The following is a 55,418-nucleotide window of genomic DNA, read 5'->3' on the forward strand; positions in this document are numbered from 1 at the left end:
CGGTGAGGGCACGATCTGACCCTAGGACTCCAAGGTCCAGGGGGCGGGAGTGCTCACTCACCAGCGGCTACCAGGCACCGAGTCTGCCCGATCAGCAACCCCGGCAGCTCCCATTAGGGGGCGGGGGACGCCAGGGAGACGAGGAGGGTGTTGAGGCGGGTGACGAAGGCGCCGGGGTCCTCGACGCGGGCGCCGCTGGTGAGGACGGCCTGGTCGAACAGGACGTGGGCCCAGTCGGCCAGGCGCGGGTCGTCGCGTTCGCCGTTGAGGCGCTCGACCAGCGGGTGGCGCGGGTTGATCTCCAGGACGGGCTGGTTCGGGAGGCCGGTGCCCCGCAGCCGCTGCGCGAGGGCGAACTCGGTCTCCGCCTCGTTCGCGACGATGCAGGCGGGGGACGAGGTGAGGCGGCTCGTCACGCGCACGTCGAAGGCCCGTCCGTCCAGGTGCTCCTTGAGTTTGCCGACGAGGCCGGCGTAGTCGGCGCCGGCCTGCTCGGCGGCCTCCTTGTCCGCCGCGTCCTCCAGGTCGCCGAAGTCCGGCGGGCCCTGCGCGACCGACTGGAGCCGCTTGTCCTCGAAGTGCGGCAGGGCGGTGACGACGAAGTTGTCGACGGCGTCGTCCAGCAGGAGGACCTCGATGTCCTTCTCGCGGAACGCCTCCAGGTGCGGGCTGGAGGCGGCGTCGGACAGGCCGGGGGCGAGCAGGTAGTAGATCTTGTCCTGCCCCTCCTTCATCCGGGACACGTAGTCGGCGAGCGAGACGTCGGCGTGCTTGGTGGAGGTGAAGCGGAGGAGTCGCGCGATGTCGTCCCGGTGGGCGGGGTCGTCCGGGACGCCCTCCTTCAAGGTGGCGCCGAACTCCTTCCAGAACGTCGCGTACTTCTCCGGCTCGCCGTCGGCCATATCCTTGAGGAGCTTCAGCACCCGCTTGACCGCGCTTGACCGGATGTGGTCCATGGCCTGGCCGCCCTGGAGGATCTCCCGGGAGACGTTCAGCGGCAGGTCGGCGGAGTCGATGACGCCGCGGACGAACCGCAGGTACCGCGGCATCAGCCGGTCGGTGTCCTCCAGGACGAAGACGCGCTGCACGTGGAGCCGCACCCCCTGGAGCGACTGCGGCAGCCACAGGTCGTAGGGCGCCTGCGACGGGACGAACAGCAGCAGCGTGTACTCGTACCGCCCCTCCACCTTGACGTGCACGTGGGCGAGCGGGTCGGCGAAGTCGTTGGTGAGCTGCCGGTAGAAGTCGTTGTAGTCCTGCTCCTTCAGCTCGCTCTTCGGTCGTGCCCACAGCGCGGTGGCCTGGTTGACCGGGGTGTCGTCGCCGCACAGCAGGATCGGACGGCCGATGTGGTCGGAGTACCGCTTGATGACCGACCGCAGCCGGTGCTCGTTCAGCAGCTCGTCCTCGCCCTCGCGCAGATGGAGGACGATCGTCGTGCCGCGTTCGGCGCGCTCGACGGTCTCGACCGTGTACTCGCCCTTGCCCTCGGACGTCCAGCGCACCCCTTCGTCCGCCGGCAGCCCGGCGCGCCGGGTGGTGAGCGTCACCCGGTCGGCGACGATGAACGCGGAGTAGAAGCCGACGCCGAACTGGCCGATCAGCGCCGTGTCGCCGCGCCGCTCGCCGCTCATCGCGCGGAGGAACTCGGCGGTGCCCGACTTCGCGATGGTGCCGATGTTGCCGATCACCTCGTCGCGGCTCATCCCGATGCCGTTGTCGGCGATGGTGATCGTGCCGGCCTCCTTGTCGAAGTCGACGCGGATCCGCGGCTCGTCCTCCGGCTCTTTCCCGGCCGTCTCCGGCGCGGCGAAGCGCTCGATCCGGAACCTGTCGATCGCATCGGACGAGTTGGAGATCAGCTCGCGCAGGAATATCTCCTTGTTGCTGTACAGCGAGTTGGCCATCAGATCGAGGATCTGGGCCGCCTCGGCCTGGAAGCCGAATGTCTCCTTCGCCGGCAGAGTCACCGTTTCCCTCCTGGTCGACGCCCTTCGGACGACCCATCAGAATAGAAATGGCGCATGACCCGGTCAACCGAGGACGGGCCGGGGCAGGTTAGGGTCGTCGCGGAGTGCGGGCGGCCTTGGGCGGGAGGCGGGGGAGCGGGATGAGAATCGTCGTCGACGACCTGACCGGATCGGAGATCGCGGAGTTCCTGGCGGAGCACGTCCGCGAGATGCGGTCCGTCACGCCGCTGGAGAGCAAGCACGCCCTCGACCTCGACGGGCTCCGCAGGCCCGACGTCACGTTCTGGACGGTGCTGGACGGCGACGCGGTCGTGGGCTGCGGGGCGCTCAAGAGGCTGGACGCCTCCCACGGCGAACTGAAGTCGATGCGCACGTCCACGGCGCGCAAGCGGAGCGGGATCGCGTCCATGCTGCTCGGGCACATCATCGCCGAGGCCGAGCGCATGGCGTTGACCCGGCTGAGCCTGGAGACCGGCTCGGACGACTTCTTCCTCCCGGCCCGGACCCTTTACGAGAAGTTCGGATTCGGTTACTGCGCCCCCTTCGCCGACTACCGCCCCGACCCGAACAGCGTCTTCATGACCAGGCCGCTCGGCGGCGCCGCCACTCCTGGCACCGCGCCGTCCGCGCCGTCCGCGGAGCGGCGCGTGAGCCGGGAGACGATCACGTAAGGGCGGCGACGCCCTCGTATTCGGCCTGGAGGGCCTCGCCCGCCGTCTCGTATTCGAGCAGCAGCAGGCCGTTCGGCGTCGCCTCGTGGTGGACGAGGCGCAGACCGGACGGGGCGCCGGAACCGGTGAGGAGGCGCCGCCCGGTCCGGAGCACGGCCGGCGCGACCACGAGGCGGAGCGTGTCGACCAGGCCCGCCCCCAGGAGCGCGTCGCCGAGGCGGGCGCTGCCGTGGCTTCATCGCGCGCCCTCCGCGAGGGCGGCCAGCTGGGCGGCGGCCGTCCCCCAGCCGTCGGCGAAGCCGAGCTTCTCGTGCCGGGCCCGGGCGTCCGGGTCGCCGTGCCGGACGAGCATCCGGTAGTCCGTGCCGTCCGGATGGTCGTCCAGCGTGATCGTCGCGGTCATCGGTACCGGGGCGGGGCTCGCGGGACGCCACGTGCTGTCGATCGCGTTGGTGAACACGATCCGGCGCTGGTCGTCGATGGCGAGGAAGCACGCGTCCAGGTGCGGGGCGAACGCGGCCCCGTCGTCGCTGAGCCGGGTGACGAACGCCCCGCCGGGCCGCAGCTCCAGGCGGTCGACGCGGCAGCGGGACGGGGCCGGGATCCACCACCGCTCCAGCCGCGACGGGTCGCTCCAGGCGCGCCACACGGTCGCGCGCGGGGCGCGGATGATCCGCTCAAGGGCGAGGTCGAGATCGGGGTTCACTGCCCGTCCTCCTCAGGGTCGGTGACGAATCGTTCGAGGCGGTCGGTGCGCTCTTCCCAGATCCGGCGCTGCTCGGCGAGCCAGCCGTCCACGAGGGCGAGCCGCTCGCGGTTGAGCGCGCAGGTGCGCACCCTGCCGGACTTGACCGTGCGGATCAGCCCGTTCGATTCGAGCGTCCGCACGTGCTTCATGAACGAGGGAAGCGTCATCGGGAACTCGCGGGCGAGGTCGCCCACACTCGCGGGCCCGCGCCCGAGGCGCCGGACGACGGCGCGCCGCGTCGGGTCGGCGAGCGCGACGAACACGCCGTCCAGCTCCGCCGCATACTGTTCCATACGGCTAAGTATTGCGGGTGCACGACACTTAGCGCAAGGGCTAAGTATGGGGCTGGGCAGTCCTCCGTCCGCGTGGGTACGGAGACCGGTACCGGCGACACCCCTGGGAGGGGAAATGGACTTCAAGCTGGAACTGGTGCAGGTGCCCGTCTCGGACGTGGACCGCGCGAAGGCCTTCTACACCGAGAAGGTCGGATTCAACGCCGACCACGACCACCAGGTGAACGAGAACGTCCGGTTCGTGCAGCTGACCCCGCCCGGGTCGGCCTGCTCGATCTCCATCGGCAACGGCCTGGGCGGCGACATGACGCCCGGCTCCATCAAGGGCCTCCAGGTGGTCGTCGAGGACGCCGACGCCGCCCGCGCCGAACTGGCCTCCCGGGGGGTCGAGGTCAGCGAGGTCCACGACTTCCCCTGGGGGCGCTTCGTCTTCTTCCAAGACCCGGACGGCAACGGCTGGAGCGTCCAGCAGATCACCCGCCCCGCTTGACCCCAGGAGTCTGGTTTGCAGGGGACTGGGGTTCATTGGCGGGACGTGTGGGTATCCGGCGAAAAGGCACGATTCATCGGGGGAGGACTCATGCCTCAGGAGACCGGTCACATCACCGGGACCAAGGACAAGGACTACGACATCACCTGGTTCGTCGAGCAGTGCCTGAGCAACGCCCTCAGGCTGGACACCTTCATCGAGGACGCCGAACGTGACGGCGACGTCCAGCTCGCCGACTTCTTCCGCCGCGCGCAGGGGGAGAGCCGCAAGGGCGCCGAGCAGGGCAAGGAGATGCTGAAGCAGCGCCTCTGACCCTTTCCCGTCTCCCGCCCTGGCGGTCACCGTCATGGCGGGAGACGCGCTGCGCCGCCGGGCCCGCCGCCGCTCAGGCGTAGCGGGGGTTGGTGGCGTGCCATTCGAAGCCGCCGCCCATCCAGGCGCGCAGCCCCCGCAGGAACCGCTGGAGCTCCGGCGAGGGGACGGACGCGAGGTCGCGATGACCGGCCTCGAAGTCGCGGACGAGGTCGTTGTGCAGGGTCACGGTGATCTCGGTCGCCTCCTCGACCGGGCAGTCCCGGTCGGCGGCGATCAGCAGGACGATGTTGCAAACGGGGTTCTCGTCCGCGGCGTCCTTGGCCACCGAATGCAGGTCGTTGACGAGGACGCTCGCGGTGCCCGCCTGGAACGCGGCGCGGCGGACGCGCGGCTCGTAGTACAGGTGCGCCGGAACCTCGTAGCCTCCGACGACGTCGATGAGCGTCATGGAGGTGTAGAAGCTGTCGTGCTGGCGGGCCGCCAGATACTCCCACGCCGGGGGGTGCTCCCCGGTCTCCCGCCAGGCCGCGTAGGCCGTCCAGCTCACGAACATGGCGAACGTCGAGTAGCAGATTCGCTGGACCTGCGCCGGTGTGGCGTGCCGGTTGAGGTGGCTGACGGCCGAGCCGAGCATCCGGCGTATCAGGTCGTTCTGGAGCGCGTCGTCCAGCGGAGCGGTGAAGTCCCCCAGGGGCGGGACCGGGTCCATGGCGGCCATCACCAGCGCGAGGCGCGGCGGAAGCAGCTTCGGCACGGCGCCGAGCGCGGTGTCGTCGGCGTAGTAGTCGTCCGCCGCCCACCACCCGGCGTTGAGCTGCGCGGCGACGAGCAGGGCGTCGGGGTCGTCGGTGTCGGGATGCGCGAGGGTGACCAGGCGCCCGAACGCCGCCTTGCCGAGGGCGTCGATCTCGCCGTCCTCGAATCCGCAGTCGCGCGCCCAGGAGGCCAGCCGGGCGTCCACCTCGGCGGCCAGGGCGTCGTCGGCGCGTTCGGGGACGGGGCAGTAGAGCGGCGAGTGCGACCCGTCCCCCCACGTCCTCTCGACGTAGCCGGGACCGCAGGGCGCGGGGCCCGGCCCCGCCCCCGCGAGGAGGTCGCCGTACGGGGCCTGGCGGCTGGGGCGCGCGGCGGCGAGCAGTGCGGGCAGGGACGCCGCCGCGGTTCCCAGACCGGTCGGCTTCGCCGGCCACCCGCCGGCGGACGGCGGGGACCCAGTGCCGCCGCATGTCCGCGCGCGCGGCTCACCCGCCTCTGCCGTGGACGATCGATCCGTCATCGGCTGCCTCAGATCCGGTCGGCGGCGATGAGCAGGTACTGGAAGCCGCCGTCGCGGTACGCCTCCAGGAAGGTGTCCTCGATGCCGGTGGCGACCTGCGACTTCCGGCGCAGCTCCCAGTACGGGATCGTCTCGGCGGTCAGATCGATGACGCCGACGGGCACGAGCCGGTTCGCCGCCATCGCGCGGAAATAGCCGCTGCGCGGATGGATGTCGCACACGTAGTGCGCGTTGATCGCGGACACCGCCTTGGACGGAAGCCCGTACACGTCGTTGTAGCAGCCGGTGATGGTGACGTACCTGCCGCCGCGTGCCAGGAGCCGGGAGTGCGCCGCGAACAGGTCGTCCAGGACGACGTACATCGTCGACTCGTTGTTCCAGATCGCCTGGAAGGCGCCCGCCTCGAAGCCGGTGTCGAGCATGTTCTTGAAATGGAACCGGACCCTGTCGGCCACGCCGCGCCGCAGGGCCTGCGCGTTGGCGAAGTCGACCTGGGCCTGCGAGATGGAGACGCCGTCGACCCGGCAGCCGAACGCGGCGTTGGCCATGAGGCTGGACCCGCCCCGGCCGGAGCCGGCGTCCAGCAGCCGGTGCTCGGGCCGGATGTCGCCGAGATGGCCGAGCAGGAACTCGGCCTGCGCGTTCTCCAGCCGGTGCAGCTCGGCGATGATCGCCTCCTCCCGGACGTCCTCGTCGACGTCCAGCACGGACCAGTCGACCTCGCCGATGCCGTAGTGGTGGTGGTAGGTGCCCGACACGTCGCCCAGCCGCAGGTTGACCGGGTTGCGTTCGGCGTTCCAGTAGTTGGCGACGTCGTTCTGGTAGATGCTGGCGATGGCCGTCATGGGCCGTCCTTTCTTTGGCGAAGGGTGCTTCAGCGAAGGGGAGCGGCGATCTCGACGTCCTCCAGGACGCCGAGGGCATCGGGGACGAGCACCGCGACGGAGGCGTAGGCGGACACCAGGTACTTGGTCAGGGCGCGCTCGTCGATGCCCATGAACCGGACGTTCAGGCCGGGTGCGTACTCGTGCGGAAGGCCGGTCTTGCGGAGGCCGACGACGCCTTCCGCGTCCTCGCCCAGGCGCATCGCGAGGATCGAGGTCGTGAACTCCTCACTGATGGGGAGCTTCGGGCACGGGAAGAGGGGGACGCCCCGCCAGGCCGCGACCCGCTTCCCGTCCACTTCGACGGGGCTCGGGTAGACGCCGCGCAGGCTGCATTCGCGCAGGAACGCCGCGATGGCCTTCGGGTGCGCCAGGAACAGCCGGGTGCCACGTCGGCGGGTGAGCAGCTCGTCCATGTCGTCGGGGGTGGGACGGCCCCTTCGGGTGCTGACGCGCTGGTCGTATTCGGCGTTGTGCAGCAGGCCGAACTCCCGGTTGTTCAGCAGCTCCCACTCCTGCGCCTCGCGGACCTCCTCGACGACCAGCCGCAACTGCTGCTCGAACTGGTCCATCGGATTGCTGTACAGGTCGTGCACCCGTGTGTGGACGCGCAGCACGGTCTGCACGACCGAGAGCCCGTACTCGCGGGGCGCCGGATCGTAGTCGACGAACGTGCCCGGCAGCGTGGGCTCACCCTCATGCCCGGCCGCGACCGCCACCTCGGCCTCGCCCTTCCGGTTCACGGCCCGGCCCGCGGTGGCGACGTTGGCGGCGATGTGCTCCCGCAGTTCCGGCGACGCGTCCACGACCTGCTGGAAGTCCTCGCGTGGTAGCACCAGGAGCGTCCCCGCCGTGACGGCCTTGTAGGTGTGCGGCCACACCGGTTCCGACTCGTGCAAGGCCCAGTCGCCCAGATGCGCGCCGCCGGTGTGCACGCCGAGGCTCTGGACGCCGCCGTACTCACCCGTTCCGAGCTGCTCGACCTTGCCATGGGCCAGAAGGAGCGCCTCGTCCACCGGCGCTCCGGCCTCGGCGACGACGTCCCCGGGCCGAAGCTCCCGCAGGACGAACCTGCGCGCCAGCTCGTCGAGCGGCCCGTCGAACCCCCGCAGCAACGGCAGCTCCGTCAACGTCTCCGGGATGACCCGCACGTCGTCCGCTCCGGCCTGGACGAAACTCACCCGTCCGCTGCCCACGGCCAGCTTCAGCCGCCGGTTCACCCGGTACGTCCCGCCGGACACCTCGACCCAGGGCAGGCTGTGCAGCAGCCACCTGGGAGTGATGCCCTGCATCTGCGGCACGGACTTGGTGGTGGTCGCCAGCTTCCGGGCGGCGTGCGTCCCAAGGCTCAACCTGCCGTCGGCGGGTTCACCGGACATGGCCCACCCCCGCCCGCCGCCCACCTCGCGACGCCGCCGGCTGATCGCTACTTTCAGTCATGCGAAGGAAGCTAATCGTGATCGGCGGGCTTCTAAAGAGAGTGCCCCCGCACAGAAGTCGACACCTTCAGTGACAGCACTGTCACACTCCGGCAAGACGGCGAGCGTGGCCGCCTTCCCTCGGCCGACGGCCTGGTCAGATCCAGCCCATCTCGGACGGCTGGGGGAAGCCTCGGTACCAGGCGCCGTAGGCCGTCAGCACGACGAGGGCGGGGGCGAAGGCGGGAAGCAGGACACGGCCGAGGTGGTGCCGGGTCCGCCAGCCCCAGACGGTGAACGCGGCGGCGATCGCGATGCCCATGAGCCCGGTGGTGCCCTCGATGGAGTTGGTCGTCCAGGTGATCGCGACGGCGAGGCTGAGCGGGAGGTGAAGCGGGGTGCGCGGCGGCGGCGTGCGGGCGAACGCGGTGGCGAGGGCGGCGAAGACGAGGGCGGTTCCGGCGTACCAGATGTAGTGGCCGACGGTCTCGTCCCAGAGGTGCGCGGTGGGGTTCGGGTAGACGTTGTACACGGAGTTGGCCGCGAGATGGATGCCGTGGCCCTCGGTATAGGTGATGGCGCCGACGAGATAGAGCGTCCAGGCCCGCCGGTCTGCCCCGGCCGCGCGGAGGGCGGCCGCGGCGGTGAGCAGGACGGCGTACGGGGTGAGGACGTCGATCCAGTCGGCCCACCGGGTGTGTCCGACGGCCCCGAGCGGGGCGAGCGCGAAGCCGAGGTGGTGAGTGACGCTGTAAAGCACGACGGCGGCGACGAGCCATCGCCGTGCGCGGGCGAGATCGGGCGCGGCGAGAGTCGTCGTCATGTCCGCCAACGTAGGGCCTGAACCGGCTCGGACGGGCGGAATGATCGAACTGACGCGCAGGCCAGCGGTCTGCCTCGCGCTATCGCGTGGTCAGGTGCTGGCGCAGGTGATGCAGGTCCGGGTGGCAGGGCGGGCGGCCAGGCGTTCCGCTCCGATGGGGCCGCCGCAGCTCTCGCACGTGCCGTAGGCGCCGTCGGTGAGTCGGCGCAGGGCGTCGTCGATGTCGGCCAGATGCGCGCGGGCCCGGGCCAAGGACGCCTCGATACGGGCCCGTTCGTAGGCGATGGTGGCGCCCTCCGGGTCGTGCTCGTCGTCCACACCGGTCTGCGCCGACGCCTCGACGACACCGTCCCAGTCCCCGCTCAACGACGCGATGAGCCGCAGCGTGTCGGCCCGCTCCGCGATCAGACGCTCCTCCGTGCTCACCCCACTTTCAACACCCCCCGCGCCACACCCCATTCCGTCCGGCGAACCCTGGCGCAGTGAGATGGCGATCGTGGCTTGGCCTTCTTCCACCGCGAACGGGCGCGTCAGGCGGCTTCGCGTGAGATCGGGATCACCTCGATCTCCACGCCGTAGTTCGCCTTGAGGATGCTCGACATGCGGGCGAGGGCGATCTGCGCGTGCGGGAAGAGCGTGTCAGCGGTCAGCGGGGTCTCGCGTTTGACCATCATCCCGAACACCACCTTCTCCGGACGCCAGCCCTTCGGCAGGGTCCGTGCTCCGTTGCTGGTCTGGCGGACGAGCTCGGCGAACTCCTCCCGGGCGTCGGGCAGGAGGCAGAGTGCCTCGGTGGAAATGAGTGCCTGGTTGAACAGGTGGCTGAACGGGCCGGTGCCCTGGCCGGCCTTGACGTGGATGAGTTCGTTGTCGGGGCCGAGCAGGTCGCACGCCTCGAAGCCCTTCTTGCCGTGGTACGGGCTGAGCACCATGACCCTGTCCAGCGTGAGGACGCGTTCCGGGCCGAGCAGTTTCTCGACGTGCTTGTTGTAGTTCTCCTCATCGCCCTCCGGCCATTCCGGGAGGGGCACGCTGGGCATGTCGGCGAAGAGCCCGGCGATCTGCCGCTGGATGGAGTCGTGATAGCGGACTCCGGCCTCGTACCAGCTCCCTTCGATGAGGAAGTAGTCGCGCTCGCCGAGGCGTGTTGACACCGCCATCCACCGGTCCGCCGGTGCCTTCGCGATGGAACGCTGGCCGTGCTCGTCTTCGCAAAGTCGCACCTCGCCTCGCCGGAGCGCCTCGATCGGCGGAATCTCGCGCCTGCCGCGCCAATGGGCGAGAAGCATCCCCAGGTCGGGCTCTCCCGTCTGGCGGAGGAAGGCATAACGGCCGATCTTGATGACGAGGCTCTCCGCCTCGCCGACCGCTTCGGTGAGTTCCAGCGGGACGGCGGGCGCGAGCCGCGTGACCGTGTCGTCGGCGTCCAGATCGTTGCGGAGGTAGGCGTTGAGCTGATCGTCGAGCTCCTCGCGGCGGGCCTTGTCCCGGACGGGCACGATGGCCTCGATGAAGGCGAACTCGGCCCGGACGTCCCGCGCGCAGATCTCGGAGATCCGGCGGAGCAGCGCCACGAGCCGGTCGGGGGCGAGCGGTATCGCCATCCGCAGGCCGGCCGCGCCCTCCACGCGCACGGGCTTGTCCCCGTCGAGGCCGAGGTCTGTCGGATCGACCCGTCCGGCCAGGCTGCGCACGAGTTCGGCGTACTCGCTGAGCCCCACGTGCCCGATCGGGATGCCGCCCGGTACCCGCGTGGCGTCCTGCCGCCCGAGCCCGGTCATGGACCGCCGCACGACGCCGCGGATGTCGGCGTCCACCGCGCGGACGGTGAAGCCGAGCCCGAAACCGTGGTCCTTGAAGTCGTCGGGGACGGCGCGGAAGCCGCTGCCGAACCCGATCACGTAGGTGACGCCGTCCACCTCGACCCAGAGCAGTGCCCCGCAGTCCTGCGTCTCGTAGCCGTCGGGGAGCGGCCCGGCCAGCCGGGCCGCGGCATCGACCCAGGTGGCGGGCGCGGGCCCTTGCCGCCAGATGATCATCACACCGGACGCCCCGGGCAGGTCGAGATCGACGATGTCGTTGCGGATCGTCTTCTCCATGAAGTCCTCCGCGAGCCGCTCGAAGAACGTCGCCAGGTCGTCTCCGGATTCGGAGCGGCGGTAGATGGTCACTTCGCGAGTGGAGACGGTCATGGCGGACCTCCGGAGGAAGACGTCCCGGCACGAGCGGACCGGGGTCGGATGGGAAGGGCGTGCGCGGGCTTCGCGGAGTCCGCGCCTCACTGGCCCCGTAAACAGAGTCGGGTATTGTGTTAGCGATGTCAACGCGTTTCAGTATTGATCACATGCTCACACCCGTGTACGTTGCCGTTATGCCTGATGAAGAGCCGCTGGTCCCGCCGGCGGAGATCGCCCGGATGGCCGGGGTGACCCGCGCGGCCGTGTCGAACTGGCGGCGGCGCCACGCGGACTTCCCCGACCCCGCGGGCGGCACGGCGTCCGCGCCGCTGTTCGCGCTGCCGGACGTCCGGCGGTGGCTGGAGTCGCAGGGCAAGGGCCAGGCGGTGGCGGACGAGGTCAGGCTCTGGCACGCGCTCCGGGCCGAGCGCGGCGCGGACATGGCCGGTGCGCTCGTCGCCGTCGCGGCCGAGTTGAGCGGTGAACCCGCCGAGCGGCCGCTGTCGGCGCCCACCGCCGAGCTCCTGGCCGAGCTGGCACGGGAGCGGACGCCGGGGGAACTGGTCGGCGACCTGGCGAAGCGATTCGTCGCGTCGGCGACCCGCAGCGGCGGCGAGCACGTGTCGACACCGGCACTCGTCCGCGTCGTCCGCCATTTCGCCGGGGAGGTCAAAGGTGTCGTGTACGACCCGGCCTGCGGCATCGGCGACCTGCTGCTGTCCGTCGGCGGCGCGAAGGTGAAGGCCCGCGCCGGGCAGGACGCGGCGGACGGCCTGGCCGAGTTCGTCCGGATGCGCGCCGCGCTGGAGCAGAGGCCCGGCACGATCGAGGTCGCGCACGGTGATGCGCTCCGCGACGATCGCTTCCCCCGGCTCAAGGCCGATCTGGTGGTGTGCGACCCCCCGTCCGGCCAGGCCGACTGGGGACGGGACGACCTGCTGCTCGACCCGCGCTGGGAGATCGCGCTGCCGCCGAAGGCCGAGGGCGATCTCGCCTGGCTCCAGCACTGCCACTTCCACACCGCGCCCGGCGGACGCGCCCTGGTCGTGCTGCCCGCGTCCGCCGCGTACCGCAGGTCGGGGCGCCGCATCCGCGCCGAGTTGGTGCGCGGCGGCCTCCTCGACACACTGGTCGCGCTCCCGGGCGGCCTCGCCGCCGGACACTCGGCACCCGTCCACCTGTGGGTGCTGCGGCGCCCGTCCCGGCAGCCGGGTCCGGACGCGGTCGTCCGCATGATCGACCTGTCCGACGCCGACCTCAGCGTTTCCATCGACCCGGACCCCGACCGCATCGCCGACGTGCCGGTCATCTCGCTGCTGGACGAGGACGCCGACCTCACCCCCGGCCGCCACGTGGCCGCCGGACAGCCCGGCGCCGCCGCCTACGAGAAGGCCCGCGCCCGCTTCGAGGAACTCATCGACGGCCTGACGGGACGGTTGCCCCGCCTGCCCGAGGGGGCGGAGGACATCGCGGCCACCGTCAACGTGTCGGAGCTGGTGCGCGGCGGCCTCGTCCGGGTCGAGGACGGGAAGCCGGTCTCCACCACGGATCAGTTGGACACCGACTTCCTGCTCGGGTTTCTCAAGAGTGCGGTCAACACGCGCCGCAACACGTCCGGCTCCGGCACCCACCGCGCTGATCCGAGGGGAGCGCGCGTCCCGCAGATGGACACGGACCGGCAGCGGACGTACGGCGCCGCGTTCAGAGAACTGGAAACCTTCGTGCGGCACCTCGAAGAGGCGGCCAAGATGGGACGCCGTGCCGTGCAACTCGCACACGACGGACTGACGAGCGGGACACTGGAACCACCCGGACGCAGCGAGGAAGAGGACGACGAGTGAGCGTTGACCAGAACCTGTCCGCCTTCATCTGGTCGGTGGCGGATCTGCTCCGCGGCGACTACAAGCAGTCGGAGTACGGCAAGGTCATCCTCCCGTTCACGGTGCTGCGCAGGTTCGACTGCGTGATGGAGCCGACCCGCCAGGACGTGTGGGAGCGGGATGACGCGTATCCGGGCGACACCCCGCCGGCGCTGCTGAAGGCGGCGGCCGGGCTGCCGATCTACAACACGTCCCGGCAGAGCTTCCGGACGATCGGCAGCGACCCCGCGAACGTCCGCGGGAACCTCATCGACTACGTCAACGGCTTCTCCGCCGAGATCGCCGAGATCCTCGACCGGTACGCGTTCCACACGCAGATCGAGCGGCTGGACGCGGCCGGGCTGCTCTACCAGGTGGTGCAGAAGTTCGCCGACCCGAAGCTCGACCTGAGCCTGTCGAAGGTCAGCAACCACGACATGGGCTACCTGTTCGAGGAACTGATCAGGAATTTCTCGGAGCTGTCGAACGAGACGGCCGGAGAGCACTTCACGCCCCGCGAGGTCATCGAGCTGATGGTCGAGTTGCTGCTGGCCCCGGACAACGACGCGCTGACCGGCACCAGGAAGGTCATCGACATTCTCGACCCCGCCTGCGGGACGGGTGGGATGCTCGCCGCCGCGGAAGAACACATCCGGAAGATGAACCCGGAGATCCGCATCAACCTGGCGGGGCAGGAGATCAACGCCGAGTCCTACGCGATCTGCCGCTCCGACATGCTGATGAAGGGGTACGACGACAACAGCGCGGCGATCAAGTTCGGCAACTCGTTCAGCGACGACCAGCACACCGAGTACCCGTTCCGGTACATGCTCGCCAACCCGCCGTTCGGTGTGGAATGGAAGAAGGTCGAGAAGGCCGTCAAGGACGAGCACAACGACCTCGGCCACGCCGGACGCTTCGGCGCCGGCCTGCCGCGCATCAACGACGGCTCGTTCCTGTTCCTCCAGCACATGATGCACAAGATGCGGCCTACGACGGCCGACGTGGGGGACGACGACCTCAAGGGCTCCCGCATCGCCATCGTGTTCAACGGCTCGCCGCTCTTCACCGGCGGCGCGGGTTCCGGGGAGTCGGAGATCCGCCGCTGGATCATCGAGAACGACCACCTTGAGGCGATCGTCGCCCTGCCCGACCAGCTCTTCTACAACACCGGCATCTCCACGTACTTCTGGATCGTCACGAACAACAAGGCGCCGGAGAACCGAGGCAAGGTCATCCTCCTGGACGCCCGCGACCAGTGGACGAAGATCCGCAAGTCCCTCGGCGAGAAGCGCAAGGAGATCAGCAAGGCCCAGCGCGCCCACATCAGCGCCGTCTACCGGGACGCGTTCTCCATCGCCGCCGACCCGGACCACCCCGACCACGCCAGGGTCAAGGTGTTCCGCAACGAGGACTTCGGCTACCAGCGCATCACCATCGACCGGCCGCTACGCCAGCGCTTCGAGGTCAGCGAGGAGAGCCTCACCGCCGTCGCCGAGGCGAAGGCCGTCCAGAGCTATGACCCCGACCTTCGGGACGAGCTGCTGACCGGCCTCAAGACCCTCATCGGCACGTCCGAGACCGACCGGACGAAGTTCCGCGAGAAGCTCTTCGCCGCCTACATCGAGAACTCGGTCACCGTCCCTCCGGACAAGGTCGAGAAGGCCATCATGGCGGCCTTCTCCGTCACCGACCCGGACGGAGAGGTCCAGAAGGTCAAGGGGAAGGTCGTCCACGACCCCGACCTCCGCGACTTCGAGAACGTCCCCCTCACCGAAGATATTGACGAGTACTTCGCCCGCGAGGTCCTCCCGCACGTCCCGGACGCCTGGATCGCCGAGACCAAGGACCCCAAGACCAAGGAAACGCTCCGCGCAAAGATCGGCTACGAGATCCCCTTCACGCGGTATTTCTATACCTACACCCCACCCCGCCCCCTCGAAGAGATCGACGCCGACCTCAAGGCCATCGAAGCCCAGATCCAAACCCTCCTCGGCCAGGTGACGGCGTGATTCTGGACCTTGCGCCTTGGCTTGAGAATTCGCGGTGGCAGACAGTACCGATCAGTTTCCTTGCCCGCCAAGGGACCGGGCACACGCCAAGTAGGCAACATCCGGAGTACTGGGAGAACTGCACGATCCCGTGGATAACGCTTGCGGACGTGTGGCAGTTGAGGGACGGGACGCGCCACACCGTCACAGAGACCAAGGAAAAGATCAGCCTTTTGGGGTTGGCGCACTCGGCGGCCGTCGTACACCCGAAGGGTACGGTCATACTGTCCCGGACGGCATCCGTGGGGTTCTCCGGAATCATGGGAGCCGATATGGCGACCAGCCAAGACTTCGCCACATGGACTTGTGGTCCAAAGCTGCTTCCGCGCTTCCTCCTCCACGCGTTGCGTGCGATGGCACCGGATTTGAAGCGCCTTGCGGCCGGCTCGACGCATAAAACCATCTATATGCCGGACATCGAGCGACTCCGGATTCCGGTGCCTGCGCTGGAGGAGCAGCGGCGGATCGCGGACTTCCTCGACGCCGAGACCGCCCACATCGACCGCCTGTCCGCGCTACGGAGCAAGCAAGTGGAGTTGGTGGGTGAGCGTGCCAGTTCACTGATTGCTGGGCGTGTTGAGGAATTGGCCTCTGTTAACGGCTGGATCAGGCTAAAAAGAGGGCTTCGCTCAATTGAGCAAGGTTGGAGCCCGCAATGCCACGACATAGAGGCGGGTGTGGATGAGTGTGCGGTCCTGAAGACGAGTGCCGTTAGTTCGGGTGTTTTCCGCGGAGAGCAGCACAAACTACTGCCGCCTGAACTCGAGCCGGATCTTAGATACCTGGTCCGTGACGGGGATCTACTGATGACCCGGGGGAGCGGGAGCCCTCGCCTCGTAGGAGTGGCAGCGGTGGCTGATACGAAAGGTAGAAAGCTGCTTTTGAGTGACCTCCTCTACCGGCTTCGCTTGCATCCCGGATGGTCGTCTACTTTCGTTGCGTCTGTACTGGCGAGCTCGCCGGTTCGGAGTCGGATGCGCCTGTTGATGCGCGGTCAGTCAGGACAGACAATTAAACTCAGAGCCGAGGATATTCGAGAGATTTCCATCCCGAGACTCGCTGTCGATGACCAATCGGGATGGGCGAAGGAGGTCGATCGTGTGCGAGCCGAGGCTAATGCGTTGATGCGTTCGCTAGAACGTAGTATAGAACTGCTAGAGGAGCGGCGACGGGCGGTTGTTACGGCGGCCGTTACGGGGGAGTTGGACGTAACGACCGCGGGTCGCGGTTCGTTTGTGTGATGAGGACATCCGACACTGATGGAAATCGACGGGCATGATGTAGGGAGGACGAGGTAGGGGTGAGCTCGGGGCAGGGTGGCGATCGTCGTATTCCTCTTGAGGTACAGCATGTCCGGCAGGCTTTACTTCGGGACTATGAGGGCCTCATCTATGACGATGATCTAAAGAGGTACCAAGGTGCCGCCTGGGAGCAGCGCTTTCTGTCTCGTGCGCTGACGGCGTCGGCGGTTCGCCTGGTGACCGGCTGCGACTACGAGGCGGCGGGGCAAGCGGTCATTGATGGTGAGAACGACCAGGGCATTGACGGTGTTGCCGTGGACGAAAGTTCGCGGAAGGTCTGGCTCGTTCAAGCTAAGTGGAGCGACGCGGGCAAGGGGAAGATGGACCAAGGGGAGGCCCTGAAGTTCATCGAGGGACTTCGCCTGATCGAGCGACGCGAGCTAGAGGGGACCTTCAACGAAAGGCTCGACCCCTTCAAAGGGCAACTCGATGTCGCGATGGGCGATGCTCGATTGCAGATCATGCTCGTCATCGCGGTAATGGGGCCGCCCGTTCTCTCAGATGCCGTTACAAAAGTGCTGGAGCGTGCGCGCAAGGAGTTCGACAGTCGGGGGCCGGTGCTCGACTACCGGGTCTACGGAGTCGCTGACTTCCATCAGCAGTTGCGCCAGGACTTGGCGCCGAAGCCGATCGACGTCGAAGCCACGATGACGGGGTGGATCAAGCGTGACACCCCCTTCGAGGCATGGCAGGGGACGGTTGCCGTACGGGACGTCGCGCAGTGGTTCAGCGAGCATGGCGACGGGTTGTACGAGCAGAACGTCCGTAAGTCTCTCGGGCTCACCCGTATCAACAGCGGCATCAAGGAGACACTGCTCAACGAGCCTGAGAACTTCTGGTACTTCAACAACGGCATCACAGTGCTGTGCGACAGCATCGAGCCGCATTGGCCTGGCCGGCGGAAACCTGATGAGCCTGTCAAGCTGATGATGAACGGCGTCAGCGTCGTGAACGGCGCGCAGACCGTCTCCGCCATCCATGAGGCGATGCAGCAGGACGCACAGCGTGTCGACGATGCCGATGTGACCGTCCGAGCGTTCTCCCTGGGCCAGGACCGCCCGGCCTACGCGAAGCGTATTACGGAGACCACGAACACACAGAACGATGTCTCACAGCGTGACTTCATCGCGTTGGACGGGGCACAGGCCGCTATCCGCGAGGACTTTCTGCTGTCGCTCGGCAAGACATACGTCTACAAGCGGGGTGAGCCCGACCCGTCGCCCGATGCGGGATGTTCGGTCGAGCATGCGGCCGTCGCTCTCGCCTGCGCTCACCGGTCACCTGACCTCGCCGTCCGAGCCAGCCAGGGAACGGACACGCTCTGGGAGCGCGGATCCAGCGGATCCTACCCGCGCCTTTTCGGTGAAGGACCGACTGCCTACCGGATCTGGCGCCTTGTTCAGGCACGGCGCGTCGTCGGGGCGGCGCTCGATGCAAGGCGCAAGGAACTGCACGGTCGAGCAGCGGACATGGCGCGACGCGGTGAACTGCTTATCACGCATCTCGTCTTTCAGCTTCTCGACCTGGAGGACGTAGGCGAGCACGGCTTCGACGTAGGGGCCATGCTTGACCGCATCCCCGATCTGACAGGCCAGGTGCTCACTTGGCTGATCTACCACGTAGACGCTGAATACGGCCCGAACTCGTTCCTCTCCACGACCTTCACCGACGAGACCAGGTGCAAGGACCTCGCCAAGCTCGTGCTCGACGACGTGCGGGGTGGTGGGTCCATACCGAGCCTCCGGGACGACTACCGGCCGCCGAAACGAAGGCCGCGCAAGCAGCGTCGTCCGAACGCGGTCCCGACTCTGGTCAGCGCCGGCCGTCTCGCAGACGGTACGCGGCTCACGTACCGCCCCCAGCACAACAGCGAGATTCTGGCTGTCCGGGATTGGGTCGCCGAGGATCAGCGGCGCGCGACGGCCACGTGGGTGAACGATCGACGGAACTGCCTGCTATGGGCATATGACGGGCAAAGGTATTCGGCCACCGGCCTGGTCATACACATATGGGAGTTGTCCGGTTACGAACGTTCTCCCGTATCCGTTCAGGGGCCTGGACGCTGGACCTTGGACGATGGTCAGTCGCTCTGGGAACTGGCCGTTGAAATCTTCAAACGCAACGAAGAGAACTGACCTTCTTCCAGCTTGGGTGGCCCAGAGCGGTTGCCGGTCTGGGGGGACTGTCGGTGGCCTGCGCGGGGTTGGGGGAGCGCAGGCACCGGGACGGCAACCGCTCCGGGAGATCAACAGTGCTGCACGGTTGGCGGCTACCTGGGGGCGGCGTGTTGCCCCTTCGCGCCCCAGCCATAGGGCAACACGCCGCCGGTCAAGAGAATCGACGGACCGTTCCCGACCCACCGGTTCCGTTCACTTGCGGCGTGTTGTTCTTATCCGCAGGCGCATAAGAACAACACGCCGCAAGTGAACGTAGTTCTATGGAGTCGACGGGCTGACTCCCGTCCGCCAGTGGCGGCTCGTTACGGCTTCCGAGCCTTATCGGCGAACTTGTGCGGGTCGAGCGGGGTAAGTGCGTGGTGAACTGCGCTGCCGGGATGGTGAAGGTTTGTCGGCATAGCGATGTTTGCCTACGTAGCTGTGGTCGGCGATCGCCACGTTGATGAAGAGGATCAGCATCGAGATTGCGAAGATTGCGAGGAGTCCAGCACCTGCGATCGCCAGGGCGGAGATCACAAGGTGTCCTCGATCTTGCGCTGGGCGGCGAGGGCCTCGCTGAGGAGTTGGTATGTGTCCTCAACGAGGGTCGCGCAGAGGCCGTAATAGATCTCCCTCTGGGTGAGGGGACGGCCGAGGCGGGTGGCTACGAGGCATTCCATGGTCGGAGGCCGGCGGATGTACCACGCGGGATATGTCTCTTGGAGTTGTTCGCGTTCTTGATCATTCACGGGTCGGGGTTCCCTGCGATGTGGTTCGGCGTTTCAAAAGAAAGCCAACCAGGGAAGAGTTACTGTGAGCTACGAACCGCTCACCCCCCGGCGAGCACCCGAGCCAGTGAGGCGACACCCCCGAGCAGACCCGCCGACACCCGGGAGACACCCGATGACACCCACGCGTGACACCACCCCCTCCGCCTACCAGGACGCGTTCGTCAACGAGCTGCGGGCGCGGCGTGAAGCGTCCGGTCTCTCACGCAACAAGCTTGCTGCGGCGCTGGGTTGTACTCCTCAGTGGATCGCCAAGGTCGAGACCTTCGAGAAGCCTCCGTCCGAGGGGCTCGCTGATGACCTCGACACCTACTACCAACTGGACGGCGCGTTCCGTCGCCTGTGGGAGAAGCATGTTGAGGCGAGGAAACAGGGGCTCATCCCGAGCGCCGTCCGACCGCTCGTAGATGCGGAGCGCGAAGCCAACCGGATCAACATCTACGAGCCCCTGCTTGTGACTGGGTTGATGCAGACGGAGGAGTACGCGCGCTTCGTGTTCAACTCGGGAACTCGGGTGGACAAAACGGAAGAACTTGTTGCGATTCGAATGGAGCGGCAGAGAATTTTTAGCAAGGCTAACCCTCCTTGGCTGTTCCTGCTAATTCGTGAAGCAGTGCTTCGTGACATCAAGGCCGAGTTTCGCGAAGAGCAGTGCAAGCGTTTCCTGGATGTCATGAGTCATCCCAACGTTTCGGTTCAGGTCGTCCCAGCAGAGGCGGCTGTTTTCCAAGAGAGTGGGTTCCAACTCCTCAGCTTCGACCAGGCGCCGGATGTTGCCTATGTCGACGGCGCGAGCGGTTTCGGCCAGATACTCACGGATCCGCGCGATGTCCGGAGGCTTGCCATAGTCTTCGATGTGATCAGGTCTGCCGCACTATCAGCGACGGCTTCCGCGAACCTGATCCGGACCATCATGGAGGACACGTGAGCACCCTGGACCTGTCGTCCTTGCGCTGGCGCAAGAGCACCAAGAGTGGTTCCGAGGGGGGTACCTGCGTGGAGGTTGCAGAGATGGCCTCGAACGTGGCCGTGCGGGACTCGAAGGATCCGGATGGGCCGAAGCTGGCGTTCGGGCGCGAGGTGTTCGCTGCCCTGGCCAGTGACATCCGGGCTGGACGTTACGACCGGTAGGAACCTGTGACGGTTGTTCGGGGCCTCGCGTCCGCGGTCGGCGTGAGGCCCTCGACGTCCGGGGCATCAGGCCCCGCAGTGTGCCGTCTATTCTCAGCTGCCGCGACGCCTGTCACTTCGGCGGCCGAGGTTTCTTCGGAGCGGTGAGGCTGCCGCCCGCCCTCTGCGCCTCTTCGATGACGAAGGCCCGGGAGATCGGAGAATCGAGTCGGCCGTCGCGGGCGTCGAGCCCGATGTCGGCGATCTGGACGGTCCGGACGGTGGCGGCCTTCCAGCTTTCGACGGGAAGGAACTCGCGGGCCAGCGTGCCGGCGAGTTCGCCGAACAGGTGCGGGAAGGGCATGCCCGAGCCCGCCGCGGCCCCGGCCACCGTCAGTTTGATCAACTTGACGGTGACCCACTGCGGGTCGAGCCGCGACTTGATGAGCACGGCGAAGAAGTCGAGGCCGGTGGCCTCCATGGCCTCCGAAGAGCCGACCAGGTCCGCTATCTGATGAACGATCTCGTTGACGAGGCTCTGGCGTGTCACCGACTCCAGCAGCACCTCCCGCTCCGCCTGCACCTCTCGCGGGAACGGCAGGTCACGCTCGGATTCCACCTCCACCCGCACGGCCGGCGCGTCCTCGGACGCCTCTTCTGCTTCCGCTGAATCCGACGCCTCGTCGGCGGCGCGCTCCGACGTCCGCTCATCCGCCGTGTCCGCGTCCCGGGGCGTCGACTCGGCCTCGCTCTCCGCGTCCTGCGGCACCTTCGCGGACTCTTCGACCGGTGCCGTCCGAACCGTGACATCGGACGTTTCCGGGTCGTCCGCGCCCGTCACGTCCGAGGCGGGTTCCTCGCCGTTGGATACCACCTCCACGGGCGGTTCGGGGACCTCTTCGGGCCCGTCAAGAGGCTCCCCGGTCGGCTCCGCGATCGGTGCGACGGGCCAATGGGCGGGTCCGGCCGGCGCCTCGACCTCAGAGTCGCAATCGTTGACCTCAACGGGGAAGGCGCCTTCTGGCGGAGGCGTGGGAGTGGACTCGGAATCGTCTTCCTCGCAAACCTCGTCCAGCGGCGTGGAATTCGCAACTTTTCCGTCCTCGTCACGCTGGGCGGCATCGGGGGGTTCCTCCACCAACCAGGGGTTCATTTCCGGTGTGGCTTCTGGAGGTTGCCGCTCTTCAGGCATCTCGCTTGGCATGTCGGAAATGGGCATGGCCCAATGGTTCGCCCCGCAGGCCGGAAGAAACAGCGCCGCGACGGCGACATCCGTGTTCGGCGAGGTGGGAGTGGGCGCGGTGAGGCACCCGAGTGCAGGGTGCCGGCGCGATCGAGAGGCTGGTGCGCGCCGCCCGATCGCGAGGAGGGCCGCCGCCTCGACCAGGCCCTCTATCCGGCTGAGTCGTTGACGATGTCAACATATTGAAAGCATCAGCCAAGTCGCTCACGGCAGGCGTAGAGTGGTCCCGGATGGAGCCGCGGGTAGGACGAGGTGGAGTCTGTGGGCGCGAAGGTGTACCGGGAGAGGACGTTCGAGGACGCCGTCGAGAGTGCGTTGATCGCGCACGGATGGGCGCCCGGTGAGCCCGGGAACTACGACCGGGAGCTCGCGCTCGACACGGCGGAGCTGGCGGTGTTCCTCGGGCGGACGCAGCCGGAGCAGTGGGAGCGGCTGCGCGACGCATACGGGGAGGACCCGGCGCGGCCGTTCGCGCGCCTTCTCGGTAAGGAGATCGACGCGCGGGGCGCGCTGGACGTGCTGCGCACCGGTGTGAAGGACAAGGGCATCCGGTTCCGGCTCGCCTACTTCCGGCCCGCCCACACGCTGGCCGCGGGAGCCCTGGACGACTACAACGCCAACCGGCTGACCGTGACGCGGCAGCTCCACTACTCGGCCGACGAGCCCGCCAAGTCGGTCGACCTGGCGTTCTTCGTGAACGGGATCCCGGTGGCGTCCGCCGAGCTGAAGAACGCGGTGACCGGGCAGACCGTCGCCGACGCGCGCCGCCAGTACCGGGAGCGCGACCCCAAAGCCCTGTTCTTCGCGCGGCGGACGCTCGTCCACTTCGCCGTCGACACCGATCTCGTCTTCCTCGCCACTCGGCTCGACGGGAACAAGACGCGGTTCCTGCCGTTCAACCAGGGGTCGCACGGGCCCGGGAACTCGGGATCGGCGGGCAACCCGCCCGCCGGTGAGTCCGGCTACCGGACGTCCTACCTGTGGGAGCAGGTACTCCAGCGCGACAACTTCCTGGAGCTGCTCCAGCAGTACCTCCACGTGGAGGACGCGGACGCCAAGGCGGGCAAGGCGCCGTCCTTCAAGCCGTTCGCGGCGCACACGCAGCCGCTGATCTTCCCCCGCTACCACCAGTGGCACGCGGTGAAGTCGCTGATCGCGGACGCCCGGCAGAAGGGCGCGGGGGAGAACTACCTGATCGAGCACTCGGCCGGGTCCGGGAAGTCGAACACGATCGCGTGGCTCGCGCACCGGCTGTCCACGCTGCACGACGCCGCGAACGAGCCGGTATTCGACAAGGTCATCGTGCTGACCGACCGGCTCGTCCTGGACAAGCAACTCCAGGACACCATCTACCAGTTCGAGCAGGTCCAGGGTGTGGTGGAGCGGATCGAGACCGACTCGCGGCAACTCGCCGAGGCGCTCACCGGCGCCCGCGCACGGATCGTGATCACCACGCAGCAGAAGTTCCCGTACGTCCTGGACAAGGTGCGCGACCTGGCGCAGCGCAAGTACGCGATCATCATCGACGAGGCGCACTCGTCGCAGGGCGGCGAGGACAACGCGGCGCTGAAGAAGGCGCTCGGCTCCCGGACGGTGGACGAGTCCGGCGACCCGCTCACCTCGGCGGCGCTCGCCCGCGGCCGGCAGCCCAACCTGTCGGTGTTCGCGTTCACCGCCACGCCCAAGAAGAAGACACTCGACCTGTTCGGCCGGTACGACGCCGCCGAGAACAAGAACAAGCCCGTCCACGTCTACTCGATGCGGCAGGCGATCGACGAGGGGTTCATCCTCGACGTGCTGAAGAACTACGTCACCTACGCGACGTACTTCAAGCTGTCGGAGGCCGCCGCGGACGAAGCCGAGCGGATGGTCGACCCGCGCAAGGCCAAAGCCCAGTTCGTCCGGCAGGCGATCTGGTCGGAGGCGTCCACGGCGCTCCGCGCGAAGATCATCGTGGACCACTTCCGGTCGCACACCGCGCCGCGGATCGGCGGGCGTGCGAAGGCCATGGTGGTGACGCCGCTGCGCGCCGACGCGCTGAAGCTCTACCAGGCGATCCGGACGTACGTGGACGAGCGCGGCTTCACCGACTGCGGGACGCTCGTCGCGTTCTCCGGCCCGCTGCGACTTGAGGAGAACGGTCCCGAGTACACCGAGGCCAAGCTGAACGGGTTCCCCGAGCGGGAACTCCCGGCGCGGTTCGGCTACACGCGCGCCGACGACAAGCGCGCGGGGACCGTCCCGAAGCAGGAGTACCGCATCCTCGTCGCCGCCGAGAAGTACCAGACGGGCTTCGACCAGCCGCTCCTCACCACGATGTACGTCGCGAAGCCGCTCGCGGACGTCGCCGCCGTCCAGACGTTGTCGCGGCTGAACCGCACCCACCCCGGCAAGACGCAGGAAGACCTCTTCGTCATGGACTTCGCGAACAAGCCGGAGGGCATCCTGGAGGCGTTCCAGCCGTTCTACGAGACGACGATCAGCGAGCCGACCGACCCCGACCTCCTGTACGCCAAGGAGCGGGAGGTGCACGCCTACCGCCTGCTCGTCGAGTCGGAGATGCGGCGCTTCTTCGAGGCGCTCAGCGCTGAGCGGGCGAAGGCCGCCGACGAGCGTGAGCTGATCAAGGCGCACGGGAAGCTGTACCGGTGGCTGGAACCGGCCGTCGACCGGTTCACCGCGCTCACCGCCGAGGAACCCGACAAGGCCGAGGCGTTCCGGGGCGCGCTGAGCGACTTCGTCCGCTCCTACGGGTGGCTGTCCCAGGTGATCGGCTACAACGACGACGACCTCGAACTGCTGTACCAGTACGGCCGGTTCCTGCTGAACAAGCTGCCGCCGCGCGGCCAGGAGGCGGCGGTGGACGTCGGCGAGGTCGAGCCGAGCCACCTGCGCATCGAGAAGAAGGACGAGGCCGAGCTGCGGCTGGAGGCCGCCGGGGAGCGGGAGGTGTCCGGGCTGCTGGGCGGCGCGACGGCCCGTCCGCCGACCCCGACGAGTTGACGCTGGCCGAGCTGATCGAGCGGATCAACGACGAGTACGGCACCGGGCTGTCCACCGCCGACAAGATCATCGCGGGCCAGTTCGCGGTGGCGGTCGCCGAGGACCCGCAGCTCGCCGCGGTCGCGCTGAACAACTCCCGGGAAGTGTTCGAGCGGGAGGTCGACAAGGACGCCGACCGCATCATGATCGACCAGGCGGCGTCCAACGACGCGCTGCTCGTCCGCTACTTCGAGGACGAGCGGGTCAACCGGCTGTTCAAGCAGGTCGCCAAGCGGCAGGCGTACGAGATGATCCGGCGTCCGGTGCGGCGGGAGGCGCAGCGCCGCGCCACCGCCGAACGGGCCGCCGAGATTCGCCGGACTCGCGGCGCTTCTCCCGAGTAGCGTGCCTGCCATGGGAGACGCCGACGAGGCGGGCGGCCGGGTCGTCGCCGGCCGGTACCGGCTGCGCGCCCCCATCGGCGCGGGCGGCATGGGCGAAATCTGGGAGGGCTACGACGAGCGCCTCGGCGGGCGCCGCGTCGTCGTCAAGATGATGCTCGACGAGCGTCCCGGCGAGCTGTGGCCGCGCGCCGAGGCACTGGATATCCGCCGGGAGCGGTTCCTGCGCGAGGTCCGGACGACGGCCGCGATCGAGCATCTCGGCATTCCCGCCGTGTACGACGCGGGCGTCTCCGACGGGCGGCTGTTCATCGCCATGCAACTGCTGCACGGCCGCGAACTCCAGACGCTGATCGACGAGACCGACCATGAGGCCGACCCGCTGCACGTCGCGCGGGCCGCCGCGATCGGCGCCCAGATCGCCTCCGTGCTGGACGAGGTTCACCGGCACGACGTCGTCCACCGGGACGTGAAGCCGTCCAACCTGATGCTGACGCCCGGCGGGATCGTGAAGGTCCTGGACTTCGGCGTCGCGTCGCTGCTCGGCTCCGGCGACAACCCGCGCCTCACGCAGGTCGGCATGACCGTCGGCACCCCGCCCTACATGTCGCCGGAACAGGCCCTCGGGAACACGATCGGGCCGACCTCCGACCTGTACGCACTCGCCTGCGTGCTCTTCGAAGTGCTGACGGGACGGCCGCCGTACGCCGACTCGGCGTCGCGGTCACACCAGTGGCACCACGTCCACTCCGACCCTCCCCGCATCCGGGATACGCGGCCGGACGTCCCGGAGGAGATCGAAACCCTCCTCATCGCGATGCTCGCCAAGGAACCCGAGGACCGGCCCGACGCGGCCGAGGTATACGAGCGGCTGCTGCCGTTCGCGTTCCGCCCCGGGCCGGACGGGTTCCCGCCCGACATAGCCGACCTCGACCCGTGCCTGCCGTTCGTCCGTCCCATGGGCGGCCGGACGCGCCGCCGGGGCGCCGCCCGGCCCCCCGCCGCGCCGCCGTCTCCCGCCAGGGCGCTCACCGAACGAGAGATCGACGAGCTCGGCGCCCGTGTCGAGGGCCTGCTGGAGAGGGGCCTCTTCGTGGAGGCGTTCGACGTGCTGGAAGGCGCGCGAGCACGCGCCGGCGACCCCGCGCTCGCCAACGACATGGCCTTCCGCCTCGCCACCGCCAAGTTCATCGCCGGCAACCACACCGAGGCCGCCGCCCTGTTCGCCGAGGTCGGCGCCTACTACACCGACCGCTTCGGCCCGGACGACGACGACGCGCGGATCGCCCGCTACTACCTGGCGCAGAGCCGGGACGAGCTGGGCGACATCGGCGGCGCCGTGGTCGCGTTCGAGGACGTGGCCGGCGCCGCCTTCGACCCGTCCGACGAGGCCGCCGTGGACCGGTACCTCGACGCGCTCGCCTCGTTGATGCGGCTGTACGCGGCCGGCCGGCAGCGCGACCGGCTCGCGGACGCCGAGACGCGGATGCGGGACGCCGTCCGCCGATACCGGCCGGACGACGCCGCGACCATGCTGGCCGACGTGGACGCCTACCTGACCCGCCTGCGGCGCCTGCTCGACGGCGGGGGCGGGGAAACCGACGGCGTCCCTGCCTAGGCGAGGATGAGCCGCGCGACGGGCCGGCTCCGACCTCCGGGTTGGCGATGCGACTTTTGTTCATGATCGCCGCGATCGGGCTGGAACGCGCCCTGACGACTTGGAACGACCAGATGGCCCTGTTGTCCTGAGCCTTTCCTGGATCCTGGGCATCACGACTCACCTCGGCATCCCCGCCGCGCTCCTGGTCGTCGCGGCGGTTCTCGGGCTCGTCCTGGCCGCCGGCGCGATCGCGTTGGCCGGGATTTGGAAACGGGGGGCGGGGGTCACATAGGGGGCGGATGGTGGGGGAGTAGTCACCGTGTGACAGGGGGCGTTACGGGTGCAGTCCGTGGTCGCGCAGGGGGCCTGTGGTCAGGTCGGCTGCGTGGCATCGGGCGGCGAGTTCGGGGAGGGCACCGAGGGTCGACTTCCAAGCGCCGGGGGCCGCGGTGACGTCGCTGTCGTGCAGGAGGAGCGTCGCGCCGCCCCGGAGGTCCGGGGCGAGGGCCTCCAGGACGGATGAGGGGGTGGCGGCGGCCGTCCAGTCCTTGCCCCAGGCCGTCCACAGGATGGGGCGCAGCCCGTTGCGGCGGGCGGCCAGGAGCGCCTCGGCGCTCAGGGCGCCGTACGGGGGGCGGTACCAGGACGGGGTCACGCCGCAGACGTCCTCGATGAGGTGCACCGTGTCGCGCATCTCCGCGGAGGTGCGGCCGGGGCGGGCCGTCAGGGTGTTGCGGTGGTGCCAGCCGTGCACGGCGATCTCGTGGCCGTCGGCGACGATGCGGCGGCCGAGGGACGGGGTCCGGCGGAGCATCGCGCCGAGGACGAAGAAGGTCGCGCGGAGGTCGAGGCGGTCCAGTTCGTCCAGGAAGAGGGGCGTGGAGGCGGGGTCGGGGCCGTCGTCGAAGGTGAGCGCCACGTGGCGGGGGCCGCCGCGACCGGCGACGCGGGGCGTCAGGCGGCGGACGGGACGGAGCCAGGTCGCCGCGGGCAGGGCGTGGCCCAGCAGGGCGTGGCCGAGCAGGGCGGCGGTCAGGACGGCGCGGCGGGACATGCAGACAGTTTCACCGGGGGGAGCTCAAGGCATGGGCAAACGACTCTTAATTCTGACGGCGGGCATGGGGGCCGGGCATGACGCGGTCGCGGCGGAGCTGGCGCGGCGGATGGCGCGGCAGGACGTCGAGACGAACGTCCTGGACGTCCTCGACCTGATCCCGATCGGGCTCGGCCACGGGCTGCGGCGGATGTACGGGGGGATGGTGCGGTCCGCGCCGTGGCTGTACGAGGGGATCTACCGGGCGTTCTTCGTGTCCCGGCGCCCGCCGCCCGCGTCGCCGCTCACCGCGCTGATCGCGAGCCGGCTGGACGCGCGGATCCGGGAGCTCCCGCCGGACGCGGTCGTGTCGACGTTCCATGTCGCGGCGCAGGCGGCCGGGCGGCTGCGCGACGCGGGCAGGCTGACGGTGCCGTCGATCGTGCTGGTGACCGACTTCGCCGTCCACCGGATGTGGCTGCACGCGGGCAACGATCGCTTCCTGTGCCCGGACGAGCGGTCCGCGCGGACGGTGATGGAGCGGACGGGACGCCCGGCGACCCGGCACGCGCCCGTGGTCGGGCCGGCGTTCCGGCGGAGGCGGGGGGCGGGGGGCGCGCTGCGGGACGCGGCCGGGGCGCGCCCCGGGGACCGGATCGTGCTGGTCTCGGCGGGTGCCTGGGGGGTCGGGCGGGTCGTGGAGACGGCGCGGCGCGTCGCCGCGTCCGGCCGGTACCTGCCGGTGGTGCTGTGCGGGCGGAACGAGCGGCTCCGGGAGCGGGTCCACGGGCCCGCCCTGGGCTGGCGGGACGACATGCCGGCGCTGATGGCGGGCGCGTACGCGCTGATCGACAACGCGGCGGGGCTGACCTGCCGGGAGGCGTTCGCGTGCGGACTGCCGGTGATCTCCTACCGGCCCATCCCGGGGCACGGCCGCGACGGCGCCGAGGCGATGGCGCGGGCCGGGCTGAGCCGCTACGCGCGCACGCCCGGCGAACTGGTCGAGGCGCTCGACGGGCTGCGGGACGACGCCGCGCGCAGGGCTGGGGTCCGGCGGACGGCGGCGCTGTTCGACGCCGTCCCCGCCGAGCGGGTCATACGGGCTGCGCTTGGCTGACGTTGTGCTCCTCGCGCAGCAGCGGGGACCGGGCGATGCCGATGCTGCCGAGGAGGATCAGCGACATGCCGGCGACCTCCAGGATGAGCCATGGCCCGCCGCGGACGTTCTCGCCGAACAGGTAGACCCCGAGGATGATGCTGGCGGCGGGGTCGGAGATGGTCAGCGCGGGCTGCACCGCGACGAGGCTGCCGCTCTGCAGCGCGTTCTGCAGCAGGAAGAGGCTGGCGAGGCCGGCGAGGGCCATGGCGTAGAGCTGCCAGGACGTGAGGACGGTGACGATCCCGTCCTCGAACTCGCGCGTGACCGTGTTCATGAACGCGGCCGTCAGCGCGAACCCGACCGACGTGGTGATGCCGAGCAGCACGGCGCGGGCGGGCCGCTGGATGAGCCACGCCAGCGCGAGGAGCCCGGCGATGCAGCCGAGCGTGCCGACCGTCGCGGTGATCCACGCCCAGGTGCTCGGCACGTGGTAGCTCTCGTCGGGTGCGAGGGCGAACAGCAGCACGGCCAGCCCGGCGGTGAGCAGGACGACGGCGCGCCACGGCACGCGCTTCAGCCCGCGCGGCGGCAGCCACGCGATGAGGATCATGGTGAACGGCAGTTCGACGGCCAGCAGGGGCTGGACGAGCGACAGGCCCGCGATCGACAGCGCCGCCGCCTGCAGCACGAAGGCGGCGATGAGCGCGCCGATGCCGCCGAGCCACATCGGGCTGCGCAGCGTGTCGATGATGAGGCTGAGCTTGAACGCGTCCTCCTGCGGCGCGGCCTTGACGACCCGCCGCTGGAGGACCGACGCGAGGGCGTTCGAGGCGCCGGCGAGCAGCGCGAGCACGATGGGGATCATCCGCACTCCACCCCGTCAGGCGACACGGACGGATGCTCGCCGGGTTTGCCCAGGTACGGCGACCTGCCGAGGACGACGATGCCGCCGACCATGGCCGCGAGCCCGAGCGACTCCAGGGCGAGGTCGGAGACCTCCAGCCGCACCCGCTCCCCGAAGATCACGATGCTGAGCGCGATGCCGGTGAGCGGCTCGGCCGCCGTGGTGGCGGGCAGCGAGATCCGCAGCGGCGCCGCGTCGAAGGCGCTCTGCGCGAACAGCAGCCCGAGGGCGCCGATGAACACGACGCCGTACGGCTGCCAGGTCACCAGCGTGCTGGTGAAGCCCTCGTCGGACACGAGCAGGACGCTGCGGGTCAGCGTGTCCTGGAGCCCGTAGAGCAGCCCGGCGCCGCAGGCCAGCAGCATCGCGCGGACGCGCAGGTCCCGGTGCAGCCCGCCGAACGCGCACAGGGCGACGAGGGCGAGCACGGCCGCGCCCGCGAGCCAGCGCGGCGAGTGCACCCCGGGCAGGTCGCCGCCGTGCGGGACCCCGATCCCGAGGAACAGCGCGACGCCGCCGGTCAGCAGCAGCGACCCCAGCCACTCGTTGCGGCCGAGCCGCTCCCGGTAGATCACGTGCGCGGCGAACAGCGCGAAGATGAGGTTGACGGTGAGGACCGGCGTGACCTCGGCGACGTCGGCGATGTTCAGCGCGAACGCGAAGATGATCTGGCCGAGGATCATCGAGGCGATGCCGGTCAGCCACAGCCGGCTGCGCAGCAGGTCCAGCAGCAGCCGCGGGTGCAGGATCTCCTCCAGCGGCTCGCGGAAGGCCGCGTGCTGCTGAGCCACGAACCCGAGCCCGATGAAGAACGCCGCCGCGACGGCGATGCCCATGCCGAGAATGCTCATCCGAATCCACTGTTTCCCCCGAGCGATCCGTCCGGATCCGCCCTACCCGAGGCCGGGCGGTGCAACCGGGGCCGTGGCGGGGGAGCGGGGCCGCGGCGTGAAAGTCCGGCCACACGCGCCCGTGGCCGGATCCCGTCAGCGCGCCGCTACAGGTCGGTGGCGATGATCTTCTCGATGTTGCGCTCGGCGAGGGCGGTGATCGTGACGAACGGGTTGACGCTCGTGTTGCCCGGGATGAGCGAGCCGTCGATGGCGTACAGGCCCGAGTAGCCGCGCAGGCGGCCGTAGTTGTCGGTGGCCTTGTTCAGGACGGCGCCGCCGAGCGGGTGGTAGGTGAGGTGGTCGCCCCAGATCTTGTAGGTGCCGAAGAGGTCGGTCCGGTAGATCGTCCCCTCCTTGCGGTTGATCTTGTCGAAGATCGTCTTGGCCATGTCGATGCTGGTCTGCTTCCAGGCGGTCTGCCAGTTCAGGTCGACCCGTCCCGCGCCCGCGTTCCAGGAGAACTCCGCCCGGTGCGGGGTGTTGGTGATCGACAGGTAGAACGAGGCGAACGTCTCGATCCCGGTGGGCAGCGGCGCGACCTCGGCGAACGCCCCGCCGGCGTCCCAGTTGTCGATGCCGCCCGTCGGGATGGCCGACTGGAGGCTGCCGGTCGGGTCCCACAGGTGGTTGGCGCGGCCGCACATGACGTTGCCGTTGTCGCCCCAGCCCTTGCCGATCTCGGAGTTGAGGTTCGGCAGCGCGCCGGTCGCCCTGAGCTTGACCAGCAGCTTGCTGGTGCCGACGCTGCCCGCGGCGAAGAACACCCGGTCGGCGGTCACCGTCTTGGTGCCCGTGACGGCCCCGGTCGTGTCGAGCTGCTCGATGGAGACCGTGTAGCCGCCGGTGGACGCGGGCGTCACCGAGGTCACCCGGTGCAGCGGCGAGATGGAGACCCGGCCGGTCGCCTTCGCCTGCGCGAGGTAGGTCTTCTGCAGTGACTTCTTGCCGTAGTTGTTGCCGTAGAGGATCTCCCCGGCCAGCGCCGACCTCGGGACCGCGTTCGCCGCCTCCTGCTTCATGTAGTTGAAGTCGTACACGTTCGGGACGTAGACGAACTCGAACCCCGAGCGCTGGGCGTGCTTGCGTCCGACCCGCGCGTACTGGTAGCAGTCCGTGGTGTCGAACCAGGCCCGGTCGACCTCCATGACGCCGAGGCCGGAGTTCGCCCGCGGATAGTAGATGTCGTACATCTCGTCGGCGTTCACCGACGGGAGGACGCCGCTGAACCGCGAGCGCAGCGGCGTCACCGCCATGCCGCCGTTGACGAGCGAGCCGCCGCCGACGCCGCGCCCCTGGTAGACGGTGATGCCGGCGAACTCCTCGGCGTCCAGGATCCCGGTGTGCCGGGGGACGTCCTTGTCGATCGGGAAGCCGAGGAAGTTGCTGAGCGGCTGCTTGGTCCGGGTCCGCAGCCAGAAGGACCGCTCGTCGGGCGAGGTGGTGTTGGCGAAGATCTTGCCGTCCGAGCCCGGCGTGTCCCAGGACTTGCCCATCTCGACCATGTGCACGTCGACGCCGGCCTGGGCGAGCCGCAGGGCGGCGACGGAGCCGCCGTAGCCGGTGCCGATGATCAATACGGGGACATGGGCCCCGTTGCCGATCGGTCCGGCCGCCGGGGCGGCGGACGCGCCGCGGCTCATCAGCCCCAATCCCAAAATGGAACCGGTTCCAACCATGAAGCCGCGGCGGGACATGCCGCCAGGTCTCCCGTTGTGCATGGCAGAGTCGGTCATGTGACCTCCCTCACTCTCGCTGAGATTGGAACAGGTTCTATATCGAGCCGAGAGGGATGTCACTAGCTACTTAAAAGTAACTTTCCGGTCATCACGCTTGCGTGTTGCCAGGTCACGGATAGTCAACCAAGTGCTTGCTTGGCAAGTGAACGGGGCTTTGTTACATTCCGCCCATGATCTCCGCGATCGTCTGGGGCACCGGCAATGTGGGGCGGCTCGCCCTGCGCGCCGTCGACGCCCATCCGGCGCTGACCCTGACCGGCGTGATCGTCCACGACCCCGCGAAGGCCGGCCGGGACGCGGGCGACCTCGCCGGCCTCGGCCGCGCCCTCGGCGTCGCGGCGACCACCGACATCGACGCCGTCCTCGGCGCCGGCCCGCAGGCCGTCGTCTACGCGGCGTCCGGCGACATCCGCCCGGACGAGGCGCTCGCCGACATCCTGAGGGCGATCCGCGCCGGCGCCGTCGTCGTCACGCCCGCGCTGTACGCGCTCTACGACCAGCGCAACGCGCCCGCCGAGATGCGCGAGGCGGTGCTCGACGCGATCGCCGAGGGCGGCGGCTCGCTGTTCGTCTCCGGCGTCGACCCGGGCTGGGGCAACGACGTCCTGCCGCTGATGATCAGCGGGCTCGGCGGCGTCGTCGACGTCGTCCGCTGCCAGGAGATCTTCGACTACTCCACCTACGACCAGCCCGACTCCGTCCGCTACCTGGTCGGCATGGGGCAGCCCATGGACTACGAGCCGCCCATGCTCGCGCCGACCGTCCCGACCATGGTGTGGGGCGGGCAGGTCCGGCTGATGGCGCGCGCGCTCGGCGCCGAGCTGGACGAGGTCCGCGAGACGCTGGACCGGCGCCCGCTGGACGAGACCGTCACCACCGCGTCCATGGGCGACTTCGAGAAGGGCACCCAGGGCGCGGTCCGGTTCGAGGTGCAGGGCATCGTCGGAGGTGAGCCCCGCATCGTCGTCGAGCACGTCACCCGCATCCACCCGTCCTGCGCCCCCGACTGGCCCGTGCCGCCGGACGGCGACGGCGCCCACCGCGTGATCATCGAGGGCGTCCCGCGCATCGAGGTCACGGTCGAGGCCACCGACGAGCACGGCAACCGCGCGGCCGGCGGCAACGCCACCGCCGTCGGACGCCTCGTCGGCGCCGTCGACTGGCTCGTGGACGCGGACCCGGGACTCTACGACGCGCTCGACGTCCCGCTGCGCCCCGCCGTGGGCAAGCTCGGAGGCGACCGCTCATGAACCTCGACATCCCCGAGGGCAAGGACCCGATCCAGTACGCGTGGGGCGAGATGGTGCCCGGCATCGGCCCGGCCGCGTCCAACCTCTCGCTCGCGGTGTACGCGCACACCACCCTCGGCCTCCGCGAGTTCGAGGCCGCGCGCCTGCGCATCGCGCAGATCAACGGGTGCGTGTTCTGCCTCGACTGGCGGACCGAGCGCGACGGCGAGAAGGTCGAGGAGGAGTTCGCCGGCGCGGTCGCCGACTGGCGCGCCACCGACCGCTTCGACGACCGCACCCGCCTCGCCGCCGAGTACGCCGAGCGCTACGCCCTCGACCACCACGGCCTGGACGAGGAGTTCTGGGGGCGCATGACCGCGCACTACACCCAGCGCGAGGTCGTGGAGCTGAGCATGTGCATCGGCTCCTGGCTGGCGTTCGGGCGCCTCAACCACGTCCTCGGCCTCGACGCCATGTGCGTGCTGCCCAAGCCCTGACGCCCCGGCCGTTCTGAGGCCCGGCCCTCGGGCCGGGCGGGCCGGGGCGCCGCTCCTCCAGCGGGTGCCGGCCGTTCCTTGACCAGAGCTTGACGTGCACCGCGGCGATGTAACATGCTTTCTCTATCAAACATATAGGGAAAGTCTGGGAGAGATGATGCGCGCACGCAAGACAGGGGTCGTGCTGGGGCTGGCCGCCGTCACCCTGGGGGCGGCGGCCTGCGGGGGGTCGGGGGACTCCGGGAAGGTCCGGCTCTCGCTGGTGTCCTACTCGACCCCCCAGGCGGCGTTCGAGGACATCATCAAGGAGTTCCAGAAGACGCCCGAGGGCAAGAACATCACCTTCACCAAGTCGTTCGGCGCCTCCGGCGAGCAGAGCCGCGCGGTGGCGAACGGGCTGAAGGCCGACATCGTCGAGTTCTCCCTGGAGTCGGACATGACGCGGCTGGTGGACGCCGGCCTCGTCGACGCCGGCTGGAACTCGGGGCCGCAGAAGGGGATGGTCAGCAACTCCGTCGTCGTCCTCGCCACCCGCAAGGGCAACCCGAAGAACATCAAGACCTGGGACGATCTGCTCAAGCCCGGCGTCCAGGTCATCACCCCGAACCCGTTCACCTCGGGCGGGGCGCAGTGGAACATCATGGCCGCCTACGGGGCGAAGGCCGACAAGGGCGCCGACAAGAAGGCCGGCACCGCCTACCTGCACGCGCTCTTCAAGAACGTCCCCGTCCAGGACTCCAGCGCGCGCAAGGCGCTGCAGACGTTCTCCGGCGGGAAGGGCGACGTGATGCTCGCCTACGAGAACGAGGCCATCTTCGCCAAGCAGAACAACCAGCCGCTCGACTACATCGTGCCCGACGACACCCTCCTCATCGAGAACCCCGTCGCGGTGACCAAGAAGAGCGCGCACCCGAAGGAGGCCCAGGCCTTCCTGACGTACCTGTACGGCAAGAAGGCCCAGGAGATCTTCGTCAAGAACGGGTACCGGCCCGTCGTCGACGGCGTCCCCGGCGGCGAGCGGTTCCCGAACCCGCCCGGACTCTTCACGATCGCCGACTTCGGTGGCTGGCCCAAGGTCAAGAAGGAGTTCTTCGACCCCAAGGGCAGCATCATGGCGGACGTCGAGAAGGGCATCGGCGTCTCGGTGGAGGGCTAGGTCTTGTCGACCGTCGAGAAGACGCGGGACGCCCCGGCTCCCGCGCCCGGCCCCGCTCCCGGCCGCCGCGTCACCCCGCCCGCGTGGGGCGGCACGGCGGTCGGGGTGGGCACGGCCACCATCTTCCTCAGCGCGGTCGTGCTGATCCCGCTGGCCGCGGTCCTGTGGAAGGGGACCTCGCAGGGGCCCGCCGCGTTCTGGGACGCGGTCACCACCCCGGACGCGTGGGCCGCGCTGAAGCTGACCGTCATCGCCTCCCTGGTGGTCGCCCTGATCAACCTCGTCATGGGCACGTTGATCGCCTGGGTGCTCGTCCGGGACCGCTTCCCCGGCAGGGGCCTGGTCGACCTGCTGATCGATCTCCCGTTCGCGCTGCCGACCATCGTGGCGGGCCTCGTCCTGCTCGCCCTGTACGGGAGCGACAGCCCCGTCGGCGTCTCGCTCGCCTACACGCGGGCCGGGGTCGTCGTGGCGCTGCTGTTCGTGACGCTGCCGTTCGTGGTCCGGACCGTCCAGCCGGTGCTGATGGAACTGGACCGCGAGATGGAGCAGGCCGCCGCCTCGCTCGGCGCCGGCAACTGGACGATCTTCCGGCGGATCATCCTGCCGAACCTCGTGCCGGCCATGCTGACCGGCACGGCGCTGGCGTTCACCCGCGCCATCTCCGAGTTCGGGTCGACGGTGCTGATCTCCGGGAACGTCCCGTTCAAGACGCAGGTCGCCGCCGTGCACATCTTCGGCCAGATCGAGAGCGACAACACCGCCGCCGCCGCGGCCACCTCGACCGCGCTGCTGGCGCTGTCGCTGCTGTTCCTGCTCGGCATCGACATCGTCCGCCGCTGGGGGGCCCGCCATGGCTAAGTACGGACTGCGCCTGATCGTGCTGGCCTACCTGGCCCTCCTGCTGATCATCCCGGTCGGGCTGATCTTCTGGCGGACGTTCCAGGACGGCTTCGGCCCGTTCGTGGAGGCCCTCACCACCCACTCCGCCCTGCACGCCTTCAAGGTGACGCTCGTCGTCGCGGGCTGGGCCGTCGTCCTCAACACCCTGTTCGGCATCCTGACCGCGCTGCTGCTCGTCCGGCACCGGTTCCCGGGCAAGCGGCTGCTCGGCGCGCTGATCGACCTGCCGCTGGCCGTCTCCCCGGTCGTGGTCGGGCTCGCGCTGGTCCTGGTGTACGGCGGCTTCACCCCCGTGGGCGGCTGGCTGGAGGGCAACGGCATCCAGATCATCTTCTCCACCCCGGGGATGGTGCTGGCGACGGTGTTCGTCTGCCTGCCGCTGGTGGTGCGGGCGATCGTCCCCGTCCTGGAGGAACTGGGGGACGAGCAGGAGCAGGCCGCGCGGACCCTGGGCGCCGGCGGCTGGCAGACGTTCCGCCGCATCACCCTGCCCGGCATCCGCGCCGCCCTCGGCTACGGCATCGTCCTCTCGCTGGCCCGCGCGCTGGGCGAGTACGGCGCGGTCGCCGTCGTCTCCGGCCGGACCGTCGACGAGACCCAGACCCTGACCCTGTTCGTCGAGGAGCGCTTCGAGAACTTCGACGTGCACGCCTCGTACGCCGCCGCGCTCGCGCTGGCGGTGATCGCGGTCGCCAGCATGCTGGCGACCCGGCTCCTGCGACCCAAGGACGGCTCCTGATGGCGATCGAAGTCCGCGGTGTGAACAAGTCGTTCGGCGAGGCGCCGGTGCTGCGCGAGGTGTCGGTCGACATCGCGTCCGGCTCGCTGACCGCGCTGCTCGGGCCGAGCGGCGGCGGCAAGTCGACCCTGCTCCGCGTGATCGCGGGCCTGGAGGCCCCCGACGCGGGCACGGTGCTGATCTCCGGCCGGGACGCGACGCGGCTGCCGCCGCAGCGCCGCGGCGTCGGGTTCGTGTTCCAGCACTACGCCGCGTTCAAGCACCTGACGGTGTTCGACAACGTCGCGTTCGGCCTGAAGATCCGCAAACGGCCCAGGGACGAGATCCGGCGGCGGGTCGGGGAACTGCTGGAGCTCGTCCACCTCGACCAGTTCGCCAAGCGGTACCCGGCGCAGCTGTCGGGCGGGCAGCGGCAGCGCATGGCGCTGGCCCGCGCCCTCGCCGTCGACCCCGAGGTCCTGCTGCTGGACGAGCCGTTCGGCGCGCTCGACGCCCAGGTCCGCAAGGAGCTGCGGGCGTGGCTGCGCCGCCTGCACGACGAGGTGCACGTCACCACCGTCTTCGTCACCCACGACCAGGAGGAGGCGATCGAGGTCGCCGACTCGATCGTGGTGCTGGCCGACGGCGCCGTCCAGCAGGTCGGGGCGCCCGGCGAGATCTACGACAACCCGGCCAGCCCGTTCGTGATGCGCTTCCTCGGGCCGGTGACCGAGATCGGCGGGCGGCTGCTGCGCCCCCACGACGTGGAGATCGCGGCCGAACCGGGGCCGGGCACCACCCCCGCCGTCGTCACCCGCGTGGTCCGGCTCGGGTTCGAGGTCCGGGTCGAGTTCCGGATGGACGGCGCGGGGGAGGAGGACATCTCCTGGGCGCAGCTGACGAGAGGAGCCGCCGAGAGGCTGGCGGTGGAAGCGGGCACGGAGGTCCACGTCCGCCCCGCCGCCGAGGCCGCCGTCGTCCCCGCGTCCTGATGTTCGTCACCGCCCGCACCACCTACGCGATGCGCGCCCTGGTCGCCATGGCGGCGGCCGGGCAGGCCACGACCAGCGCCCCGGCGCTGGCCGAGGCCGAGCGGATGCCGTTCAACTTCCTGCAGACCGTGCTCGGCGACCTGCGGCGGGCCCGGCTGGTGGTCAGCCGGCGGGGCAACGACGGCGGGTACCGGCTGGCCAGGCCGGCGGCCGAGATCACCGTCGGCGAGGTCGTCCGCGCCATGGACGCCGGCTTCGCCGCCCGGCGCGAGGAGGCCGGCCCGGCCGACTCCACGGCGCATCTCGACGACCTGTGGCAGGCCGCCGACACCGCCCTGCGCTGGGTGCTCGACGAGACGACCCTGGACGACCTCACCCGCCGCCGCCTGCCCGCCCACGTCCGGGCCCTCGCCGGCATGGCGCGGGCCGCCGGCGGGCCGAACCGCCGCATCGCCATCGTCCAGGACCCGGCCGGCGCCGGGTGAGGGAGATCGCGGAGGAGGCCGGGCCGGTGCCCGTCAGGTAGCCGGCGTCCGCGGCGCGCCCGGCGTCCGGATCAGGAACGTGCCCGCCAGCACCACCAGTCCGGACGCCGCGAGCACGAACTGGCCCGGCGCCAGGCCGAGCGGGGACGCGCCGGCCTCCTTCAGCAGGTCGGCGGCGGCGCCCGACAGCAGCGCCGCGAGCGCCAGCCCGAACCGCAGCACCGCGTGGAACGCCGTCAGCGCCAGGTTGCGCTCCACCCCGCTCAGCGCCTCCTGGAGGTAGGTGATGCCCCCCACCAGGGCGCTCGTCGCCGCGGCGCCGAACACGACGGCCCCGAGGTAGGACCACACGATCGACCCCAGCCCGCCCATCAGCGCGATCACGATGCCCTGCGCGGCCGTCCCGAGCTTGATCTGCGTCATCAGGCTGCCCGCCTTCCGGTGGATCAGCAGCAGGCCCGCGAGCGCGCCCACGCCGAACAGCACCACCAGCAGGCCGAACCCCACCGCGCCCGCGTCCAGGGTGTTCCTGACGAACACCACGCCCAGCGAGAACAGCGCGCCCAGCCCGAGCGCCACCACCGCCACACCGGGCAGGACGCCCCGCACCACGGGCAGCCGCAGCGCCTTGAAGAAGCCGCCCTGCGCCTCCCGCTCGGTGTGCTCCATCTGCCGCCGCTCGGCCGGCCCGGGGCCGAGATCGGGGATCGACCGGATCGCGAAGTACGAGACGACGTACGTCACGGCGTTCAGCCAGAAGACGATGACGTAGCGCCAGTGCCCCTCCCAGCCGGCCATGTTCGACAGCCACAGCAGCAGCCCGAACGCGCCCGCGCCCAGCGGGATCATCCCGTAGGACGTCGCCATCGTGATGCCGTTGGCCAGCTCCAGCGTGCCGGTGTCGTGCTCCTCCTCGTCGTCCTGGATGAGGAACGGGATCGCCGCGTCCCGGGCCGGCAGGAACATCAGCCCGACGACCTCGATCAGGAACGCCCAGAAGTACACCCACCACAGCCACGGCACGACCGGCAGCGCGAACGCCATGCCCGTCCGGATCAGGTCCGACCACAGCATCACGCTGCGCCGCCGCCACCGCGTCACCACCCGCGCCGCCACCGGCGCGCCCACCGCGGACGGCAGCAGCCGCAGCACCAGCACACCGCCCACCGCCGTCGTCGAGCCGCTCAGCTCCAGGACGAAGTACATCAGCGCGAGCGTGCCCATCCAGTCGCCGAAGGAGGACACCGTCTGCCCGACGATGAGCCGCCGGAAGTCCCGGCGGTTCAGCTGCTCCTTGAGTCCCATACGGGCTCCATCCCCGCTCTCGCGCACCGCGACGGCGGATCGAGGCGCGGGGAGTCCGACAGCAGCCCGGCGAGCCGGCCCGCGGCCGCGTCCCAGCTCCAGTTCTCACAGGTCCAGTCGCGGCCGGCCGCCCCCATGGCCGCGGCCCGCTCAGGGGACGCGAGCAGCCGGTGCAGGGTGAGCGCCAGCCCGTCCGGGGCGGACGCGTCCACCAGCACCCCGGTCCGCCCGTCGATGAGCGACGCGGAGCTGCCGCCGGACCGTCCGACCACGACCGGCAGCCCCGCCGCGGACGCCTCCAGCACCGACAGGCCGAGCCCCTCCGCCTGGAGCCCCCGCCGGTCGTCGCGGCACGGCAGCGTGAACACGTCGGCGGCGGCGTAGTAGCGCGGAAGGTCCGCCGCCGACACGAGCCCGGTCAGCGTGACCGTCCCCGGCCCGAACCGGTCGGCCAGCTCGGCCAGCCGCTGCCGCATCGGGCCGTCCCCCACGATCACCAGCCGCGCGTCCGGGCGCCGGCGCACGACGTCGCCCCACGCGCGGATCAGCATGTCGTGGCCCTTGCGCCGGACGAGCCGCGCCACGCTCAGCACCACGGGGCCGGTGCCGAGCCCGTGCCGCCGCCGGACCGCCGAACCGTCCAGGCCCGGCCGGAACCGCAGCGTGTCGACCGCCCCCGCGAGCCGCACCAGCCGCGTCCGGTCCCCGAGGGCGCCCGCCAGCTCCGGCCGGGTCGCCTCGCACAGATGGGTCAGCACGTCGAACGACCGGGCCGCCGCCCGCAGCGCCGCCCGGGTCGGCGGCGCCCGGAACCAGCCCAGCTCCTGCCCGTGCGCGGACCCGACCACCCACCGCACCCCCGCCGCCCGCACCAGCGGCGCGTACAGCCCGAACGGCGCCGCCGCCGTGATCCACCCCGCCTCGACGCGGTGCCGGGCCACCAGCCTCCGCAGCCCCCGAAACAGCAGGTACCCGCGCCGCCGCACCACCGGGAACGCGAGCCCGGCGTCGAAGTCCGCCGCGCCCGGCCGCGCCGGCGCCACCACGACCAGCCGGTCCGCGGGCAGCCGCCGCACCAGCTCCCAGGTGAACGTCTGCACGCCCCCCGGTTCCGGGGGGAAATGCCCGGTGAGCACCAGCGTCCGCGGTATCTCCATGCGCACACGGATTCCCGCCCAGCCGCGCTCCAACCAACGCGCCCCCGCCCCGGCGGCGCGCCGGTACGGGGCGTCGGCCGATGCCGGCGACCGTCTCGCATGCGGAGGCGAAGCACGACTTCGCGGACCCCGGCTCGCGCAAGCCCCTCTGATCCTCCGGCCACCGGGGCGGCCCGCGGGCGGGTCAGGTGACGACGACGGCGTCGTCCGGGGCCTCCTTGTCCTCCGTCCAGCCGTCGTGGCCGGCGTCGGACGTCCAGTGCTTGCCGGCGTAGCGGACCTCGGTCAGCCCGTACGCCTGGGCGTGGGTGACGGCCCAGGAGGCGACCGCCCAGCCTTCGCGGGCGCTCGACGGCTGCACCGAGTTCCACGAGTCGGGATCGGACGGCGCGCCCGCCTTGAGGGAGCCCGGCCCGCTGACCTTGAGGCGGCTGCCGAACGCGCGGCGCATCTCGCGGAGCGCCTCCGGGCGTCGGGACGCGGTCTTCTTGCCCGGCGGGTACCAGCAGCGCGCCGTGGCGGGCTCGCGGCCGGTGAACGCCGTGGCGAGGAGCCGGCCGTCCGGCTCGTGCTGGGCGTAGGCGGTGCCGTCCGCGCTGCGCTGCACCCGCTGCGCCGCGTCGTGCAGGTCGCGGTCGAGGTAGTCCTTGACCTTCACGAGGGCGTCGAAGAACTTGCTCGTCGACTGGACGGGGTCGCGGAGCTTGTCCGGGGTGCCCCAGCCCTGCGAGGGACGCTGCTGGAACATGCCCACCGAGTCGCGGTCGCCGCCGGGCAGGTTGCGGATGTGCGACTCCTGGATCGCCGTCGCGTAGGCGATCACCGCCGCCCGCTCGGGCAGCTGCTTGCGGAACGCGACCGCGGCGATGGTGGAGGCGTTCGCGCCCTGCTCCAGGTCGAGCGGCATCGTCCCCTGGCTCGTCCGCACCTCGCAGCCCGACCCGTGCAGGTACGGGCGCGCCCGGTCGAAGAGCACGAACCCGCCCACGGTGAGCAGCATCACCGCGACGGCCAGGCCCACCGCCCAGCGCAGGCCGCGGCGGTGCCCGCCGCCGTCCGCGCCCTCCTCGGGACGCTCCTTCAACCTCGCCCAAACAGCCACGGCAAGAAGGTACCGGGAATGGGCCACCACTAAGCTCAGGAGGCATGACCGAAACGTTCACCAGCCCGATCTCCAGCGGCATTGACCAGCTGTGGGAGCGGCGCGCCGACCTCACCCCCGACGACGCCGACGCGCGCGCCGCCATCGTCGCCGCCGTCGACCAGATCGACACGGGCGAGGCCCGCGTCGCCCGCATCGACCCCGCGACCGACGACGTCGTCGTCGACGAGCGGGCCAAGCGGGCGATCCTGCTGAGCTTCAAGGTCCTCGGCATGGCGCGCGGGCAGGTGGGCGACTTCCGCTACCACGACCGCATCCCGCTGAAGAGCCGGCTGGACGGCGTCCGCGTCGTGCCCGGCGCCATCGCCCGCTGGGGCGCCTACCTCGCGCCCGGCGTCGTGCTGATGCCGTCGTTCACCAACATCGGCGCCTACGTCGACTCCGGCACGATGGTCGACACGTGGGCCACCGTGGGCTCGTGCGCGCAGATCGGCAAGAACGTGCACCTGTCGGGCGGCGTGGGCATCGGCGGCGTGCTGGAGCCGCCGAACGCCAAGCCCGTGATCATCGAGGACGAGGCCATGATCGGCAGCCGCTCGATGATCGTCGAGGGCGCGCGGGTCGGGAAGGGCGCGGTCGTCGGCTCCGGCACCAACCTGTCGGCGTCCATGCCCGTCATCGACGTCGAGACGGGCGAGGAGATCAGCCGCGGCCGCATCCCCGACTGGTGCGTCGCGGTCGGCGGCACCCGTACCAAGGAGTTCAAGGGCGGGACGTTCGGCCTCCCGGCCGTGCTGATCCTGAAGCGGCTGGAGGAGGGGCAGCGCCACGACAAGGCGTCCCTCAACGACATCCTCCGCGACCACGGCATCAACACCTGACGCGACGGGCGCGCCCCCTGTCGGGGGGCGCGGGTCAGTCGAACCGGGTCTCGGTGATTCTGAGGGGGCGGTCGGTGAGGACGGCGGCGGAGGCGGCGTAGCCGGGCCCGGGGGTCAGGTCGGCGAGGCGGACGGGGGAGACCGCGGCGTCGCCCTCCCACGCGATGACCTCCGCCGGGGCGTCGGGCGACGACACGTGGATGGCGGTCATGGGCGCGGCGAGGCCGTGGCCGGTGGCCTTCAGGAGGGCCTCCTTGCGGCTCCAGTAGGCGTGGAAGCCGCGCCTCCGGTCGTCCATGGCGTTGAGGGCCTCGCGTTCGGCGGCGGTGAGGACCATCTCGGCGAGGCGGTCGATGTCGCGGTCGCTCTCCCGCTCCACGTCCACCCCGACCTCGGCGCCCTCGGCGAGGACGAGGACGACGCGGTCGCCGGAATGGGAGAGGGAGAAGTCGAGGCCGCTGCCGGGCAGGCGCGGCTTGCCGTGCGTGCCGCCGCAGTGCGGGCAGTCGGTCGTGAACCGGATGCTCTGCGGGGCCAGGCCGACCGCGTCGGCGAGGACGGTGCGGGCGAGGAAGCGGCCGGTGACGAAGCGGGCCTTGTCCTCGGCGCGCATGAAACGGTCGTAGCGCTCGCGCTCCCTGTCGTCGAGCAGGGCGCGCATCTCGGGCTCGTCCACGGGGGCCGCCCAGCGGACGGCGCACTCCAGCATCTCCACGAACGTGATGATAGGACTTGGGCATGGGGCTTGATCTGTTCTCGGACGTCGTGGAGCTGACGGCGGCGATCGTCGACATCGAGTCGGTGAGCGGCGCCGAGGGGGCGCTCGCCGACGCCGTCGAGGAGGCGCTGCGGGCGCTCCCGCACCTGGCGGTGGAGCGCGCCGGCGACACCGTCGTCGCCCGCACGCGGTTGGGACGCGGTGAGCGCGTCGTGCTGGCCGGGCACCTCGACACCGTCCCGCTCAACGGCAACCTGCCGTCCCGCCGGGACGGCGGCCGGCTCTACGGGTGCGGCACCACGGACATGAAGAGCGGCGTCGCGGTCGCGCTGCGGCTCGCCGCGACCGTGCCCGAGCCGAACCGCGACATCACCTACGTCTTCTACGAATGCGAGGAGATCGAGGCCGAGCGCAACGGGCTGCGCAAGCTCGCGGCGGCGCGCCCGGAGCTGCTCGCCGGCGACTTCGCCGTGCTGATGGAGCCGACGGGCGCGCAGATCGAGGGCGGCTGCCAGGGCACGATGCGGGCCGAGGTGCGGGCGACGGGGGAGCGGGCGCACAGCGCGCGCGCCTGGATGGGGTCGAACGCCATCCACACGGCCGGGCGGATCCTCGACGTGCTGCGCGCCTACGAGCCGGCGCGGCCGGTTGTGGACGGCCTCGAATACCGCGAGGGCCTGAACGCGGTGTTCATCTCCGGCGGCGTCGCCGGGAACGTCATCCCGGACGAATGCGTCGTGACCGTGAACTACCGGTTCGCGCCGGACAAGTCCGTGGCCGAGGCCGAGGCGTACGTCCGGGAGATCTTCACCGGCTTCGAGGTGACGGTCACCGACGCCGCGTCGGCCGCCCGGCCTGGGCTCACGCACCCGGCGGCGGCCGCCTTCGTCGCGTCCAGCGGGGTCGAGGTCCGCGCGAAGCTCGGCTGGACGGACGTCGCCCGCTTCGCCGAGCTCGGCGTCCCGGCCGTCAACTACGGGCCCGGCGAGCCCACCCTCGCGCACACGAAGGACGAGTACGTCGAGACCGCCCTGATCACCGAGTGCGAGGAACGTATGCGCACGTGGCTGGCCGGTCCGACTACCGTGGCCACATGACTTTGAGTGCCAGTTCCCCCTCCCGCCGCCAGGGGCCCGCGATGCTGCGCGGGCGGGCCGTGCCGAAGACCACGACCGACCAGCGGCTGCTCGACAGCCGCGGCCCGGTCGACTGGGTGCACGCCGACCCGTGGCGCGTGCTGCGGATCCAGGCGGAGTTCGTCGAGGGCTTCGGCCTGCTCGCCGAGCTGCCGAAGGCCGTCAGCGTCTTCGGCAGTGCCCGCTCCAAGTCCGACTCGCCGGAGTACAAGCTCGCCGTCGACATCGGCGCCCGCCTGCACGAGGCCGGGTACGCCGTCGTCACCGGCGGCGGCCCGGGGATCATGGAGGCGGCCAACCGGGGCTGCGACGAGAGCGGCGGCCTGTCCGTCGGCCTCGGCATCGAGCTGCCGTTCGAGCAGCGGCTGAACGACCACGTCGACATCGGCATCGAGTTCCGCTACTTCTTCGTGCGGAAGACGATGTTCGTGAAGTACTCGCAGGCGTTCGTGGTGCTGCCGGGCGGCTTCGGCACCCTCGACGAGCTGTTCGAGGCGATCACCCTCGTCCAGACCAGGAAGATCACCCGCTTTCCGATCGTGCTCGTCGGGACCGAGTTCTGGGGCGGGCTGCTCGACTGGGTCAAGACGTCCATGCTGCCCAGCGGCAAGATCTCCCCGCAGGACATCGACCTCGTCCACCTCACCGACGACCCCGAGGAGGTCGTCCGGATCATCGTCGAGGGCCACACCCGCGCCGAGCAGGAGATCATCGAGGCCCGCGCCCAGGCCGAGGTGGGAGAGACCGCCACCGAGTGACCTGGGGGCTGCGCCTGGTCGGACGACGGCGCCCTGCTCGCCGCGGTCGGTCCCCGCGGTCTCGTCACGCTGGAACTGCGGGGCTGACGCGCCGTGTGAGGGCCGCACGGCCGGGTAGGGCTGCCGTATATATCCCGATTTGGGGGGAACGGGGCATGACGGAGTGGAAGCCCGAGGACGGCGCGGGGGACGCCCGCCGGGATCCGGGCGAGTACGTGAGCGGGGCTTGGCCGATGCCGCCGGCGGCGGAGGACCGGCACAAGGGGGAGGAGGGGTTCAGGCCCGACTCTCCGGAAGGGCGCGGCGGTCGCATGGAGGACCTGAGCCCGGACGATTTCGAATAGGCCGTAGCGGGGTGGGAGGGGTGTTCGCCCCAATTTTCTCATCAAATGAAAGAAGCGAACACCCCGGAAGAGCGGATCCGTTACATCAGCGCGACGGATTCAGGTCGTGTACGGATCCGGTGCCGGGCGGCCAGGCCGGTGCCCGGTCGACCGGCCTTGTGTGCGACGGGGGTTGGGGGCGGATGGTAACGGCATCCAGGTTCGGGCTTAAAGCGGAGGCTACCGCCGCCGGGAGGATGATGGTGGCGGCCGGCGCCGCCGCCGCGGCGGCGGAGATTCCGATGGCGCCCTTGGCCATGTCTCCGTGGAACAGCGCGCAGAGGCTCAGCAGTGGAATGGCGGAAAGCTCCAGGAGCCGAGTCGTCGGGCGGCCTCTTTTGGCGCTCTCCCGGAGCATTCGCGCCGCCTGCGACACCTGGCCGCGGCGGAGGTCCCGGTTGAGGACGATGATGGTCCGGCCGCTCTGTTCGCGCAGGTAGCCGAGCAGGCGGCGCGGCATTCTCGCCCGTGCGAACGGGCCGATCCGGCCGCCCGGCGCGGCCGCGGTCTGCAGGTGGCGCCACACTTCGCCGGCGGCCTCCCCGTCTTCGGTCTCGCCTTCCTTTCCCGGCTTGGCGCCGCTGATGAGAATGAGCGTCGGTTGTTCGGGAATGAGCGGTACAGTGAGACACTGCCAGCCTCGGGCCGACCGGAACGCCTGTTCCAGGTCGAGGGGAGGGTTCCACTGCTGTGCCACCGCCAGTTGGGTGCGCAGTCTGGCGTTCTCCCGGGTCAGACGTTCGATGGTCTCTTTGAGGCGCTGTTCATCAGGAAAATCCATGACGTCTCCCGATCGCGTCATCCGCGTCGTCCGCGCCCCCGAGCAGTACGACACTCAGACAGAAACACTGGATAGCAGATTCGCCTGCTACCCGGCTACCGACGCTATATGTTGTCGGCCTTCTGTCGAGAGTCCGCTCGCTCGTCGAGAGACCGCGGCGCGGGACGCATGCGTTTGAGCAGGACGCCGGTCACGGCCGCCCATTTGTCCTCATCGTCGGCGAGGGATTCGGGTGCGTCCCAGATGAAGCGCAGGAAGGGATCGTCGACTACTTCCTCCGGATAGTTCCCGTCATGGGTGTGCTCGGCGGCGGACGCCGCCGGCGCGGCGGCGTCCAGGCAGATGGGTTCACCGCCGTCGAGGATGGCGCGGAAGCTGCCCCGGCGCCAGCCGAGCCGGTCCTCCAGAGGGATGATGACGCGGTCGGTGTAGTCCCGGCCGCGGCCCGTCTCGATCTTGTTCACGACCGACAGCGAGGGGCCGCCCTCCGCGGCGAGGCTGGCCTGCGATCCGAAGCCCAGCTCGATCCGGCGCTGCCGGACCATCTGTCCCAGTCGTCGCCATGCCTCCGGCGGGTGGCCGAGGTCATCACGGTCGTCGAGGTCGTCCACGTGATCAGGCTCCTTTGTGTGTGCGGGGTGACGGCCTGACACGGTGCGTAAGTGTAGCGGAGCAAAACGGACTTTGAAGAGTCGTAACGCGTTTTCGACGACTTGCATCGGATGGCTGCACAACGAAGTGCATCGAACAACACATGGCATGGTTAAAACGCGTCTTGAAGCTGCACGACGCGCTGAGATGCGTTACGCTTCCCGGCATGTCAAGCTCTCCAGGCAGCGAGATCCCCGTGGAACGGCTTCTGTACACGCCTCAGGAAGCCGCTGAGATCACGTCGTTCACCCGTGACTGGCTCGTCCGGGCAGCGAGCCGGGGAGAGATACCGCATCGCCGTTACGGCAAGCGCCTGTTCCGGTTCGCCCACGAGGACCTCGAAGCGATCAAGGACATGGGGGCCTGCCCGGTCGAGCCGGCCGAACGGTGGGACCGGTCGAACTGATCTCCACGGGTGCCCGAGACCCGTACGCGAAACCCGCAGAAGGAACGCCACATGAACACCGCACCACCATCTCGTCACGCCGTTCGCGGCGCCGGCGCCGCCGGAGGCGCCCGATGAACTGGCTCAGCCAAGGCACCATCAACGACCTGGCCGCGTCGGTCGCCGAGCACGAGGTCGCCATAGAGAGAGCGCACGAGGAACTCGAGAACCACCGCAAGGCCGCCTTCGAGGTCATGGAGGTCCTGCACCGGCACCAGGGGCTCGCCGCGGAGGCGAAGTTCCTGCTGACGATCGCGCACGGCGCCGCGCCCATCCCGTCCCCCGGCGAGATCCGCGAGGTCGCCGGGGAGGACGAGGGGCTCGGCCTCGCGATCGGCAGCATCCGGATGGCGCTGCCGCCGGACGCCACCGCCGTGCAGTTCGGGCACCTGGCCGAGTCGATGCGCGCGCTGTACGCCGCCGCGCACGTCGTCGCCCTGCACGCGGACGAGCGGGCGCGCACCGGGGGCCCGCCCTTCCTGCCGGAACCGGAGGTCCAGGCGCCGGTGCCCCGTGCCTTCGCCTCGCTCATGGGCTGCCGCGTCCGCGTGGACAACACCGACGGCACCCGGGACGTCGGCCTGCTCGGCTCCGTCGAAGGGGGGCAGCTCACCCTCCTCGACGAGGACGGCGTCCCCGTCGCGTGGCCGCTGCTGGACGAGGTGCTCGCGGTCCGGGCCTGGCCGGACGCCGAGGACGACCAGGACGACGACGCCCCGGACGACGTCCTGCGGAACGCCGACGCCCCCGCCGGACCCGGGGACGCCGGGACCGGGCAGGGGCCGGCCCAGCCGCGCGCCGGCGGCGTGGTGTCCCTGGTGCGGCGCGGCGGACGGGCCAAGAGCGCCTCCGGAATGTGAGGTGGCGCGGTGAGTGGGGGACACCCCTGGGCCGCCGTCCTGGTCGCCGCGATCATGCTGGGCGCGCTGGCCGCCGCCCGGCGCCGCCGGCGCCTGTACTGGAAGGCGACCGAGACGCTGGCGGCGCTCGGCAGGGCGGAGAAGGCCGTCCGGCTCATCGCCTCCCAGCGCGACGAGGCGGTGGCGGCGCAGAACCGGGCGGAGGCGCTCGGCACGGAGGCGCTCCGCGAACACCGCTCGCTGACCGAAGCCTGCTACGACCTGGCCAAGCGGTGGGAGTCGCTGCCCCGCGACGACTCCGGCGCGCACGCCGAGCAGCTCCGCCGGCTCGTCCGGCTGCACAGCTGGGACGTGCGGTGACGAACCGCCGATGAACGACGTCGTCTCCCTGAGTGGGGGGAGAGGGGGACGACCTCCGGCGGCGGGTCTCGTATGGGGGAGGAGATCCGCCGTCGCCGGCGGCCACGCCGGCCACGCGTGGCCGCCGGCCATCCATTCCTGGATCCCATGAACGGTAGTGAGCAATGACCTTGCACGAACCCGAGATCGCCTCCCTGCTCCGCCTGGAGGCGTACGACACGTCCGGCGGCGCGGACGCCGCGCTCGCGGCGCCGGCCCCGGGGCGCTCCCGGGTGTGGACGGACCTGGCGCTGATCGTGTGCGTCATCGCGCTGGCCCTGCTCGGCGCGATCGTGATCGGCGTCGAGATGTCCCGGCTGGCCGCGTCGCCGGGCCCCTGCCTGGCACCCCGCTGATATCGGTAGAGAGAGAAGTAGACGGTGGCTTCAATGAACCAGGACGTGATGGGGACGAGCGCGGCGGCGACCGAGTACGCCGCGCCCGTCCAGTGGGCGCCGTGGCTGCAGCGGGGGCTCGGCGGCAAGCACCGCCGGCCGCGCCGCAGCGTCGTCCAGATGATCAAGGGCATGCCGCCCTTCCCGCGCCGCACGCTCAAGTACCAGGGGCCGGGCATGCCGCTCATGCGCGGCATGGACGTCGAGCGGTGGCAGCGGCAGATGTGCAAGAAGGGCTACACGCTGAACGTCGACGGATGGTTCGGGCCCCGGTCGAGCAAGGTCGCCAAGTCGCTGCAGCGGCGCGCGGGCCTCGCGGACGACGGCGAGATCGACGCCTGGACGTGGGCGGCGACCTGGGACTGACCCCCGGCCCGCGGCTCGTTTTGGCCCCCTCTCCGCGGTAGTAGACGCACGTGGAATCGACGGGAACCTGAGCCCGATGGACGGCGCGCTCCGCCCGGACCCGGACCGTCCCGGCCTGGGCCTGGAGGTCCGCTGGGACGACGCGGAGCCGTTCCGGGTGTACGGCGCCCGCCCGGCGTGACGCGGCCCGCCGCCGGCGGGCGCGCCGCGACCCCGCACCGGGCGCGCGACGCTCCTGCCCGGCCTCGCGCTCGTCTCCGCGGCGGGCCGCCCCCGCGCCGGACCCGTCCGGGCCGTCTGCCGCAGGCGCTGGTCGTCGTCTTCTTCCTGGCCAGCGCGCTGGCGGGGGTCTCGCCTTCCGCCACTGGGGCGGGACGGCCGCCGCCGTGCCGCTCGGCGTCCTGGCCATCCTCACGGCCGCCGCCTTCGCGCGGCCGCCCGGGGAGGACGGCTGACCGCCGGGGCTCCCCGCCCGCAGGCCCGCCGCGGGGCACGGAGTCGCAAAATCGTGCCCTGCTCGCGGCTGATCTCCGGAGGGCGGGAACTGTCCCTCCTGGAGGTGGAGCGTGGACAGGAACGCGAAGGTCAGGGCCTGCGCGCTGGCGGCGGCGGGGACGCTGGCGCTCGCAGGATGCAGCGACGCCGAGAAGGCCGCGACGCCGGCGGCGAACACCTCGGCGCCGGTCAGCGGGCCGGCGTCGGATCTGCAGCGGCAATACGAGCAGGTCGTGGACGCCGTGCTGCCGTCGGTCGTGAAGATCCAGACCGACCAGGCGGAGGGCTCGGGCGTCGTCTACGACGGGCAGGGCCACATCGTCACGAACGCGCACGTGGTCGCCGGGGCGAAGAAGATCCAGGTCACGTCCTCGGGCGGCGGCGCCACGCTGGACGCCGCGCCGGTCGGCGCGTTCGCGGCGGACGACCTCGCCGTCATCAAGGTGTCCGGGGGGAACCTCAAGCCGGCGTCGTGGGGCGACTCGGGCAAGGCGCAGGTCGGGCAGATCGTCCTGGCGATGGGGAACCCGCTGGGGCTGGCGGGGAGCGTGACGAACGGGATCGTCTCCGCGCTGCACCGGACGGTCTCGACCAAGGGCGATGGCTCCTTCCAGGGGTCCACGATCTCCGACGCCATCCAGACGAGCGCGGCCATCAACCCGGGCAACAGCGGCGGCGCCCTGGTCACCCTGAACGGGCAGGTGATCGGCATCCCGACCGCGGCCGCGTCGGACCCGTCGGTCGGCGGGCAGGCGGCCGGGATCGGGTTCGCGACGCCGAGCAACACCGTGAAGAACATCGTCCCGCAGCTCGTCGAGAACGGGAAGGTGTCGAACTCGGGCCGGGCGGCGCTCGGCGTGACGGTCCGGACGATCGTCGACCCGCAGAGCGGCGAGCGGACGGCGGTCGCGATCGTGAACGTCGAGAGCGGCGGCGGCGCCGCGAAGGCGGGCCTGCGGCCGGGCGACCTGATCCTGTCGGTGAACGGCACCGCGACGCCGGACCAGACGGCGCTGTCGACGGTGCTCGCGAACCTCAAGCCGGGCGACACGGTGAAGGTCGAGGTCCAGACGCAGGACGGCGCGAAGAAGACCGTCCAGGTGACGCTCGGGCAGCTGCCCGGCGGCTGATCCCCGGTCGGCCGGCATCCCCCTCCCCTGCTTCGAGGTGGCCTGTACAAGGGTATAGTGTACGCCTGTACAGGCTACTGAACATGCGTACAGGGGGTAGGGGTGCCGGCCGAGCGAGCCGACGATCTGACCGGCCGCGCCCGGATCCGGGACGCGGCGCTGCTGCAGTTCGCCGAGCACGGGGTGAAGGGCGCGACGATCCGCGGCATCGCGCGGGCCGCCGGCGTCTCGCCCGCCCTCGTCCAGCACCACTACGGGACGAAGGAGGCGCTGCGCCGGGCGTGCGACGAGTACGTCATCGCGACCCTCGGCGCGACCAAGCGCGAGGCCCTCGGCGGCGGGATGGGCGACCCCGACTTCCTGACCCTCGCCATGCGGACGGCCCTGCCCGTCCAGCGCTACCTGGCCCGCGCCCTGACCGACGGCTCGGAGGCCGCGAACACGCTCTTCGACGACGCGGTGGCGTTCAGCGAGGAGATCCTCGAACGCGGCTCCTCCGGCTTGAACCGGCCCGTCACCGACGACCTGCACGCCTACGCGACCGTCCTGACCGCGATGAGCGTCGGCATGGTCGTCTTGCACGAACACCTCTCCAGGGCCCTCGGCGCCGACACCCTGACGGCCGAGGGCTATCCCCGGATGGCGCTCGCGGCGCTGGAGATCCTCAGCGACGACCTCATGTCGCCGGAGCTGGTCGACCAGGCGCGCGTCGCGCTCAAGAACATGCTCGCCGCCGGCGGGCAGCCCCCCTCAAGGAGAACCGGTGACCGCTGACACGCCTCCGATATCCGTATCCGGCCTGGTCAAGAACTTCGGCCGGACGCGCGCGCTGGACGGCCTCGACCTGACCGTCCGGCCCGGCGAGGTGCACGGCTTCCTCGGCCCGAACGGCGCCGGGAAATCGACCGCCATCAGGGTCCTGCTGGGCCTGCTGCGCGCCGACGCGGGCACGGCCCGGCTGCTCGGCGGCGACCCCTGGCGGGACGCGACCGAGCTGCACCGCCGCCTCGCCTACGTCCCCGGCGACGTGACGCTGTGGCCGAACCTGTCCGGCGGCGAGGTCATCGACCTGCTCGGGCGGATGCGCGGCGGCCTGGACCGGCGCCGCAAGGCCGAGCTGCTCGACCGGTTCGAGCTGGACCCGCGCAAGAAGGGCCGCGCCTACTCCAAGGGCAACCGGCAGAAGGTCGGCCTCGTCGCGGCGCTCGCGTCCGACGCCGAGCTGCTGCTGCTGGACGAGCCGACCTCCGGCCTCGACCCCCTCATGGAGGAGGTCTTCCAGGAGTGCGTCCGCGAGGAGCGGAGCGCGGGCCGGACCGTCCTGCTGTCCAGCCACATCCTGTCCGAGGTCGAGGCGCTCTGCGACCGCGTGACGATCATCCGCAAGGGCGTCGCGGTGGAGTCCGGCACCCTCGACGAGCTGCGGCACCTGACCCGCACCTCGATCCGCGCGGAGCTCGCCGGCCCGCCGGACGGCATCCCGCTGCCCGGCGCCCACGACGTCCGGATCGACGGCACCACCATCACGTTCGAGGTCGACACCCCGCAGCTCGACACCGCGCTCCGGGTGCTCACCGAGATCGGCGTCCGCAGCCTCGTCAGCCGCCCGCCGACGCTGGAGGAGCTGTTCCTGCGCCACTACAAGGACGAGCTGCAGGAGGCCGCACGATGAGCGGAGCGAACCGGGGGGTCGTCCCCCCGCAGATGGCAGGTGTGAGCGCGCTCACCGGGACGGGCGGGCTGGTCCGGCTGATCCTGCGCCGCGACCGGATGCTGCTGCCCGCCTGGGTGCTCTGGATCGCGGTGATCCCGCTCGGCTTCGTCGGCGCCACCGACAGCCTCTACCCGGAGGCCGCCGACCGGCTCCAGTACGCGCACACGACCGGGACCAATCCGACGTTCCTGGCCCTCTACGGGCCGATGTACGGCACCGACCTCGGCAGCATCATCGCGCAGCGCGCCGGGTTCGTCCCGGTCGTGATCGGGCTGATCAGTGCGCTGACCGTCATCCGGCACACCCGCACCGAGGAGGAGGCCGGCCGCCGCGAGCTGCTCGGCGCCACCGTCGCCGGACGCGGCGCGGGACTGGCCGCCGCGCTCATCGTGACGATGGGGGCCAACCTCGTCCTCGCCGCGCTGCTCACCGCGGGCCTGACCGCGCAGGGACTGCCCGCCGCGGGGTCGCTGGCCTTCGGGCTGCAGATGGCCGCCGGCGGCTGCGTCTTCGCGGCCGTCGCGGGCGTCACCGCGCAGCTCAGCGAGGGCGCCGGGGCGGCCAGGGGCACGGCCATCGCCGCGCTCGGCGCCGCGTTCACAGTCCGGATGGCCGCCGACGTGGGCGGTGCGGGCAACTCCCTGTCCTGGCTCGGCTGGCTGTCCCCGCTCGGCTGGGGCAACCGGCTCCGCGCCTACGGCGGCGAACGCTGGTGGACGCTCGCGCTGGTCGCCGCGCTGGTCGCGGCACTGGTGGCCGCCGCCGGGGCGCTCTCGGCGCGCCGGGACGTGGGCGCCGGCGTGCTGCCGCCGAGGCTCGGCCCGGCCGACGCGCCGGCCCGGCTGTCCGGGCCGTTCGGGCTCGCGTGGCGGCTGCAGAGCCGGTCCCTGTACGGGTGGCTCGCCGGGTTCGCCGCGCTCGGCGTCGTGTACGGCGCCGTCGCGGGCGGGGTCCTGGACATGGTGAAGGACAACCCGGACCTGGCGGAGATCTTCACCCGCCTCGGCGGGCAGAGCGCGATCGTCGACGCCTACTTCGCGTCCGTGATGGGGATGGTCGGCCTGATCGCGTCCGCCTACGCGGTGTCGACCGCGCTGCGCCTGCGCACCGAGGAGGCCGCCCAGCGCGCCGAACCGCTGCTCGCCACCGCGACCGGGCGGCTGCGCTGGGCGTCCGGCCACCTGCTGTTCACCCTGCTCGGCCCGGTCGCGGCGCTCACCGTCGCCGGGCTCGCGGCGGGGGTGGCGCACGGCCTGGACACCGGCGACCCCGGCCGCGAGGTGCCGCGCGTCCTCGGCGCCGCGCTGGCGCAGCTGCCGGCCGTCTGGCTGGTCGGCGCGATCGCGCTCGCGCTGTTCGGGCTGGCACCGGGGCTGACCGGCGGGGCCTGGGCGGCGGTCGCGGGCTGCGCGCTGATCACGCTCTTCGGCGCGGCGCTCGGCCTCGACCAGTGGGCCCTGGACCTCTCGCCCTTCACCCACATCCCGAAGCTGCCGGGACGCTCGTTCGCGCTCGCGCCCGTGCTGTGGCTGCTGGCGATCGCCGCCGCGCTGTCCGCCGCCGGGCTGGCCGGCTTCCGGCGGCGCGACCTCGCGACCCGGTAGCGGTTAGATTGGCCGGGTGACAACGCCGGAACCCCTCGCCATCTGCGTCTTCTGCTCGTCCAGCGGCAGGATCGACCGCAGCTACACCGACCTCGCCGCCGCGGCCGGCGCCGAGCTGGCCCGCCGCGGCCACAGCCTGGTCAGCGGCGGCGCCCAGGTCTCGTGCATGGGCGCCGTCGCCCGCGCGGCGCGGGCCGGCGGCGCCCGCACCGTCGGGGTGATCCCCGAGGGCCTGGTCAGCGTCGAGATCTCCGACGAGGACAACGACGAGCTGATCGTCACGCCCGACATGCGGAGCCGCAAGGGCGAGATGGACCGGCGCAGCGACGCCTTCCTCATCCTGCCCGGCGGCATCGGCACGCTGGAGGAGCTGTTCGAGGTGTGGACGGCCCGCGTCCTCGCGATGCACGAGAAGCCCGTCGTCATCCTCGACCCGACCGGCGTGTACGAGCCGCTGCGCGAGCTGATGGCGGGGCTCACCGACCAGGGCTTCGCCCGGCCCAGGATCTGGGACGCCATCGGCTGGACGACGTCCGTCCCCGAGGCGTTCGACCTGCTGGAGCGCAGGCAGCCACGCATCGACTTCTCCCCGGAGGACTACGCCGAGACCCAGCTCTAGCCGTGCCGGCCGGCGACGGCTCCGGACGCGCGCTCAGTCGTGCTTGCGTCCCGGCATGTTCTCGTACATGTCGGTGAGCTTCTGCCGGAAGCCGCGGGCCGCGATGCCGATCTTCTGCGGGTCCTTGAAGCCGATCTCCCAGAACGGCGCGAGGACCGAGGAGAACGCCACGTTCACCCACACGTCGATGGGGCCGAGCTCGTCCTCGGCCCGCCGCGCGGCCTCCTCCACCCGGGCGCCGTCGGCCATGTCGACGCCGATCGGGAGCGCCTGCCCGCCGGCCGCCTCGACGTCGGCGGCGGCGCCGCGCAGGCCCGT

General features: G+C 70.6%; 56 protein-coding genes and 1 pseudogene (1 of these 57 running past the window's edge). 34 read left to right on the top strand and 23 right to left on the bottom strand.

The window, feature by feature from the left end:
- Positions 1-113 precede the first annotated feature (113 nt).
- The gene (gene htpG, locus SM611_RS16865) at positions 114-1,970 is read right to left on the bottom strand and encodes a molecular chaperone HtpG (protein WP_371950505.1); all 1,857 of its coding nucleotides are present in this window, start codon (positions 1,968-1,970) and stop codon (positions 114-116) included.
- A 140-nt stretch (positions 1,971-2,110) separates the two neighbouring features.
- On the opposite strand from htpG, the gene SM611_RS16870 reads away from it, so the two are divergent.
- Positions 2,111-2,641, top strand: coding sequence for a GNAT family N-acetyltransferase (locus SM611_RS16870; RefSeq protein WP_371950506.1), 531 nt, complete (start codon positions 2,111-2,113; stop codon positions 2,639-2,641).
- On the opposite strand, the pseudogene SM611_RS16875 reads toward SM611_RS16870, so the two are convergent.
- The 3 genes and pseudogenes from SM611_RS16875 to SM611_RS16885 all read right to left on the bottom strand — a co-directional run.
- Positions 2,634-2,861: pseudogene (locus tag SM611_RS16875) on the bottom strand (dihydrofolate reductase family protein); the annotation flags it as partial. The gene SM611_RS16870 and the pseudogene SM611_RS16875 sit on opposite strands and share 8 nt — an antisense overlap.
- A 15-nt stretch (positions 2,862-2,876) precedes the next feature.
- A complete protein-coding gene (locus SM611_RS16880; protein WP_371950507.1) occupies positions 2,877-3,347 on the bottom strand; it encodes an SRPBCC domain-containing protein in 471 nt (156 codons plus the stop codon).
- Positions 3,344-3,682: an ArsR/SmtB family transcription factor gene (locus SM611_RS16885; protein WP_371950508.1), complete on the bottom strand. Its 339-nt coding sequence runs from the start codon at positions 3,680-3,682 to the stop codon at positions 3,344-3,346. The genes SM611_RS16880 and SM611_RS16885 overlap by 4 nt, the downstream gene beginning before the upstream one ends.
- 115 nt (positions 3,683-3,797) lie before the next feature.
- On the opposite strand from SM611_RS16885, the gene SM611_RS16890 reads away from it, so the two are divergent.
- Together SM611_RS16890 and SM611_RS16895 are read left to right on the top strand one after the other, a co-directional pair.
- Positions 3,798-4,172, top strand: coding sequence for a glyoxalase superfamily protein (locus SM611_RS16890; protein WP_371950509.1), 375 nt, complete (start codon positions 3,798-3,800; stop codon positions 4,170-4,172).
- 90 nt (positions 4,173-4,262) lie between these two features.
- On the top strand, positions 4,263-4,484 hold the full coding sequence (locus SM611_RS16895; protein WP_371950510.1) for a hypothetical protein: 222 nt from the start codon (positions 4,263-4,265) through the stop codon (positions 4,482-4,484).
- Between the two features lie 73 nt (positions 4,485-4,557).
- Here the strand turns inward: SM611_RS16895 and SM611_RS16900 are convergent, their stop codons facing one another.
- From SM611_RS16900 to SM611_RS16925, 6 genes are all read right to left on the bottom strand, one after another.
- Positions 4,558-5,763, bottom strand: a complete 1,206-nt coding sequence (locus SM611_RS16900) for a family 2 encapsulin nanocompartment cargo protein terpene cyclase (protein ID WP_371950511.1) — start codon at positions 5,761-5,763, stop codon at positions 4,558-4,560.
- 8 nt (positions 5,764-5,771) lie between these two features.
- The gene (locus SM611_RS16905; protein ID WP_371950512.1) at positions 5,772-6,608 is read right to left on the bottom strand and encodes a geranyl diphosphate 2-C-methyltransferase; all 837 of its coding nucleotides are present in this window, start codon (positions 6,606-6,608) and stop codon (positions 5,772-5,774) included.
- Between the two features lie 29 nt (positions 6,609-6,637).
- Positions 6,638-8,026 (bottom strand): family 2B encapsulin nanocompartment shell protein, encoded by a 1,389-nt coding sequence (locus tag SM611_RS16910; RefSeq protein WP_371950513.1) that lies wholly within the window; start codon positions 8,024-8,026, stop codon positions 6,638-6,640.
- A 196-nt stretch (positions 8,027-8,222) separates the two neighbouring features.
- Positions 8,223-8,888, bottom strand: a complete 666-nt coding sequence (locus tag SM611_RS16915; RefSeq protein WP_371950514.1) for a hypothetical protein — start codon at positions 8,886-8,888, stop codon at positions 8,223-8,225.
- A gap of 90 nt (positions 8,889-8,978) precedes the next feature.
- Positions 8,979-9,314 carry a TraR/DksA family transcriptional regulator gene (locus tag SM611_RS16920; protein ID WP_371950515.1) on the bottom strand — a complete coding sequence of 112 codons (336 nt, stop codon included), beginning with the start codon at positions 9,312-9,314 and terminating at the stop codon, positions 8,979-8,981.
- Positions 9,315-9,418: 104 nt separating this feature from the next.
- Positions 9,419-11,080, bottom strand: coding sequence for a DUF6119 family protein (locus SM611_RS16925; protein WP_371950516.1), 1,662 nt, complete (start codon positions 11,078-11,080; stop codon positions 9,419-9,421).
- A 179-nt stretch (positions 11,081-11,259) separates the two neighbouring features.
- Here SM611_RS16925 and SM611_RS16930 point away from each other — a divergent pair, with 179 nt between their 5' ends.
- Genes SM611_RS16930 through SM611_RS16945 form a run of 4 tightly spaced genes read left to right on the top strand, consistent with a single transcriptional unit; the run spans position 11,260 to position 18,411 of the window.
- A complete protein-coding gene (locus tag SM611_RS16930) occupies positions 11,260-12,906 on the top strand; it encodes an N-6 DNA methylase (RefSeq protein ID WP_371950517.1) in 1,647 nt (548 codons plus the stop codon).
- Positions 12,903-14,936 carry a type I restriction-modification system subunit M gene (locus SM611_RS16935; RefSeq protein ID WP_371950518.1) on the top strand — a complete coding sequence of 678 codons (2,034 nt, stop codon included), beginning with the start codon at positions 12,903-12,905 and terminating at the stop codon, positions 14,934-14,936. The genes SM611_RS16930 and SM611_RS16935 overlap by 4 nt, the downstream gene beginning before the upstream one ends.
- A complete protein-coding gene (locus SM611_RS16940; protein WP_371950519.1) occupies positions 14,933-16,216 on the top strand; it encodes a restriction endonuclease subunit S in 1,284 nt (427 codons plus the stop codon). The genes SM611_RS16935 and SM611_RS16940 overlap by 4 nt, the downstream gene beginning before the upstream one ends.
- A gap of 59 nt (positions 16,217-16,275) precedes the next feature.
- Positions 16,276-18,411 (top strand): AIPR family protein, encoded by a 2,136-nt coding sequence (locus SM611_RS16945; protein WP_371950520.1) that lies wholly within the window; start codon positions 16,276-16,278, stop codon positions 18,409-18,411.
- A gap of 554 nt (positions 18,412-18,965) precedes the next feature.
- Here the strand turns inward: SM611_RS16945 and SM611_RS16950 are convergent.
- Positions 18,966-19,112 (bottom strand): hypothetical protein, encoded by a 147-nt coding sequence (locus SM611_RS16950; RefSeq protein ID WP_371950521.1) that lies wholly within the window; start codon positions 19,110-19,112, stop codon positions 18,966-18,968.
- A gap of 223 nt (positions 19,113-19,335) precedes the next feature.
- Between SM611_RS16950 and SM611_RS16955 the strand changes: the two genes are divergently transcribed.
- Together SM611_RS16955 and SM611_RS16960 are read left to right on the top strand one after the other, a co-directional pair.
- Positions 19,336-20,148 carry a helix-turn-helix domain-containing protein gene (locus SM611_RS16955; RefSeq protein WP_371950522.1) on the top strand — a complete coding sequence of 271 codons (813 nt, stop codon included), beginning with the start codon at positions 19,336-19,338 and terminating at the stop codon, positions 20,146-20,148.
- On the top strand, positions 20,145-20,351 hold the full coding sequence (locus SM611_RS16960) for a DUF397 domain-containing protein (protein WP_371950523.1): 207 nt from the start codon (positions 20,145-20,147) through the stop codon (positions 20,349-20,351). Before SM611_RS16955 ends, SM611_RS16960 begins: the two co-directional genes overlap by 4 nt.
- A 112-nt stretch (positions 20,352-20,463) precedes the next feature.
- Here SM611_RS16960 and SM611_RS16965 read toward each other — a convergent pair whose 3' ends face one another.
- Complete coding sequence (locus SM611_RS16965; protein WP_371950524.1) at positions 20,464-21,549, bottom strand: hypothetical protein; 1,086 nt, start codon at positions 21,547-21,549, stop codon at positions 20,464-20,466.
- Positions 21,550-21,834: 285 nt separating this feature from the next.
- On the opposite strand from SM611_RS16965, the gene SM611_RS16970 reads away from it, so the two are divergent.
- The 3 genes from SM611_RS16970 to SM611_RS16980 are packed head-to-tail and all read left to right on the top strand — an operon-like array spanning position 21,835 to position 26,574.
- A complete protein-coding gene (locus SM611_RS16970; RefSeq protein ID WP_371950525.1) occupies positions 21,835-24,576 on the top strand; it encodes a type I restriction endonuclease subunit R in 2,742 nt (913 codons plus the stop codon).
- A complete protein-coding gene (locus tag SM611_RS16975) occupies positions 24,573-24,959 on the top strand; it encodes a hypothetical protein (protein ID WP_371950526.1) in 387 nt (128 codons plus the stop codon). Before SM611_RS16970 ends, SM611_RS16975 begins: the two co-directional genes overlap by 4 nt.
- A gap of 10 nt (positions 24,960-24,969) precedes the next feature.
- Positions 24,970-26,574, top strand: coding sequence for a protein kinase domain-containing protein (locus SM611_RS16980; RefSeq protein WP_371950527.1), 1,605 nt, complete (start codon positions 24,970-24,972; stop codon positions 26,572-26,574).
- A gap of 316 nt (positions 26,575-26,890) precedes the next feature.
- Here SM611_RS16980 and SM611_RS16985 read toward each other — a convergent pair whose 3' ends face one another.
- The gene (locus SM611_RS16985; RefSeq protein WP_371950528.1) at positions 26,891-27,610 is read right to left on the bottom strand and encodes a polysaccharide deacetylase family protein; all 720 of its coding nucleotides are present in this window, start codon (positions 27,608-27,610) and stop codon (positions 26,891-26,893) included.
- A 31-nt stretch (positions 27,611-27,641) separates the two neighbouring features.
- Between SM611_RS16985 and SM611_RS16990 the strand changes: the two genes are divergently transcribed.
- Positions 27,642-28,706 carry an MGDG synthase family glycosyltransferase gene (locus SM611_RS16990; RefSeq protein ID WP_371950529.1) on the top strand — a complete coding sequence of 355 codons (1,065 nt, stop codon included), beginning with the start codon at positions 27,642-27,644 and terminating at the stop codon, positions 28,704-28,706.
- Here SM611_RS16990 and SM611_RS16995 read toward each other — a convergent pair.
- The 3 genes from SM611_RS16995 to SM611_RS17005 form a co-directional block, all read right to left on the bottom strand.
- Positions 28,684-29,553, bottom strand: coding sequence for a DMT family transporter (locus tag SM611_RS16995; RefSeq protein ID WP_371950530.1), 870 nt, complete (start codon positions 29,551-29,553; stop codon positions 28,684-28,686). The two genes, SM611_RS16990 and SM611_RS16995, sit on opposite strands and share 23 nt — an antisense overlap.
- Entirely contained in the window at positions 29,550-30,443 is an 894-nt protein-coding gene (locus SM611_RS17000; RefSeq protein WP_371950531.1) for a DMT family transporter, read from the bottom strand. The genes SM611_RS16995 and SM611_RS17000 overlap by 4 nt, the downstream gene beginning before the upstream one ends.
- Positions 30,444-30,589: 146 nt before the next feature.
- Positions 30,590-32,125: a GMC oxidoreductase gene (locus tag SM611_RS17005; RefSeq protein ID WP_371950532.1), complete on the bottom strand. Its 1,536-nt coding sequence runs from the start codon at positions 32,123-32,125 to the stop codon at positions 30,590-30,592.
- 266 nt (positions 32,126-32,391) lie between these two features.
- On the opposite strand from SM611_RS17005, the gene SM611_RS17010 reads away from it, so the two are divergent.
- The 7 genes from SM611_RS17010 to SM611_RS17040 all read left to right on the top strand — a co-directional run bounded on the left by SM611_RS17010 (position 32,392) and on the right by SM611_RS17040 (position 38,201).
- Positions 32,392-33,471: an NAD(P)H-dependent amine dehydrogenase family protein gene (locus SM611_RS17010; protein WP_371950533.1), complete on the top strand. Its 1,080-nt coding sequence runs from the start codon at positions 32,392-32,394 to the stop codon at positions 33,469-33,471.
- The gene (locus SM611_RS17015; protein ID WP_371950534.1) at positions 33,468-33,947 is read left to right on the top strand and encodes a carboxymuconolactone decarboxylase family protein; all 480 of its coding nucleotides are present in this window, start codon (positions 33,468-33,470) and stop codon (positions 33,945-33,947) included. The genes SM611_RS17010 and SM611_RS17015 overlap by 4 nt, the downstream gene beginning before the upstream one ends.
- Positions 33,948-34,104: 157 nt before the next feature.
- Complete coding sequence (locus SM611_RS17020) at positions 34,105-35,103, top strand: sulfate ABC transporter substrate-binding protein (RefSeq protein WP_371950535.1); 999 nt, start codon at positions 34,105-34,107, stop codon at positions 35,101-35,103.
- Positions 35,104-35,106: 3 nt separating this feature from the next.
- Positions 35,107-35,964, top strand: a complete 858-nt coding sequence (gene cysT / locus SM611_RS17025) for a sulfate ABC transporter permease subunit CysT (RefSeq protein WP_371950536.1) — start codon at positions 35,107-35,109, stop codon at positions 35,962-35,964.
- Positions 35,957-36,745, top strand: coding sequence for a sulfate ABC transporter permease subunit (locus SM611_RS17030; RefSeq protein WP_371950537.1), 789 nt, complete (start codon positions 35,957-35,959; stop codon positions 36,743-36,745). The genes cysT and SM611_RS17030 overlap by 8 nt, the downstream gene beginning before the upstream one ends.
- Positions 36,745-37,716, top strand: coding sequence for a sulfate/molybdate ABC transporter ATP-binding protein (locus tag SM611_RS17035; RefSeq protein WP_371950538.1), 972 nt, complete (start codon positions 36,745-36,747; stop codon positions 37,714-37,716). The genes SM611_RS17030 and SM611_RS17035 overlap by 1 nt, the downstream gene beginning before the upstream one ends.
- Complete coding sequence (locus SM611_RS17040; protein WP_371950539.1) at positions 37,716-38,201, top strand: RrF2 family transcriptional regulator; 486 nt, start codon at positions 37,716-37,718, stop codon at positions 38,199-38,201. Before SM611_RS17035 ends, SM611_RS17040 begins: the two co-directional genes overlap by 1 nt.
- Before the next feature lie 33 nt (positions 38,202-38,234).
- Here the strand turns inward: SM611_RS17040 and SM611_RS17045 are convergent, their stop codons facing one another.
- The 3 genes from SM611_RS17045 to SM611_RS17055 all read right to left on the bottom strand — a co-directional run bounded on the left by SM611_RS17045 (position 38,235) and on the right by SM611_RS17055 (position 41,765).
- Positions 38,235-39,506, bottom strand: coding sequence for an MFS transporter (locus SM611_RS17045; protein WP_371950540.1), 1,272 nt, complete (start codon positions 39,504-39,506; stop codon positions 38,235-38,237).
- Positions 39,485-40,663, bottom strand: a complete 1,179-nt coding sequence (locus SM611_RS17050; protein WP_371950541.1) for a glycosyltransferase family 4 protein — start codon at positions 40,661-40,663, stop codon at positions 39,485-39,487. Before SM611_RS17050 ends, SM611_RS17045 begins: the two co-directional genes overlap by 22 nt.
- Before the next feature lie 184 nt (positions 40,664-40,847).
- Positions 40,848-41,765 (bottom strand): hypothetical protein, encoded by a 918-nt coding sequence (locus SM611_RS17055; protein WP_371950542.1) that lies wholly within the window; start codon positions 41,763-41,765, stop codon positions 40,848-40,850.
- A 44-nt stretch (positions 41,766-41,809) separates the two neighbouring features.
- Here SM611_RS17055 and SM611_RS17060 point away from each other — a divergent pair, with 44 nt between their 5' ends.
- Positions 41,810-42,646: a 2,3,4,5-tetrahydropyridine-2,6-dicarboxylate N-succinyltransferase gene (locus SM611_RS17060; RefSeq protein ID WP_371950543.1), complete on the top strand. Its 837-nt coding sequence runs from the start codon at positions 41,810-41,812 to the stop codon at positions 42,644-42,646.
- Between the two features lie 34 nt (positions 42,647-42,680).
- Here the strand turns inward: SM611_RS17060 and SM611_RS17065 are convergent, their stop codons facing one another.
- Positions 42,681-43,355, bottom strand: coding sequence for a 4'-phosphopantetheinyl transferase family protein (locus SM611_RS17065; protein WP_371951024.1), 675 nt, complete (start codon positions 43,353-43,355; stop codon positions 42,681-42,683).
- 29 nt (positions 43,356-43,384) lie between these two features.
- Here SM611_RS17065 and dapE point away from each other — a divergent pair, with 29 nt between their 5' ends.
- From dapE to SM611_RS17080, 3 genes are all read left to right on the top strand, one after another.
- The gene (gene dapE, locus SM611_RS17070; protein WP_371950544.1) at positions 43,385-44,461 is read left to right on the top strand and encodes a succinyl-diaminopimelate desuccinylase; all 1,077 of its coding nucleotides are present in this window, start codon (positions 43,385-43,387) and stop codon (positions 44,459-44,461) included.
- On the top strand, positions 44,458-45,258 hold the full coding sequence (locus SM611_RS17075) for an LOG family protein (protein WP_371950545.1): 801 nt from the start codon (positions 44,458-44,460) through the stop codon (positions 45,256-45,258). The genes dapE and SM611_RS17075 overlap by 4 nt, the downstream gene beginning before the upstream one ends.
- Before the next feature lie 155 nt (positions 45,259-45,413).
- Positions 45,414-45,602 carry a hypothetical protein gene (locus tag SM611_RS17080; protein WP_371950546.1) on the top strand — a complete coding sequence of 63 codons (189 nt, stop codon included), beginning with the start codon at positions 45,414-45,416 and terminating at the stop codon, positions 45,600-45,602.
- An 85-nt stretch (positions 45,603-45,687) separates the two neighbouring features.
- On the opposite strand, the gene SM611_RS17085 is transcribed toward SM611_RS17080, so the two are convergent.
- Positions 45,688-46,422: a hypothetical protein gene (locus SM611_RS17085; RefSeq protein WP_371950547.1), complete on the bottom strand. Its 735-nt coding sequence runs from the start codon at positions 46,420-46,422 to the stop codon at positions 45,688-45,690.
- A 104-nt stretch (positions 46,423-46,526) separates the two neighbouring features.
- A complete protein-coding gene (locus SM611_RS17090) occupies positions 46,527-47,033 on the bottom strand; it encodes a helix-turn-helix domain-containing protein (protein ID WP_371950548.1) in 507 nt (168 codons plus the stop codon).
- A 236-nt stretch (positions 47,034-47,269) separates the two neighbouring features.
- Between SM611_RS17090 and SM611_RS17095 the strand changes: the two genes are divergently transcribed.
- From SM611_RS17095 to SM611_RS17140, 10 genes are all read left to right on the top strand, one after another.
- The gene (locus SM611_RS17095) at positions 47,270-47,479 is read left to right on the top strand and encodes a helix-turn-helix domain-containing protein (protein WP_165965080.1); all 210 of its coding nucleotides are present in this window, start codon (positions 47,270-47,272) and stop codon (positions 47,477-47,479) included.
- A gap of 113 nt (positions 47,480-47,592) precedes the next feature.
- Complete coding sequence (locus SM611_RS17100) at positions 47,593-48,378, top strand: hypothetical protein (protein WP_371950549.1); 786 nt, start codon at positions 47,593-47,595, stop codon at positions 48,376-48,378.
- A 9-nt stretch (positions 48,379-48,387) separates the two neighbouring features.
- A complete protein-coding gene (locus SM611_RS17105) occupies positions 48,388-48,738 on the top strand; it encodes a hypothetical protein (protein ID WP_371950550.1) in 351 nt (116 codons plus the stop codon).
- A gap of 164 nt (positions 48,739-48,902) precedes the next feature.
- Positions 48,903-49,133: a hypothetical protein gene (locus SM611_RS17110; RefSeq protein ID WP_371950551.1), complete on the top strand. Its 231-nt coding sequence runs from the start codon at positions 48,903-48,905 to the stop codon at positions 49,131-49,133.
- 33 nt (positions 49,134-49,166) lie between these two features.
- Complete coding sequence (locus tag SM611_RS17115) at positions 49,167-49,538, top strand: peptidoglycan-binding domain-containing protein (RefSeq protein ID WP_371950552.1); 372 nt, start codon at positions 49,167-49,169, stop codon at positions 49,536-49,538.
- Between the two features lie 566 nt (positions 49,539-50,104).
- Positions 50,105-51,163 (top strand): S1C family serine protease, encoded by a 1,059-nt coding sequence (locus SM611_RS17120; RefSeq protein WP_371950553.1) that lies wholly within the window; start codon positions 50,105-50,107, stop codon positions 51,161-51,163.
- 102 nt (positions 51,164-51,265) lie between these two features.
- Positions 51,266-51,937 (top strand): TetR/AcrR family transcriptional regulator, encoded by a 672-nt coding sequence (locus tag SM611_RS17125; RefSeq protein ID WP_371950554.1) that lies wholly within the window; start codon positions 51,266-51,268, stop codon positions 51,935-51,937.
- Positions 51,927-52,835 (top strand): ABC transporter ATP-binding protein, encoded by a 909-nt coding sequence (locus SM611_RS17130; RefSeq protein WP_371950555.1) that lies wholly within the window; start codon positions 51,927-51,929, stop codon positions 52,833-52,835. Before SM611_RS17125 ends, SM611_RS17130 begins: the two co-directional genes overlap by 11 nt.
- Positions 52,832-54,481, top strand: a complete 1,650-nt coding sequence (locus SM611_RS17135) for an ABC transporter permease (protein ID WP_371950556.1) — start codon at positions 52,832-52,834, stop codon at positions 54,479-54,481. The genes SM611_RS17130 and SM611_RS17135 overlap by 4 nt, the downstream gene beginning before the upstream one ends.
- Positions 54,482-54,497: 16 nt before the next feature.
- Complete coding sequence (locus tag SM611_RS17140) at positions 54,498-55,100, top strand: LOG family protein (protein ID WP_371950557.1); 603 nt, start codon at positions 54,498-54,500, stop codon at positions 55,098-55,100.
- 33 nt (positions 55,101-55,133) lie between these two features.
- Here the strand turns inward: SM611_RS17140 and SM611_RS17145 are convergent, their stop codons facing one another.
- Positions 55,134-55,418, bottom strand: partial view of an SDR family NAD(P)-dependent oxidoreductase gene (locus tag SM611_RS17145; protein ID WP_371950558.1) — the 3' portion only. Its footprint extends 147 nt past the window's final position; 285 of the gene's 432 nt are visible here — the last part of the coding sequence; the start codon falls outside the window, past its right edge; the stop codon is at positions 55,134-55,136.

The sequence above is a fragment of the Actinomadura monticuli genome, from assembly GCF_041463655.1.
GTDB classification, from domain to species: Bacteria; Actinomycetota; Actinomycetes; order Streptosporangiales; family Streptosporangiaceae; genus Spirillospora; species Spirillospora monticuli.

What these genes read in the sequence shown, in the direction of transcription:
- SM611_RS16870 (WP_371950506.1), top strand. Translation starts at nt 2,111, where the DNA reads ATGAGAATCGTCGTCGACGACCTGACCGGATCGGAGATCGCGGAGTTC.
- SM611_RS16885 (WP_371950508.1), bottom strand. Translation starts at nt 3,682, where the DNA reads ATGGAACAGTATGCGGCGGAGCTGGACGGCGTGTTCGTCGCGCTCGCC.
- SM611_RS16890 (WP_371950509.1), top strand. Translation starts at nt 3,798, where the DNA reads ATGGACTTCAAGCTGGAACTGGTGCAGGTGCCCGTCTCGGACGTGGAC.
- SM611_RS16895 (WP_371950510.1), top strand. Translation starts at nt 4,263, where the DNA reads ATGCCTCAGGAGACCGGTCACATCACCGGGACCAAGGACAAGGACTAC.
- SM611_RS16900 (WP_371950511.1), bottom strand. Translation starts at nt 5,763, where the DNA reads ATGACGGATCGATCGTCCACGGCAGAGGCGGGTGAGCCGCGCGCGCGG.
- SM611_RS16905 (WP_371950512.1), bottom strand. Translation starts at nt 6,608, where the DNA reads ATGACGGCCATCGCCAGCATCTACCAGAACGACGTCGCCAACTACTGG.
- SM611_RS16910 (WP_371950513.1), bottom strand. Translation starts at nt 8,026, where the DNA reads ATGTCCGGTGAACCCGCCGACGGCAGGTTGAGCCTTGGGACGCACGCC.
- SM611_RS16915 (WP_371950514.1), bottom strand. Translation starts at nt 8,888, where the DNA reads ATGACGACGACTCTCGCCGCGCCCGATCTCGCCCGCGCACGGCGATGG.
- SM611_RS16925 (WP_371950516.1), bottom strand. Translation starts at nt 11,080, where the DNA reads ATGACCGTCTCCACTCGCGAAGTGACCATCTACCGCCGCTCCGAATCC.
- SM611_RS16930 (WP_371950517.1), top strand. Translation starts at nt 11,260, where the DNA reads ATGCCTGATGAAGAGCCGCTGGTCCCGCCGGCGGAGATCGCCCGGATG.
- SM611_RS16950 (WP_371950521.1), bottom strand. Translation starts at nt 19,112, where the DNA reads ATGGAATGCCTCGTAGCCACCCGCCTCGGCCGTCCCCTCACCCAGAGG.
- SM611_RS16955 (WP_371950522.1), top strand. Translation starts at nt 19,336, where the DNA reads ATGACACCCACGCGTGACACCACCCCCTCCGCCTACCAGGACGCGTTC.
- SM611_RS16965 (WP_371950524.1), bottom strand. Translation starts at nt 21,549, where the DNA reads ATGCCCATTTCCGACATGCCAAGCGAGATGCCTGAAGAGCGGCAACCT.
- SM611_RS16980 (WP_371950527.1), top strand. Translation starts at nt 24,970, where the DNA reads ATGGGAGACGCCGACGAGGCGGGCGGCCGGGTCGTCGCCGGCCGGTAC.
- SM611_RS16985 (WP_371950528.1), bottom strand. Translation starts at nt 27,610, where the DNA reads ATGTCCCGCCGCGCCGTCCTGACCGCCGCCCTGCTCGGCCACGCCCTG.
- SM611_RS16990 (WP_371950529.1), top strand. Translation starts at nt 27,642, where the DNA reads ATGGGCAAACGACTCTTAATTCTGACGGCGGGCATGGGGGCCGGGCAT.
- SM611_RS16995 (WP_371950530.1), bottom strand. Translation starts at nt 29,553, where the DNA reads ATGATCCCCATCGTGCTCGCGCTGCTCGCCGGCGCCTCGAACGCCCTC.
- SM611_RS17000 (WP_371950531.1), bottom strand. Translation starts at nt 30,443, where the DNA reads ATGAGCATTCTCGGCATGGGCATCGCCGTCGCGGCGGCGTTCTTCATC.
- SM611_RS17005 (WP_371950532.1), bottom strand. Translation starts at nt 32,125, where the DNA reads ATGAGCCGCGGCGCGTCCGCCGCCCCGGCGGCCGGACCGATCGGCAAC.
- SM611_RS17010 (WP_371950533.1), top strand. Translation starts at nt 32,392, where the DNA reads ATGATCTCCGCGATCGTCTGGGGCACCGGCAATGTGGGGCGGCTCGCC.
- SM611_RS17015 (WP_371950534.1), top strand. Translation starts at nt 33,468, where the DNA reads ATGAACCTCGACATCCCCGAGGGCAAGGACCCGATCCAGTACGCGTGG.
- SM611_RS17020 (WP_371950535.1), top strand. Translation starts at nt 34,105, where the DNA reads ATGCGCGCACGCAAGACAGGGGTCGTGCTGGGGCTGGCCGCCGTCACC.
- SM611_RS17030 (WP_371950537.1), top strand. Translation starts at nt 35,957, where the DNA reads ATGGCTAAGTACGGACTGCGCCTGATCGTGCTGGCCTACCTGGCCCTC.
- SM611_RS17035 (WP_371950538.1), top strand. Translation starts at nt 36,745, where the DNA reads ATGGCGATCGAAGTCCGCGGTGTGAACAAGTCGTTCGGCGAGGCGCCG.
- SM611_RS17040 (WP_371950539.1), top strand. Translation starts at nt 37,716, where the DNA reads ATGTTCGTCACCGCCCGCACCACCTACGCGATGCGCGCCCTGGTCGCC.
- SM611_RS17045 (WP_371950540.1), bottom strand. Translation starts at nt 39,506, where the DNA reads ATGGGACTCAAGGAGCAGCTGAACCGCCGGGACTTCCGGCGGCTCATC.
- SM611_RS17050 (WP_371950541.1), bottom strand. Translation starts at nt 40,663, where the DNA reads ATGGAGATACCGCGGACGCTGGTGCTCACCGGGCATTTCCCCCCGGAA.
- SM611_RS17060 (WP_371950543.1), top strand. Translation starts at nt 41,810, where the DNA reads ATGACCGAAACGTTCACCAGCCCGATCTCCAGCGGCATTGACCAGCTG.
- SM611_RS17065 (WP_371951024.1), bottom strand. Translation starts at nt 43,355, where the DNA reads ATGCTGGAGTGCGCCGTCCGCTGGGCGGCCCCCGTGGACGAGCCCGAG.
- dapE (WP_371950544.1), top strand. Translation starts at nt 43,385, where the DNA reads ATGGGGCTTGATCTGTTCTCGGACGTCGTGGAGCTGACGGCGGCGATC.
- SM611_RS17075 (WP_371950545.1), top strand. Translation starts at nt 44,458, where the DNA reads ATGACTTTGAGTGCCAGTTCCCCCTCCCGCCGCCAGGGGCCCGCGATG.
- SM611_RS17080 (WP_371950546.1), top strand. Translation starts at nt 45,414, where the DNA reads ATGACGGAGTGGAAGCCCGAGGACGGCGCGGGGGACGCCCGCCGGGAT.
- SM611_RS17085 (WP_371950547.1), bottom strand. Translation starts at nt 46,422, where the DNA reads ATGGATTTTCCTGATGAACAGCGCCTCAAAGAGACCATCGAACGTCTG.
- SM611_RS17100 (WP_371950549.1), top strand. Translation starts at nt 47,593, where the DNA reads ATGAACTGGCTCAGCCAAGGCACCATCAACGACCTGGCCGCGTCGGTC.
- SM611_RS17110 (WP_371950551.1), top strand. Translation starts at nt 48,903, where the DNA reads ATGACCTTGCACGAACCCGAGATCGCCTCCCTGCTCCGCCTGGAGGCG.
- SM611_RS17115 (WP_371950552.1), top strand. Translation starts at nt 49,167, where the DNA reads ATGAACCAGGACGTGATGGGGACGAGCGCGGCGGCGACCGAGTACGCC.
- SM611_RS17135 (WP_371950556.1), top strand. Translation starts at nt 52,832, where the DNA reads ATGAGCGGAGCGAACCGGGGGGTCGTCCCCCCGCAGATGGCAGGTGTG.